Origin of the sequence: Paenibacillus faecalis (genome assembly GCF_900289175.1) — a bacterium.
GTDB lineage: Bacteria > Bacillota > Bacilli > Paenibacillales > Paenibacillaceae > Paenibacillus_AQ > Paenibacillus_AQ faecalis.
This window is the reverse complement of the sequence record NZ_LT985747.1, coordinates 2420826-2478496: the sequence shown is the minus strand read 5'-3', so window position 1 is coordinate 2478496 and position 57671 is coordinate 2420826. Positions and strand designations below refer to the sequence as shown.

Genomic DNA, 57671 nt, shown 5'->3' with positions numbered 1-57671 from the left:
TGTAATCGGTATCGAAGATTTGCAAGTGTCAAAAATGCTAAAAAACCACAAGTTAGCAAAAGCAATCAGTGAAGCATCATGGTCGCAATTTAGAACCATACTTGAGTACAAAGCAAAATGGTATGGCAAACAAGTAGTTGCTGTATCCAAAACATTTGCTTCCAGTCAACTTTGCTCGTGCTGTGGCTACCAAAATAAAGACGTTAAAAATCTCAACCTTCGTGAGTGGGATTGCCCTTCTTGTGGCACGCATCACGATAGAGATATTAACGCAGGACAAAATCTTAAAAACGAAGCTATAAGGCTTCTAACCGTAGGAACTACGGGGATAGCCCAATCAATAACTGGCGGTTACGCTGGTGTTCTTAGGAATCTTCCACTTCAAACAGCTCGTAAGAGCGTTAAGTGGGGGTAGTTCAAGAGAAACATATTTCATTCACCGGGACTGCCTGAAAAGCAGCCTTCGCTTCTTACGTTTATTGTTGAAACTCATACTATAAATCGTTAAAAACACCCGATAAGTGGTGTGTAACTGGAATGGAACGATTCGATGGGGGCATTATCAGCGGGCGTACCTTGGCGGGACATGCTCATGGTAATGCCTCTTCTTTTTACCGCTTAATCCTTAAATTCGCCTTCAACACATATGTTTTAATTCCCGCAGACAGGAGCGGGGCGTTTTGTATTCACTTCAACAATCCCCCTTGCGTATTACGTTACGTAATAAGTTAGACTGAGCTTACATCTAGTTGGGGAGGACGATATGATGAAGAGGATGCTGAAAAAGAAAAGATGGTGGTTGTTGATTTTTATCGTACTTGTTGGGGCAGCAGGTTTTGCATTATTTTATGATGATGGGTCCGTCTCTTCTTTCGTGGATCAGGAGGGGAAAGCGGAATTTATCGAAGTATATAACGAAGCGATGTCACATTTGCCTGAGCCTGTGGAAGAGAGACAGATTTCCACAACATTCGGGGAAGTCAAGGTTTACAAATTTGAGGGAGAGTCGGCGACAGATCTTGAACCACTGTTGCTTCTTCCAGGAAAATCGGCTTCTACGCCAATGTGGGAATCGAATCTGGATAGTTTGATTAAAGATCGTCCCGTGTACACCATCGATCTGCTTGGAGAACCCGGAATGAGTGTGGAGACGGCAAGAGTTGAAAATTCGCAGGATCAGGCCGCTTGGCTAAAGGAATTGATCATCGCATTGGACGAACCCCAAATTCATGTGTTAGGGTTGTCTTTCGGAGGATGGAGTGCCGTGAATCTGGTGGTTCAGGAGGAGGTCCCGCAGATTGCATCGCTCATTCTGGTGGATCCGGTTTATGTTTTTGACGCCATTCCGTTAAAGATGGTCTTGCTCTCCATTCCTGCTTCAGTCCCGATCATTCCCAAATCTATAAGAGATCGAATGTTGAGTTATATCTCAGGTGGGGCAGAAGTTGACGAGAATGAGCCCACAGCTAAATTGATTGAAACAGGCATGAGAACGTTTAAAAGTAAACTTCCGATGCCTCAGAAAATCAAGGAGGACCAGTTGGAAGCAATCAATATTCCCGTACTTGCCATTATAGCGGGAAAATCGACGATGCATCATCCTAAAAAGGCTACTGCCATTGCAGAGAAATCGTTGTCGCATGAAAACAGTAAAGTAGTAGTTTTTGAAGAAGCTTCCCATGCGATTAACGGAGAATACCCGGAGGAACTCGCGGACGCGGTCCGACAATTCATTACACCCAAGGAATAGGAGCTTACGCCATGAAAACTTATTCCGTTAAAGAACTGGCCGAATTAAGTGGGGTTTCTAGAAGAACTCTTCAATATTATGATAATGAAGGGATTCTGACAGCTGACAAAAATACGAAAGGACATCGAATGTATCATGAGCATCATCTGAGAAGGCTTATGCAAATCAACTTCTATAAGAGCGTGGGATTCTCTCTGGAACAAATTCGCAATAAGATTAAGCAAGCGTCGAACGATATCGGAGAGATGCTGAACACACAAAGTACTCTTCTCAAACGGCAGCTTGAAGGGATCAAAGCGAAAATACACGGTATAGAGGTATCCAATAAGTTGAGGTTGGCGGGCTTCGAAATTCCTTGGGAGCTTCTGGCTTATCTGATGAACGAGCTAGAGACCGATCATATTGACCACTGGAGCAGCTATGATTTCCCGGAAGAAGACTTTAAGATTTTTCAGGGGTTATTCAGAACGATTGACGAAATGCTTGATTTCTATAATGAATTTAGACGAATCGTGTTATACGCTGCGGCCTATCATGCTTCGCAAGTACCCGTGCATTCAGAGTTGGCCAAGGAACTTGGGCAGGAGTGGCATGCGATGGTAAGCCGGGTTACGTCGAAAGATCCTCGGGTGATGGAAGCCTTTTTAAGAGTGGACAACAATCGCAATAAATGGAGCAAAGGGGAGAGGAACTTGATTGACGAAGGGGAGCCTTATTTGGCCAAGATCGTCGATATGTACTCGCCGTGAACAGCAAAATTGAATCCCTCCTTTAATTCTTGATTGGAGATCGTGATGTGAATGTGGGGCTCACAAATCAATCTATCAGATGGGCAAGACAAGCTTAAACCATTGTAAAGCATAGTGATGGAAACCGGTAATAGTGGGAGAGCGCATCGCTGGCAGCGATGAGGTCAGGGGTTCGATCCCCCTAGGCTCCATACGAAGAAAAACCTTGAGAAATCAAGGTTTTTTTGTTACGACTTTAGTCAGTTGAGTACGCGATAGCGTGCGAAACATAAAACCACCCGCTATGAACTGCACCTCCAATGTTAGACACCATCTAACATTGGAGGTGCAGTTCAGGACGGGTGGTTATGATTTTATCGTTACAAGTTCTTGTCCCAAGCAAAGGTCAAGAACTTGTACCGATTGCCGAAAAGGACAAGAACATGAGCCGATTACCGATTAGATAAGTATTTAACTACTTATCACTGCTCAAATTTATTAAGCTAACGGGCAGGATAGTTTAACTCTTCGGTGAATTATCGGAGTGGATATTCGTTTTGTATGATTATTTCTTAATGATCCAACCTCTTCATCATAGGTATCAGTCTTCTAGTGAGATAATTAGTTATATTTAATTTTGTCACTATCACCGGTTTGTTCTGAGAAACGGCATGACTACCAGGTACTAGGAAAGGGAGGCCCGTTGGCTTTGGGATCCGGACTGACTTCCAGGCGCTTCTTCCAAAAGCCTGCCAACGGAAACCTCATCAGGGATGATTAGAGAGAATAAGAACTTCGAATGATCATCTGCTGTCTACCAAAAAGAATTAATCAAATTTTCTCTTCACAACTACGATACCGAATGCAATCCAAAAATCTATATGTTAAAAAATTGTCGGGTGACAAAAACATAGTAACATTAGAAGCCGCTGATATGAACTGCACCCCAATTGTTAGACACACTCTAACAGTTGGGGGTGCAGTTTTTTTATGACTAAATTTACGAAAGATAGTAAATTGGCGATAATTCAAGGGTATGACCCTGATCTTATATCGCAGACGGAATACGCAAATCAAATGGGCGTTACTAAGTCCCAATTCCAATATTGGTTGAAGCTCTATGAGATGCATGGTCAGTCAGCCTTTATTAACGGCTATACAAATTATCCGGCAAGCTTTAAACTGGACGTACTCAATCATATGGCTCAATCAGACGCTTCTCTCATGGATACCGCTGCTCTGTTCAACCTTCCGGACTTCTCCATGTTGTATTCCTGGCAGAAAAAGATGGAGACAGGCGGTCTAGAAGCCCTTGAGCCAAAAAAGAAGGGGCGTCCATCCATGAAGAAAGATTCCAATTCGTCTATCAAACGATCCGTAGTTGAAGGGTCTGACGAAGCACTTAAAGAACGTATCAAGCAGCTTGAAATGGAAAATGAGTATCTAAAAAAGTTGAATGCCTTAGTTCGAAACAAGGAAAAATCACCAAACAAGACAAAGCACAAGTCGTCTGGGAACTGAGGCATAAATATCCGGTGATGGCACTCGTACAGCTGGCTGGTATCCCGCGCAGCACCTATTACTACCTTATAGCACGTATAAATCAACCAGATTTGAATACCGATTTGGAAGCTGAAATTCAGTCAATTTACGCGGAACATGAGGGGCGTTACGGATATCGCCGTATTCGTGATGAACTGGTAACCCGTGGATGGAAAGTAAACCATAAGAAGGTTCAGCGGCTCATGAAAAAGCTAGGCATTAAATGCCTAGTCCGCATGAAAAAGTATAAGTCGTATAAAGGGACAGTGGGCAAGATTGCACCGAATCATCTGGACCGCCAGTTCACGGCGGAGGCGCCAAATGAGAAATGGGTGACGGACATCACGGAGTTTAAGTTGTTTGGAGAAAAGCTGTATCTATCGCCCATTTTGGACTTATTCAACGGGGAGATTATCACCTATACCATTGGTTCACGACCAACATATTCTCTGGTATCTGAAATGCTGGATGCAGGACTGAAGCGTCTGCCGGAAGAGCACCATCTTCTTCTTCATTCAGATCAAGGATGGCATTACCAAATGAAGCCGTATCGCCATGCGCTTAAGTCGAGAGGCATTCTCCAAAGCATGTCACGAAAAGGGAATTGTTACGATAATGCCGTCATAGAGAATTTCTTCGGTATTCTCAAGTCGGAGTTTCTGTACTGTAAAGAGTTTGAAAATGTCGAACATTTCAAGAAAGAACTGAAAAAATATATTGAATACTACAATACTAAACGGTTGAAGGCAAAATTCAAAATGAGTCCGGTACAGTACCGAACTCATTTTGAAAAAGCTGCCTGATGAAATAACCGTGTCTAACTTTTGGGGGTCACTTCAATAATGCGGCTTTTTATATTTATGTTACCAAGTTCTTGTCAAAATACAATGACAAGAACTTGGTAACATTCCCGACAGATGACAAGAACATTGAATTGTTATATTTCCGATATGATTTCATCGACGGCGGCAAATAAAGATGATTAGACGCGCTTTTATTAAACTAACGGGCAGGATAATTGATTTTCAATTATAAATCGATATGGTAAAATTAAGGAATTGTTTAAGGTTGGTGAAGCAGTGGACAGAGAGATGTTGGCAAAGAAGATTTATGAAACAGCACACTTGACAGGTAATTTTAAATTAAGATCTGGGAAAGAATAAAACGATTATTTTGATAAATCTTTGTTTGAGTCCAATCCTGTCTTACTTCACGAGATAGCCGAGTATCTGTCAAAACTAATTCCTGCAGATACCGAGGTTCTGGCGGGACTCGAAATTGGGTGGTATTCCAGTCGCAACGGCACTATCATTGAAGATGTCGTCACAACAGGAGGACAAATATTACTGAGTGCGACAGATTTACGCAATGCTGGAGCAAATGTTGTGAGTGTTCTTTGTGTAATTGAGGGAGAAGCACAGGGAGGAGACAATATTGAAAATGAGGGTCTTAATTTCTTCTCTTTGTTCAAGATGGAGGAACTCCTAGAAACTCCTTGTAATATAGAATTTTATATATGAGAGCTGCCGAACAAGTAAAGGTAGCTCTTGTTCTTTGAGCAAATGGGGGAACGTTAGTTGAAAACATCATGGAGCAGTTTTACCGGTTGGCAGATGCTCCATTTTTCATTCAGCTATTGGGCAGGATTTATTAATGAGATATGGGAGGTACATGTCAACATTACCTTTGGTGTAAAAGAAGAAGGCAAGGAATACATATGGAGACCTAGAACATATAAGGCAACTAAGGCAAAATATGTGGGACAGGCAAAGTTTGTTTCAAGATACAAAAAAATACAATATGAGCACTCGTATAAAAATAAGGAAAATTTTTGATGATTATAAAGTTGTTACGGCTCAAGAAAATGTTGTAAGAATTGCCACACAAGAAGATCTTGACAAATATCCACCTAATGAAAGTGATTTACCTTTATCATTGGTTGAAGGGGATATAGGGGTGTACGGATAGTCAATCAGTGTATTAAAGGATCCTGCTTCGTCGATAGATCTTAGATCTAATAGGGAAAAAAGAGAGAGCGTGCTTTGGATGACATGTAGTCCTTAAAGAGTAAAAATAATGAATTAATGGCTACGCTGAAAGAAAGAGAAGAATTATATAGTGTTAAGAAGAACTTAAAGAAAGTGATAAATCAATATCATCACGTTTTCAAACAGACACAGGCTGTGAAGAGAGATGTTTTATATGTACGAATGACATTAAAGGAATGGATCCAGATTATATTCCGGATCCTGCTAAAGTAGAAAAAATAAAAAATATATATGAGCAGACAGGGAAACTTATTTTTGTAGTATTGAAAATGAATGGTGGACAATCCGAAGAGGCTTCTCAATTTTGGCAGTTGCAAAGATGCTTGGTTAAGAACATATAAAAGCGACTATTCACTTAATGCAGATCCAAGGGATAGAGGGGTTTCCGAAATAGAGTCTAATTAAACGGAAGAATACATGAATTGACCACAAAATCCCATCACCCACTAAAGCTAATGGGCCACCGGATAGAACGTCGGTGGTCCATTGGGCTTTTTTTACGCCTTCAGCTTGCGATCAGGGGATCCCGATAGCGTAGGTAAGGCGTGGAAAAGGAAAAAACTGCGAGCGGTTCTCATCCATAGATTCAGCCCAATTGAGGTCGAAAGGGTGTTCTCTATTGGAAAAGTGTCAGGAAAACACGTCTATTGGCCCTCTCTAAACATTTCTGATATTAATCAACAGTCGTATTGTTATGCCTATTTTTTCTAATTACTCTTCAGTCTGCTCGTTAAGCTTCTTCGTACTCTTCATAGCCCACTCTCTCTACCATTTCACCTTGCTTGAATTCAAAGATATGATCTGCATCCTTAATGGTGGACAGTCGGTGCGTTATCATTATTGTAGTCTTCCCGACTCTAATCTGATCAAGATGGTTTAATAATCGTTTTTCTGTCTCTACATCAAGAGCAGATGTTGACTCATCTAGAATCAATAATTCAGGCTCACGTACAAGTGTACGAGCAATAGCTATCCGCTGCTTCTGGCCACCTGATAGTGTAACCCCTCGATCACCTATAACGGTGTCATATCCATTCGGTAATTGACTGATATAATCATGGATTTGTGCTACTTTACACGCCTTTATCAGCTTATCCATACTATTCTCCATGCCTAACAAGATATTAGCGCGGATTGTATCCGGGAAAAAATATGGGTTCTGCGGAACGAGACTGATTCGCTTCAACCAATCAAAACGGTTAACATCTGATAAAGCGAGTCCATTAACAACAATTCTACCTGTATTAGGCTCATAAAATCTCATTAGCAGGCTTGCAAGTGTAGACTTTCCACTTCCACTCTGTCCTATTACCGCAATCTTTTTTCCCAAGGGAATGTTTAGACTTATGTCGTTCAATATGTTTGTTTCACGTTCTGCATGACAATAAGAGACTTGCTCTAGTCTAACCTCGTATATATGATCCTCAATACGTGCTCCATCAACTTGTATTTTGTCACTTTCTAACACTTTACGAAGTCGTTCTACAGAGGCCATACGTGCAGGCAACCCCATCGATCGTACATACAGTTCATTCGTCTTATCTATTAGCTCCAATGCAAGCTGGTAGGTAACGATGAACATTCCAATTGATAATTGTTGTATGAGGACAAGATAACCACCTACGCTAAGTACGGCAAGAATAGCACACCACTTTAATAATTGATTAGAGATTATTTGTCTGTTGACCATTCTTCCTTCGTGAAGAATGGATTGGAAATACTCAGCGAATCGGTTTAAATAATCTTTTTTCTCCCACTTCTCATAATGAAATGCGGCCACTTCTCTCGTAGAGGATATCCCTTCCTCTAGATGAACAAGCATATTGGATCGAGCTTCGTTTACCCTACTAGAAGCTGACTTCAGTCGTGGACCTAATAAGTGCGCCGAGATAACATATAGCAAGCTAACAACGAAAAGCAGGCCTAACATAAGTGGGTTATTCCACAGAACGAAGATTAATGAAACAAGTAATACAATCAGCCTGCATATGCGTGGAATATCACCAGCGATCATATTGGATATACTTCCAATGTCTCCTTCGTCTGCTCCAAGTTGATATAGAAATTTCGAGGAGTGCTGATTCTCCAACTGTTTAACAGGCATAAGGTGTAGACAGCTCATAAATTTCTTTGATAGAAGGCTACGTGTACGAACAACTGTCTGATACATCATGACTGAACTAACGGTAATGAACACGCTATGGACGATGTATGCAGCTGCAATCAATATAAAGATTTTCCAGAAATAATGGAACTCCCTGCTCAGAATGACATCATCAATCAATTTCTGCTGCAAGACTACGGATACCAGATAAGATTGAGATTCGAGAACCATCAAAATAAACGTAACGATCACCCATAGCTTCAGTTGGGAGACCGTCTTCCATACAAATTGGAAATTATGCATTAGTTACATACTCCTCCCGTTTGGTCTCCCCATTGGCTAGATCGAAGAACCAACCTCTAGCATTTAACAGCTGATCATAAGTTCCCATTTCAACCACTTTCCCTTCATTCATAACGACAATCACATCGAAATGCTTGATGGTTGATAAGCGATGAGTTATGGCAATAACTGTACGTCCTTTCATTAACGTATCGAGCGAAGCTTGTATCTCTACTTCAGTAAAATGATCTACGGCAGAAGTCGCTTCATCCAATAACACGATAGAAGGATTCTTCAAGAACAGTCGCGCGAGTGCTAAACGTTGTTGTTGTCCTCCAGAAAGTTTATTTCCTCTTTCTCCAAGAACCGTGTTATATCCGGCTGGCAAGTCCATAATAAAATCATGAGCATTCGCAGCTTTCGCTGCATGAATTAATTGTTCTTCTGTTGCTTCAGGACGGGCAAAGCGAATATTATCCGCAACGGATTTGTCAAATATGAAGTTCTCCTGGAATACGTAACCTAGTGAAGATCGGAGCGACTGTAGTGATAAGTTTTGTATGGGAATATTATCGAGTAATATCATTCCTTCATCCGTATCGTAAAATCGCCCAATAAGCTTAAATAGGGTGCTCTTTCCACACCCACTTTCTCCTACAATAGCTACATGTTGACCTGGCATAATATTAAATGAGAAACGATTTAAAATATTCTTGCCATCATTGTACTTGAACGATATCTCATTGAATGTCAATTCTCCTCGAATAGGATGTTCCAGTTCAATTGGACATTCATTCTCAGTAACAACGGGTGCAGTATGTATAAAATCTCTCAATTCCTTCACTTGATACATAAGTATTTTCTGTTCTGAGATATTCGTAATTAGTCCAGTTAATTGGTAATTAACAGAAAAATAATACAACAGAAAAGCGATTAACATTCCTGATGATAACTGGTTCAGCTGAATGAGTAACACACCGATAGCAATGATGGTTAGAATTCCCAAGTAGTTAGTTAACGCTTGAATACTTGATCTAAGATATATAATAAAGTATGTTACAACGACATTGTGATTCAACTTTCCTACACTAGTAAGAAATCTCTTCAAATCCCAATCCTCTGCTGAATAAGCTCTAAGCTCCTTCGTTGATGATACACTTTCGTATGCTTTTTGATTCAACTCCACTTGCGCGTCGGCTAATATTTTACTTGATTGATCCAGTTTACGAACCACGACAGGACCACAAAAATAAAAAAGCAGAAAGAAAACTGCTGCAATTAGCGATAGCTTCCAACTCGTTATTAACATTAAGAAGATAGAAAAAAATGAAAATGCCCCTTTTTGAATCATTCCTGGTAAAAGGACTTTGTAAAGTCTCTGTATTGCTACAGGCTTACCATGTAACAAAGCTAGCGTATGACCTACTGTTTTCTGCTCGTAATAGGCATACCCTAGTGTTCGTATATGTTGGAATATCTCCATTTGTAAATCTCGGAAAGCCTTTTCCTGTATATGCCTTCTTAACATGTTTTCTCCTACACTTAATCCAAGGTATACGGCAATAAACAGTACTAATAATCCAATCATATTCGAAAATAAATTGTAGTCTTGTGTCGGCAAGATCTTATCAATAAAAGTCTGTATAAACTTAGGTACCATCAATTCTATTATAGCCATACCTATGATTGATATTGTTAAAGAAACAACTAACAACCAATACCTTTTCAAATAGGATAAGATCCAAAGGTAATTTAAGAACAAAGTGCCACCCCAATTTCATTCGATATTATTCAATAAATAAGTTGGTCGTTATTGCCCGAGCTTCATTTTTCCTGATCACGTTATGGTTCAATATTCCAACGAAAGGTCATTTCTGTCAATTGCATTTTTTTTCTAATATCTCATAATCACTGATCATCTCTCATCTGGAGAGTTGAAAGTTCTCGTTAAGATAATGAAATATAAATGCGACTGGTACAATTGATCGAGCTTGTGAACTGTATTAGTTTTCATCCTGGAAAAATAGTCTTATAGACGGAAATCTTGAATTATTGCAATATTGTGATTGTCCACATTCTACACAACTAGAATGATGAACTGAAATATTCCTGTACATGCAAAAATCACTTTCATAATTTGTAGATTTCAAAATGCTGCTGACAGTAGCCCTGTGCAAATCTACATTTTGATTTGTGATAGGATTGCACCGGAGTGGGTCGTGAAACTGCTGCCCTCAGAACGATGAACTCGATCATTTTTTGTTCAGATGGTCACGACACCCGTTATTAGACTTTGTTATGGTATGTGAATAACTTATTGCAGGGATTATTTTACAAGTACAGTTACTATATTGAATATAAAATAGAGAGGATTGGTGTTAGATGTCATCAATAGCGGCGTTAAAAGTGATGGAATTGAACTCAGATCTATTTAACTATTTGAATAAACATTCTGTTGATTCAAATGATCTATTAAATAATATAAAAAGATTTGGAGTTGAAAGAATATTAAAAGATTACATAAAAAAAATTGATCCAGAAGAATATAAACAAATTTTAAAAGATATGAAACAAAAACGAAAAATAAACAAACATTTTATTGATGAACTGAATCAATTGACCAATATTTGTGAAAAAAGAGGTCAAAAATTAATTCATTTTAAAGGGATTACTTTAGCTGCTGATCTCTATCACCCAATCGAAACAAGGCGATTTGGAGATATGGATGTTTTAGTCGATAGTGATAAATTAGAGGAAGTATTAGAAATTTTTAATGAACTAGGATATAAATATGCAGAAACTCAACAATCAGTTAGTTTAAACGGATATTATATTCCTGTTTTAGAAATGCTAACAAGTGTTTGTCATATACCAGAAGTATATAGAACTCGTCAATGGAATCAGCAATCATACAACATTCATTGCGATATTCATGTGAGGATATTCAATGATAGTGTTAGCGAATGGGAATATATCAAAGAAGTAATAGATAGGGCAGAAAAAACAGAAGTACTTGGGAACTATCACTGGTTGTTAGAGAAACATGATAGATTGATACAATTATTATGTCACTTTACTAAAGAGCATGTTGATACAACTTTAAAACAGCTTTTTGAGGGAAGGGCAATAAGAGATATAAGACTTTCATGGCTTCATGAGACCGCTTTATTTATAAATAAGTACTCTGAAGAATTGGATTGGGATGTAATAATAGATAGATGTTTAAAGTGGAACAAAATATGGGAATTATTATTTGGAGTACTATTTCTTAATAGAATTTACTCTGATGTTATTAACGATTCTTTAATAGGCAAAATAAAATCTCATTGCGCTAAAACTACTCTAGATGATTCAAAAGGATTAAAGCATAGAGCTCTTAAGTCAATCACTGATATTGATGTTAATAATATTCTCTTTGGTGATATTCATAATTTTTATAAAAATACAATTGAAAGCGTCCATTGGAAAGGCCCAATAATAAACTGTCCTAGATATACAGGTGCTACATCGCCATACAACTTCATAATTGAAGAAATTAGATCTGATACTAAGACTCATATCAGAAGAGGATCTATTATATATGGTGATCCGGTTTTTAAGACCGCCGGACATATTAGCTGGGATATGAATAATATATATATCACTGCTCGTGTTCATGATGAGTTATTCAGCAGAAATAAAATTGAGAACCAAAGTAAAGACTACTTCTCTGTGACATTCGGGAACGAAGGGGGTTGATAGTGAAAATAACCATATACCATATATTCACATATATAATTTCTATCCATTAAAGAATGGTAGGTTATTAGTTTGGGATTCTTTTAATAAACTGGACTTTACTCATTCTTATGAAGGTACAAAGGAAACAAGTATATACAAACATTCATACAACATTGATTTTTTCGATGATGGGTATAGTCTTCAAATTACGCTACCCTGTCATGAAATTGGTCTCGATATTGCTGAAGGTTCTGAAATTTGGTTTGACATTGAGATCAGCTGCAGTGATAAGGATCAAAATCAACAAAGATTAGCATTATGTTTAGCAAATACAGAGTTTGCAGGATATGTTGATCCTACTCGCTATGCGAAATTAATATTTGCATAATAACATATCTCCTTACATGCCTATAGATTAACCGATAACGGAAAACAAAACTACTCAAAAAGATTAGACTTCTCCATAAATAGTGAAAGCTTTACAAGCCAATTTTTAGGAAGATGGTCGTGTAGTAGAAGTTGCTATAACTTCACAAAAATAATGATGGCAAGATGCGGCATCATCAAACTACCTGTATCATAGAAAATTTCAATAACACTTAGACCATCAAGAATGAATAAAGCTGCCTTTACTTTGCATTTTCCGTCGAAATAAATGAAGTCGTCGATACGTTCAGATGTTGCTTTATCCAATGAAAGAAAGCTATGGATCTGGACAGAAATACCTACTCGGATAATTAAAATTCTATGAGGTGAATTTATGTATTTAAAATTGATTAAAGAAAATATTGAAGAGATATCATTGAATCGAGATAAACCATTTTATGTATACATTTCATTAAGTAATATTTGTAATGCAAAATGTGTTTTTTGTAATGTACATGATAAACCTAATAAAATTAGCCAAGTTGATGTTCCTAAGTTGTTAGGTGATCTACATTCGCTTGGTACAAGATATGTCCATTTTTTAGGAGGGGGAGAGCCATTAGTAAGAAAAGAGATATGGGATCATTTCGAATCTATAACTAAAATGGGAATGAAATTCGCAATAACAACGAATGGTTTTTTTCTGAATGAAGAAAAAATAATCCGTTTGTCAAAGTTGAATTTAAATCATATCCTATTTTCAATTGATGGACATACTTCAGAGATACACGATAATATTAGACAAGTTCCTGGTCTATGGAAGGTGACTACTCGAAATATACAGCTATTAAAACAATATATGCCACATGTGAAAGTGGTCATTAACCATGTGGTTAACAAATTGAATATTGATCATTTTAGCGAAATGATCAACTTAAAAAAATCAATCCCATATGATTTTTTGAATCCTATTTTAATTAAAGACTGTCCAGAATTAGAAATGACAGAAAAACAAATAACGAATTTTAACGAACAGTATGAAGAGTATATTTCTCTGGCAAGAGAACTAAATGTTCGATTTTTATACGACAATATTAATTTTTTTAGTAACTTTAAAGAAAACACTCCACAGAAAAAAAAACAATGGGAAAACAATAATTTTAAATGTTACTATCCACAATTTGCAAGTCATGTAGATTGTCCTACCGCTTCTGTTTATCCATGCGATTGTACTATTCATAGAGATCCGAAGTTTTTTAAAGTAGGATCTTTGTCTGAGAAAAGCTTTAAGGAAATTTGGAATGATTCACCGATGGCAAACTTACGCAAAAGCTTAGAAAATAAATATGTTTTTTGTAAAAAGAATTGTGATAGAGCCAATGTTTTGTTTAACAACGAAATTGAAGGAGTTTTAACCCAATGAAAAAGATTTTAGTAACGGCAGAAACATTTGGCTATGGACCAGTTATTACCTGTTTGAAAATAATTGAAGAATTAAAAAAGTATGTTACAGCACATTTTGTTTTTTTAGGTTCAGGAATTTCACTCGAACAAGCTAAATTCTCAGGAATTTTCGATGAGGTTGTTGAGTGCGACACATTCTCTGGTGAGAGTTTGAGAAAAATGGAAAACTATTTCATTGAAGCAAATTTTCTTATTTCATCAGAGAATATAGAAGGTGCCATATATGGTGTGGAATTAGGTAAGCGAGTATTTTATATTGATAATTTATTTTGGATGTGGGATGAAATACCTCTGAAATTGTGGGAAGTCGATACCTATTTTATTGTTGAGTCGTTAGATTTTTCTGAGAATATTAACAAGTACAGTTCGAAAATTAATAACCCAATGGTAGTCGGACCAATCAGAGATATGAAACCATACGAAGAAAGATTTACTCCAACAAATCAGCTTCTTTTGAACTTTGGAGGGGCGGAGTCCTTTATGATTGATCAGAACAAAATCAATAATTACTATCTTTGTATACTTGAAATAATAGATAAAGCCTTAGATCTTGATGCATATAGTGCTATAAAAGTTTGTGGTGGAAAATGCTTAATAGATCATCTTAAACAACAATTTAGAGGTCATTTACGAGTATCTTTCCATACTTTCACACATACAGAGTATTTAAAAGAATTATATACGTCGAAATCTTCGATGCTTTCTCCTGGTTTAGGAAATTATTTAGAATCATTAAAATTTAATGGAAATGTATTTTTCATTCCTCCTATTAATTATAGTCAATTTAGGCAGTTAGAAGAGTATAAACAGATGGATATTGGATATTATTTTGCAAATTGGACTGACTTATATCCTGGCTTAGAAGTTATAAAAAATGTAAGTGAAGAAGAAGGTATCGCATATGTATTAAACCACGTTGAATGCTTTATTAATGATTCAGATGTTCAAGCCAATCTAGGTAATAAAATGAGGGAGTTTTTTGCTTTGGAGAAAGCGGACATTAAAGAAGAACGATTAAAGAAGTTATCAACATATCAAAGTAATGGAGTATGGAGTGTAGTCAAAAATATTATAAAACGAGGTGTAGAAAGTGGAGATCATCCCTGCTGACGCATTTATTGGCACACATTATATTGGAGAAGAAGAGGAGAGGGCAGTAATTGAGGTAATGAAGGCAAAATCATTATTTCGATATGACGGACCAAAATTTTTGAGAAAAACTAAAGAATTTGAAAAAGCAATGTGTGATTATTTGGATGTGACTAATGTTTTAGCTTGTTCCTCAGGTGCAGCAGCATTAAAACTATGCTGTATTGCGCTTGGGATTGGACCAGGAGATGAAGTTTTAGTACCGGCCTTCACCTTTATGGCATCTGCTGGGGCGGTGCTCAATTGTGGCGCATTACCTAATTTTATTGAGATCGATGAATCGATGAATATTGATCCTAGCAAAATTGAAGCACACATTACTTCAAAAACAAAAGCTATTATGTTGGTTCATATACAAGGTGTACCATGCAATATTGACCCTATCGTTGAAATCGCTAACAAACATAAACTTTTTATTATTGAAGATGTAGCACAAGCATTTGGTGCTCAATACAACAGGAAATATGTGGGAACTATAGGAGATGCTGCAGCATTCAGCCTCCAAGCAAATAAAGTAATAACTTCTGGTGAGGGAGGAATATTTACATGTAAATCAAGCAAAAGATTTAACTTAGCTAAACAATATCATGATAATGGAGGCATTAGAATTAATGACGGTTATCCAACATGGGAAGATCCAGAAAGTTTTTTTGGGGAAAACTATAAAATAACTGAAATCCAAAGTGCTATTGCCAATGAACAATTAAACAAAGCAAATACGATCATAGAAAATCAAAGAAGCTTATATCAAGATTTAATTTCAGGAATCGACACAAATGTATATAAATTAAGATCAATACCCTTAAAGTCAAATCCTGTTCCAGTCAGTTTATGTTTTGTGTTCGATACTGAGGACAAATGCAAATATTTTATTCACCTGTGTAAAAGTAATAACGTTCCTATTGAAAAGCATTGGGACCATGTGCTGACCACTTATAACACTTTCAGATATAAAAAGTCATGGCATAAGAGCGCATTTCCTTACACAGAAGATTATAAGATGAATGAATGTCCATTTACAGAGGAAATGATCAAGCGAACAGCGTGGTTTCGTATTTCCCCCTTGTTAACAGATGGGCATATAAAGCGGATACATAGTGTTTTAGAAGATATAAAAACAATAATATGAACATCAAATCGGAGGTTATTAATATGAGAGTCTTTCTTGCATTTCCTTTTACAAAATTATTAAGCGCAAATAATGTTTTTGATGAATTTATGAAGAATTCGTTATTGCGCATCATACATGCACTTGAAAAAGAAGGTCACAGTGTGTTTTCCGCGCAGTTTCGTGAAGAGTTTGGAGAGAAGCTTATGACCCCCGAAGTAGCAACATATCTAGATTACAACGAAATGCTTAATACGGATCTCGTGGTAGCTTTCCCTGGATGGAAGCCTATTTCAGGAGGGGTTCATGTAGAACTAGGATGGGCCTCGTCTATGAAAAAGCCAATTATACTCTTTTTACATGAGGAAGAGGATTACACACCAATGGTCACAGGACTTTATAAAGTAACAGATGTTCATTATATAAAATTCAATGATGATCAAATCGGTGATCTTTCTACTATGGTTATAGAGAACGTGAATAAATGGGGTAGCATAATGAACTACAGTGGATCGAGAAAGGAATGAAGAATAGAAAAATGACGACTAAAAATATCCAATACTACAGAGCATTTCGATGTAAGTCTAAACTATTATCCATAGAAGCAGAATTTACTGGAATTGTTAATCATAGAGGTCATATAGTTGGATGCGAAAACACCAATGCATTGGCAAAATCTATTGAAGATACTTGGGATGTCTTTTATGACATTCACGAGACTGAAAACGCGGGAGTCATTGGATATAATTTTGTAAAACAAAAAGGATTTTTAAATGATTATATTCAGAAAAGCTATAATAGCGGAATGGAATATAGGAAATTTGGAGAATCACTAGACTTACAAAGTTTTGAGCAACTAAGTAATTCAGAATTATACAATCTATTTAATGAATATTTCAATTTATATTCGAAATGCTTAGCATATTATCGATTTACAAACGAAGAATTCACCAATAAAATACAATCAAGAATTAAAATGGAATTTAATGATAATAATTACAATCAAGAACTTCAACAACAAATACTCACTCATGATCTTAAAGGTACAATGATTAATCAACAAGAAGAAGATTGGAATAAGTTAATTCATATAAGCTCGAATGAAGGTCTAGAAGAATTAATCACTGAACATTCTAGGAAATATGCTTTTCTTTTCGGGGACAATGGAAATAATCTTAATCAAGTGATCGACATTTTTAAATCTAGATTTAATAGAGATCAAGGACAAAAGATTGAAAGAAATAAAACTACAAATGAAGAAAAAATCGATATTTCATCTTCCTTTTCAGGTGAATTCATAGATTTAATTCAGGCTACTAAAAGGCTTTCAAAACATAGGTTGCAATTAAGAGAAATGTTTATGTTAGGAAATTTTTTTGTTACAAGTCTCCTCAGCGGAATTTATATCCGAATGTTTAAGAAGCGTATAGTAGATAAATCTTTATTAAGACTCGTTTCAAGTCAAGATATTATGAATTATTTCGAGCATAACAGAGAGATAGATATAAACGTGATGTATAATCGCAAATTAGGATTGAATTGCTTTCTAACGAACGATTATATCTATATATGGGATAATATACTTAAGCGAAATACAGATAGTAATGATGTTAGTCGAAAAAGTGAAAATACTATAATTGGTGAAGTTGCTTGTTCCAAGGGATTAGTAGAAGGAATTGCTGTTTGCTTGACAAGCGATATTATTCAAAACTTACGGGAGTTGCCTCAAGTAATTGAAAATAAAATTATAGTATCATCTTCAATTCATCCTAATATTATTACTTCGGGAGCACATATTAAAGGAATAATAACCAATGAAGGGGGCATTCTTTCACATGCTAGTATTATTGCGCGTGAATTAGGGGTCCCATGTATTATCGGAACAAGAAATGCAACAGAACGGATCACTGATGGCGATTGGATTAAAATGGATAGCGATATTGGGATGATTGAAATTTTAACGGATAAAAAGTTAGGGAGAAAGAATGTTATAAACTACTATTTAAGTAATCTAGTGATCCCTCTTGACAAAGCTAAAATGGAAATTCCTCTAGCTGTCGGGAACAAAGCTCATAACCTCTCTAAGTATTTCGCTGAATTTAGTGTGCCAGATGGAATATGTTTAACCCAACAATTTTGTAAAGACATTTCCAAGTGGGATGACATGGTGGGAAAATTCAACGAGTCGCTTATAAAAGAGTGGTGCAATAATGGTGATACCTCTAATCTGTTAAAACAAATCGGAGAGTGGTTTGAGGATCAAAAGAAAAAAAACATACTTGCGACTGAATTATTACAAGAATTAAATGGTTTGTATCCACTGATAGTGCGAAGCTCTAGTGTTGACGAAGATACATTGTCATTTTCCAATGCTGGAATGCTAGAAAGTATTAAGAATATATATGATTCGAACCGGCTGCTTGATGCGATCTATGAGGTTATAACCTCAGCATTCACTTTATCTCATTTAAATTACAGACAATTGAAAGGGTTATCAATAATGCCAGAATGTCCTTCTGTGTTAATTCAAAAACAAGTTAATACTCAAATAACAGGTGTTACATTCTCTGTAAATCCTAAATCACAATCTTCAGATGTAGTGGTTATTAATTATGGGTGTGGAGAATTAGGCACAGAAGAAAAAAGCAGGACTCTTTATGTAATGAAAGAAAGTATGCAACTTATTTCCGAAGAAGGAGCCGCCTCTACTAGAGAGATAGAACTAAGCAGAAACCAAATGAAAGAACTAGTTCAAATGGCAATCATGATTGAGAAAAATGAAGGTAATCCTGTTGATATTGAATGGTGTTATGATTTGAAAGGGAATTTGCATTTACTACAAGTACGACCTATCTCTTTACCAAATAATAAGACATTGATAGGAGTAAACGATGTAACCATTGAGAGCGAGAAAAAGATCTTATGTATAGGTCCGGATGATTGGGTAATTATTTCAAAAGAAACGGGTTTTGAAACGAAGTTCAATCCTCAAGAAATAACCGAAAATCTGATTAATAGAGATCTACGAAAGATGAAAGGAAGTTGATGAATATTGGAAAGTTTTGATGTTCGGTTCAATCAATTGACGGTTAGGATTTATTCAGATAATAATTTAGCGAACGAATTATTAAGAAATATTTTGAAACAGTATGTTACATATTCGCTTGGAGCAACTCCTAATACAGAGGTGTATTTCCTTCAGGAGAATAATCGGATTAGTCAGGAATTAACAAAGTTTTATAAGCTTAATGAAAAAGCTCATGTGAAGCAATATGGAGAAACAGCCGTAAGTCAAGATTCGAAAAAAACTTTAATATTTCAAAAAGATAAAACCTATTGTGTTATAAAATCACAAATAAAAAGTGAAAACTCCTTTTATTATAGTTTTTTACTCCCGACTTTTCATGAAGTATGGCATATGCACTCATTTTTTTATTTACATGCAGCAGCTGTAGAACATCCAGATTTAGGGACATTGATCTTTATTGCACCGAGAGGCCATGGGAAAAGCACGATATCATTAACTTTTTTACTGAATGGTTTTGAAGTACTAAGTGATGATACACTTTTGTTTGATATGAATGATAGAAACATAACCACATTGTTAAGACCAATGCATGTTGACCCTGAGCTAAGACAATACTTTAATATGGATCGAATATTTTTAGAAAAAGAAGAATATTTGCCTGGATCGAAAAGAATCGAAATTAGAACATCAGAACTAACAAACAAAATAAGAAATAATTTTAATTTTCCTAAAGCTATTTTCTTCCCTGAAATATCAAACATCAAAAACAATGAATTGGAAAAAGAGGAAAAAATTAATGGGTTACAAAAAATTATGTTGCAAACCTACCCAGGTATTAATAGAGGGAATATCGATATATATAGGGAATTTCTTAAGGCTTTGTCAGTTGTTCCAATGTATAACCTGAGATTGGGTTTGGAATCATTACAAGAAAGCAAATCCTTGATTAAATGCATAGAAAAATTCCCTCAGATTGGTGAGAATGAATATGAATTTAATAAATCTTATTAAGAATCAATATAAGCTTAATGAATACTCTTTACTAATGATAGAAATGATTAAGAGATGGTTAACTCTATATCTTGATATTAAGAACTGCAAGTCAGTTTATTTAATTGGTAGTTTACCAGCAGGATGTTTCGTACCTGGACGTAGTGACTGTGATTTATTAATTATTATTAATGATGATATTGAGACATCTGTATCCGAATATAAGTTACCTAGAGAGTTATTAATGACATGGACGAATGATATAAATTTTATAGAATTATTCAGAGGAAATGATATTAAAATTTCCTGTTGCTTACGTTCTGACATTCGTATTAAATCACCATTCTTACTTTTTAAAAATGCAAATGATGAAATTCATAATTGGAAGGACATATCAGCTGTTGAGGATTTAATTATGTTAAAAGATCATGGTGTACACCTTTATGGAGAGAAGATTAGGAATGATATATCCATCCCTACTATAAATGAGATGCGCAAGTACTTTCGTTTGAGGGATTATTTGTTAACTCCCGAACAAATAGATGATAAAACTAAAAATCATGCATTAAAGATAGCAAAAAGTATCATCATTCATGCGAGGGAATGCTTGCTGTTATGGACAGGAGAATACGTATATAATCACGCTCTAATACTTGATCTTTTTTGCAAAAAATCCCCACAATTTTATAATATTGATGTTCTTAATGAGGCATTAGACATATGCAGTAAGTCCAAACAAGAAATAAAGCAGCTTAATACAAATCACGAATTCATATTGGATTTTAAGGATAAACAAACAATGTTCTTTCATGAAGCTAGAGAACGTGATGTTTCGTATATTAAAAATAATGAATTGAATGTGCAACCAATCTCACTAAAGACTTATAAAGATCCAATCGAAGTTACCATATCAAATATTATGATTCCTTCTGACGTGAAGGAAATGTTCAATGAATAATATGCAAAAAAAGATATTATTATTGGCTGCTGGTGGTGGATTTGACATAGTAACTGTTCAAATGTTAAGGGAATATATGTTGACCGATAGCAATTCTCTGACGATTGAAACAGCGGGCTGGTTAAATCCCAAGTTCGATCATTATTACATTAAGGACGGTTACGTTGAGTTTGAGAAGCCCGTAAATATATTGGATAAAAATAATCAAGTAATTCGTTTCAGGAGATCTGAAGTGAAATATGATTCAACAGACCACCCTGGATATAGATGGTATGAAAGACAGGGGGAAACAAAAGAATTAGTTGATGATGAACTCTCAAATATGATGCAGAGTCATCTAATAAATCTATCCACTAGATATGGAATCAATCCACTGATCAGTTTTTTTAAGCAATATGACGAAGTGATCATATGTGACGTAGGTGGAGATATTTTATACTCAGGACCAAAAGATAATGAAGTGAAGACTCCATTAATTGACGCATTCTCGTTAGCAGCTCTCAGACATAATTCCTTATCAAACGAATTAAATGTTAGAGTTATGGTTTTTGGTTTGGGAACTGATGGAGAAATTAATGCAGAGCATTTAGAAGAGAATATAAACCACTTGATACAAATGGGGGGGCTTATCTCAAAAAATAAACTAACCCATAAACATATTGAATTGTTATCGAAATATTTTATACCTATACGAAAAAAATATGGTGGTAATACAATCCGTTGTTTACTTGAGATATGGAATTATTCTAACAATAAACATGAATTCCATTCATCAGAAAATGCTCGAAAAAGAAATTTAGTCTCCTACTACAAATGGTTCAATTATTATTTTGTTTTTAATTATGAAACTATACTTCAACTTAATCCATTATCAAGGGCTAGTTCGATGAAAGAAATTTACAAAGAAGCAATTGGTATAGGTTGGATACAAAAGTAATGAGGTGGTATTTTGAAAATTGCAACTTATAACATATGGAATTCAGACTATTTATTTGATGGTAGATTAAAAAATATCTGTGATGAGATAAATCATGTGAAACCAGACATAATCAATTTGCAAGAAGTCCGTTATAAATCAAAAATTGATTCTTCAATTATAATTAACAAGATTGTAGAGGAGACAGATTACCAATTTTTTTATTTTGAGAAATATCATAATGAAAATGAAGGTCTGGCAGTTCTAAGCCGCCGCCCTTTAACGGAAATGGAAGTGAATTGGGATCGTAAAGACGTAGATAATTGTAATGCAATGATGGTACAGATTGAAGTTGATGGAAAAAAGTTATTAGTTGGTAATCTGCATTTGGATTATAGTTCTGTCTTAAATAGAGAAAAACAGATCGTTGAAATTGTTACATGGATGTCGGAAAAAAAAGCAGACTATTATTTTCTATGTGGTGATTTTAACTCTGATGAAACGTCAAGTGTATATCGTTACTTGACAAATCGTCAATCATTAAACGGTTCAGAAGCGAACTGGATAGATTTTTCCGAGGTATATGGAAAGCAAACAGGAAAAACTCCAACATTGGATTTTTGGGGGAATCCTAGATGGGTGAATATTAATGTATTAGAAGTTCCTAAAAGATGTGATTGGATTTTAATGAAACCCTTTGATGATAGGAACCTAAATAAGGTCATATTAAATCATTTAGAGGTATTTGGAAATGATTCGAATACTTTCGCAAGTGATCATTATGGAATATGTGTAGATATTGAATTTGAATAAAACACTGTACTTGTCAATGATTTACTCGAGAATTTGTAAATCAAATTGTGATGATTCTAGGGGCAGTATTGATGTAATCCATTGATAAGATTACCGTTCCAACTATAAGTACAGCCATGCCGAGATACACTTTCGCAGCTCGAAAATAGGTTCCAATCGACCAGCGTTTGCTATAATTATTCAAAATTTTCTCGTTAGATAAAGAAATATCTGTACTTAGAAAAGCTTTCATTTACTGAAGAGCTAACTCTTCTTTCTCTTCCTATTAGAAAAGAACGATCCCATTTTCGAACAGGTTAAGCTTTCCATCATAGTGATAAACTCGACAATCGTCTGTTCCGGTGGTCACGAGATCGGTGTCAGACTCAGAGATATACGAAGCAAATTGTTTTATCGTTGTCGAATCCCTTGCGGATAAAAATTACGATTCGACTTTAGACCGCAGACCGCTAATCACATGGAAACTTTGTTGACTTGACTGAAGAACAGAAGTCGAAGAGGACCACGAGTTCATCAACACATGCGTCCTTTGATTGGAAACGGCACTTACTTATCATGTCGCAGGCGAGATCAATCTTGCTTTTACCTTACGTATGAGACATTTCTAGATCTCCTCTGCGTAGAGTGGTTGGTGCTACTTCTATTTATTCACAGATGGAAAATAATTACCCGTTTTTATTTAATTACAATTAATTTTTGTGAAGTAGCGGAAAATAGTTATTTTGAATTTCTATAAATGATATTATCTTGTGATATGGATGAGCAGAATCGTTAGGAGTTGTGGAATGAATATTGTTGCTACAATAAAACCGAAAAAAGAAACAAGGGATATCGTTAATACTCTACTAGAACTAGGAGTTAGTTCATTCAGAATTAATTTTGGCAGAGGGGCAGTTAATGAGAATTTAAGATTGATTGAAAAATGCAAACGCTTATCGGAAAATATGAATATCAAATGTACTTTATTTGCGGATTTACCAGGAGCAAAAAAAAGATTGGGAAAGTTTGAAAATAGTGAAGTAAGACTCAGAGAAGGCGATGAATTTTGTGTAGATAAGAATAAAGATCAAATAGGAAATGAAAATAGGGTTTCCATTAACGATATGTCTGCTATGGATTATTGCGAAGTTGGAGACAGAATAATGATTTCTGATGATGACCAACCAATTTTGGAAATCACCAGAAAAGGTAAAAATACCATGATCTGCACGGTGCTGAAGGAATGTAGGCTATATAACCATTGTGGAATCACTATAAACCATAAATATATTGCTGCCAAGCAACTATCTACCGAAGATAAACAAATGATTAAAGAGTTAAAAGGTATCTCCGATTTCATTTGTCCGTCATTTGTAGATAGCAAAACCATAGTTGATGAAGCTAAAAGTATACTAGGTACTGCCTCAAATCAAAAGATAATTGCAAAAATAGAAACCCCCGTTGGAATATCAAAGTTAGATGAAATATTATATGTAGCTAACGGTATAATGTTATGCCGTGGTGACTTGAAGCATTTTTATTCACTTGAGAAGATTAACCAATTTGGCGAAATGATGAAACAAAAATGTTCGACGTACAAGGATAAATTGTTGATATTTGCTACTGATTATTTTGAAAGCATGATTAACGGAGAGCATTTGTCAAAATATGATGAAGAACAGTTAAATAGAGTTCTTACTATAAATCCGGATTACCTTATTCTTAATGAAACGGCCTATGCTGCTAATTGGAAATCGATATGTAAAACAGCTATAAATAAAATGCTATATGAATAGGAGTGCTTTAATTGGTTTTTGGTATTTGTCAAAAAACAAAAATGGACTGGATTCATTTCATACGTAGTAATAGCCACTATCCTCATCTAGAACTATTTGCAAATAATTATACAGATGATTCATTTATGTTCGATCACGACTATCTTGAACAAGTGAGAGCAGAATCAATAGAAAATAATTTAACCTTAAGTATTCATGCAATTCAAGGAATAAATTTAGGAGAAAAAGTTGAAAGGATCCATAAAGTAAGTAGGGATATTGTTTATGAAACTTTGGTTTGTGGTGAAGAAATTGGTGCAAAATGGGTGACTGTTCATTTAGGATCAGCAGGCCTTTCTAATATAGATAAGAACAAAAAATACAAAAGACTTGATTTAGCCATAAATGCCTTAGAAGAAATTTTAAGCGCCACCTCAAACATGAAAATAAATATTGCTATCGAAAATTTAGTGCGTTTACCTCCGAATTATGGAAAGTCAAGGCTATTTGATTGTGTTGAAGAATTTGAATATATTTTTAATAAATTAAATTCTGAACGATTAAAAGTTATTTTTGATATAGGGCATGCAAGAATCTCATCTAAAGAAACCGAAAATGATATGAGTATGTTTATACAAGAAATTTATAAACATATCTGTGCCTATCATGTTCATTGGAATAATGGATTTGAAGATACACATTCACCACTAAATAATGAGTCAATCAAAGAAATAGCAAGGTTCAAACATTTCATTGCGGATGACCAGCCACTTTTGTTTGAGTGTTATGAACAAAGAGAAAACGAAATAAGTATGAAATTACTGAATGAGTTAATGATTCAAACTAGGTAGAAATGATGTTACTACTTAAGTATTTCTATTCTATCGAAGAATTCCGATCCACGAGCGTAATGTTCGAACAGAATACTACAATAAAGGCTTGAGAGTTCGTACTCCGCATCACTTATCCGACATGGCTTGGCGAATTCTCTGCACCATCGCCTCGAGAAAGTATAATCGTGAAGAAGGGAAAACTTATATGGATGCTTATAATGCTAGCTTATATCAAAGAGACATACTATCTCGACTTGAAAGCATTTATAATCAAACGAGTCTAATGGATATTATGGATAAAACAGAGACAAAATTCGCTAATATGTTTAATGTTAAAAATCCTCTCCTAACAAGAAGCGGTTCTGAAGGATTTTTAATAGCTTTGTTAGCTATGGGGGTGAAACCAAACGATGAGGTGATATTACCTGTTTCTATTTGTCAATCGATGGTTAACATGGTTATGCTACTTAAGGCAACACCAGTTTTATCTGATGTAGATGAGTATCTGGCTCTGCAAGAGTCTAATTTTACTAATTATATTACTCCTAAGACAAAAGTTGTGGTCTTTACACATTCTTTTGGCAAAGCATGTGATATAAATTGGTTAGTTTCATTGCAGAGGGAATATGGATTCTACATCGTCGAAGATTGTTGTCAAACGTTAGCAGTTTCCTATAATGGAGTCAGTGTAGGGACAAGCGGAAATGTATCTATATTTTCTTTCGGAAATGGGAAACCGCTTTCAATTGGTATTGGAGGTATGATTTGTTCTAATAATCCATTACTTTATGAAGAGACGATGAAAAGAAGTAGATTGTATTATTTGGATGATACCAATTATGAAGTTTTAGGTCTGAATTCAAATCTAAGTACAATCGATATTTTATTTCTATCACACCGCCTAGATCAATGGGAAGAGATCATATCAGTAAAGAAACAAAAAGCGAATCGTTATATAGAACATCTAAGAGATATTGGCAGTATTATAGGAGAACAGTCAAATATTTTCCATAGAATCATCATGGAATTGGATTTAGAACGTTATGGATTGCATTATGGTCCATTTGTTCAAAAATTAGAAAATCGATTGAATAATAAATCTAACTATTGTTTTCAGCAATCACAACCTAATCCACCACACAAAATAAAATGTGTGAATGATTATTATATGAGTATAAATAGGAATGATTTAATGGATTGTAACGGTGAAAAATATCCTAATTGGAGAAAATTCAGCGAAAGATACTTCTTCTTTCGAACAGGGAACAATTTGACCAATGAGCAGATCGATGAAACATGTAATGAGTTGAAGGAAATGTTATTTCACCAATAATTCTTGGCTGGAGTGATGTAATTTTATGAAGAAATCATATGACATTCAATTAATCAAACTAGATTGTATTAAAGAATGGGATGAATTTATTTCACGTGGTATTGGGGGAACGGTTTTTCACGAGTCTTGGTTCTTACAAATACAATCAGTAAACTTTATACTGTGTGCATTTCAAAACAAAAAATTATTATGCGGGTTACCTATTTTTGGTGGAAAAGAAGATAGAGTATCGATTCAAAGTACGATATCGGTCCCTTATTGTGGCCCAGTATTTTCCGATGAAATTGGAAGTGATCGAAAAGGTGTGCTGATCAAGAGGAAGATCTTAGAACTAATGATCATTACATTAAAGAAACATTTTACATACGTTTCCTTTGCATGTAATAAGGATATAACAGACATGACTCCATTCATAAAAGAGGGTTTTCTTCCAGAAGTAAGATATACTTATCATTATCATTTTCCTAGTAGGACTAATATTAACGATTTATCTAAAGGAAGAAAGTTGGATTTGAAAAAAGCAAATCTAGCGGGAATAAAGACAATAATTGATGATGATTTATCGTATTGTGATATTACCAAGTTAATTAAACGTGATCGAAATGATGCTGTTTTCATGAAAACAAAAGAATTATTTAGTACAGCGATTCAACAAAAAAAAGGAAAATACTTAGTTGCATTAACCAAAGAGAATACAGTAGCCGGTGGACTCTTTTTATGCTGGGACAATAGATGCTCATATACAATTTATTCGTATTATGAAGAAAAACATCGAAAAGAGGGTATACCGACAAAGTTATATATTGATGCAATTGAATATACCGACAAAGTATTGAATTTGCCAAGTATTGACTTGGAGGGGTCTGTTTTAGAGGGTATCGAGAAATTTTATCAATCTTTAGATGGTAAACAAACTTTATATTTTAAGCTGCACTGGAGTGAACAAACCACAGGTATTAACTGGACAGATATCTACAATTATGATTAAACATTTACAAAACCGGCAAAAAATTGAGTTAGGATGAGATAGTCAAGTTGGAGAGCCGAATAGACTTCGATGAGGAGCAGGGGGAATGCGCTGTGGCGATTTTCCCTGAGAGATACAAGGATATTGTAAAAGAAACGAAAATGAATAAGTAATGAGCAAATTTTCCATTCATGTGTACCTAGTAAGATGTCATATTTATTAAAAAGGAGTTTATGGATGAATGAATGGTTAAGAAATAGCGAGAGTACGCTAGTGATGCAAAAAATCATGAACACATTAGAAGGGTTAAATTTAGATGTAAATAGTCGATTTAAATGGTCCTTTGAAAAATCTCATTTTATCTTTACAGGATTTGATTTTTTTTGGAAAAATGAGTTGAATCGATTTTTATTAGATATAAAAATGGATCATGGATATAAAGAAGATGATCAAAGTTGGGAAATTTTTTTTGTTAACGAATTAGATGTTGTAGATCTCTTTATTCTCAATAAAAACCTTTTTGATGGAAATTCATCCCTATTGATTGAGAGATCAGGTTCCCTTACCATTACCAATTGGCAGAAAAAAAAGAGATGGCATGTATGGAAGAGAAATATGAGTAGTCGTCACTTTATTCAAGATATTTATTGCGGTATTAGGAGAGTAATTGGAAGAGAACTAAACCAGTTAGGTGGGAGTTTATTTCATGCAGCCTCCGTTGCGTTAAATGATCATACGATTATGCTATTTGGGAATAAAGGGAGCGGAAAAAGTTTTATAGCCTATGCATTAATTGTATATAATGAGGCGTCTTTAATCTCTGGCGACCAGACATTTGTGTGGACAAATGGAGAAAAATTGCATTGTGCGGGAACAATTTCTTCCTATCGAATTAATCTCGCTGATAAAAATTTATTTCCTAATCAAAAGTTACATGAACAAATATTCCAATATGCTGAAAAGGAAAGTATAGAGAAAAATAATCTAATAGGCGATAAAGTTTGTATTCCGCCTCAAGATTTAAATAAATTCTTCAAGAATAGAAGTCAAGAGAAAATGGAACCAAACATATTGGTATTCTTAGAGAACAATGAAGGATCTGAAGTAGAAATAAAAAAATTAAAGGAAACACAAATAGAAAGCTATTTAACAAAAAATTTACTTGATGAGTCTTATGTGGACTATCCCTTTGAACATACAGATCCTATAGAGAAGAAAGACAAATTACTAAAAGTTATGACTAATTGTAGAGGGATTTTAATCAAGGGTAGACCAACATTTGATTCAATCCATAAGATTTTTAATTCAATAACTGAATAAAATTAGGAGTCATTTCTGTAATTACAGAATTTTAGGTTTGAACTAAAATAAGCACTGCTCTTAAAAGAAGAATGATCAACATGAAGACTACTATGAAACGCATGGAAAACTCAACGAATTGAAAAAAATTACTGTTAAAAGAAATAAAGTATTAGATCATGTTGCTAATTTGTCGCAGTTGAGAGTTTTGAAAATCGTGAGGTATAAAAAAAGAGTTTTTGAATAAGCCTTGCAAAGATTCACAAGAGTGACCTTGATTAGAAAATAAAGTATTAGACAGGCAAGATAACGGAAGAATGAAGGAATATAAGGGCGTCCAGTGGTTATATTCGACTATTTGTTGGAATTAAATGTCCAACGCTGGACCACTACCTCCCCCTTAATAGAAAAGTACGGTTTCCTTATAAGACTTCTCCAATCCCTAAAAGGTCTATAACTGAAAATAGTAAGAATGAGCGAGAAAACGGAGAAACAATAAATTATAGTGGGAATAATTGATATAAAATGATCATTATTATTACCGGATCAGCAGGTATTGGAAAATCAACGATTACTGGACTTTTGTCAAAAAAGATTAAATCCTGTGTTTGTATTCATAGTGACTCTGTTCATAATTTTATGGTTAATGCGAATATTTCATTGGATTTTTTAAAGATAACTGATGAAAATATATCTTTATTAATAAAGAATTTTGAAAGACATGGCTTCAAAAATATTATTGTAGATGCTGTATATGAAACATTAGAGCAGTTTGATTTAGCTATTAATCAATTTAAAAAGATCGATTCCAATATCGTCTCTATTATGCTGTATTGCGATCTTAACGAAAATTTGAGGAGAAACAAATTAAGAAACAATGAAGATATTATGCCAGACGATAGAATCATCGAATTAAACAAGATATTCTCACAACATAATCATTTTGATTACAAGATAGACATTTCAAATTTAAGTATTGCGCAGAGTGTACAAAGAGTCACAGATATCCTTTTTCAAATAAATTACATTAATAAATGAGGGTGAAAAAATGGCTGTACTTAATCTCCATAACTGTGATGATCATTCTTATACGAAACTAAACAATAAGGCCCAAGGACTTTTCAAATTAATTAAAGCTGGAGTACCAGTGCCAGAAACCATATTTATTGAAGAGAAAGAGTTTGACAATTATAAAACTAAGAAAGAAATAAGTGAAGAAACAAAAGAGAAAATTCGTCATTTTATAGAAAATATTCAAAGTAAAGAATATAATGTACAGTTGTTTGCTATTAGGTGCGAGTCTAAATACTATAGTAAAGAGATCCATCTTCGTCCCCCTCATAGTATTTTAAACGTAGGAATTAATTATTTACTTAATGAAAGTGATCTGAAACTTACTAGGATGCCTAATCAAGAAGAATTTGTTAATACCATTAAAAATATATTCCATAATAGGAGCCAATATTTTGATTCCTTACCAATGCCTGAAGAGAAAAACAAGACGTTAGAGAGTGAAGTTCTGTATTGGGCTAAAAAAATGTATGATAAAATGTTGTCACTCAATGGGGATTTTCCAAAAAGTATTATCATTCAAAGAATGGTATTTGGTTGCTATTCTTCAATATCAGGAAGTGGGATATGTTGCAACCTTCCTGAAGGTGATGACCGTAGGTTCAAGGGATTCTTCCTTCCTTTTTACCAAGGCCTCGCTCTCTCAAGAGGTAGTTGGGGACCGAACCAAGTCTCTCTTGATAAATTAAAAATAATCAATGAACGAGCATATTATAAACTGCGAGATATTTTCGATCATTTAGAGCGTCTTTATGGAGATAATAGATATTTGGAATATACGGTAGAAGGGGATGAAGTGTATATTTTAGAACATCTCACAAGAACAAGATTTGTAGAAGTATGACGATAAAACAGGATTAACCTGACTCTCTCGATCCACAGCTTGATAGAATAGGTAAGGTGTTTATACCCATCCATGAAGTATCGGATACCTTACGCGCAATAGAATGAATCCATCCATTAAAGGAGGTTTTACGAGGCAAAGGAAGATATAGAAATTCGCGATTATTGTTATAAAAAGGGGAAAATAGATTGGTGAAAGTCGGGGGATTTATAGGTAATTGAATGAATTTCATAATTGCTTTAATACATAGAATCCGAACATTAAGCACTATTTACGCCTATTCTAACGTCGATTTCATAATGAAAACAGAAAATTTCTACTTTTCATATTAATGTTTGTCTTTATGTAAGAGTATTGCATTATGAAATTGATTTAATTTAGAAGTAAAAACTATCATATACGGTCGAGATTCTAAATCAATGGATGACATGATGACAAAAATTTCATTTCAAGTTGTAAAAATAATAGTGCAGAACTTGTTTGAAACGGGCCTTTGGATTCGTGTGTTGGGGCTAGAGGTAATGATGATGCTGTTCGGTTATTCATGGACCTTCATTCTTTGTCGATTTTGGAGATCTCCATTATGAAAACGGTACTAAATTAGCGTGAATGGTCATGATCTTGTATTTCAAATCTTGCAGAGCTAAACCAGAACAGAACCACGCTGAGAAACTTTGAAATGGGTTATCTTTAAATCAATCAAGTCTAGTGATGAGTCTCTATGATAAGCTCAAGTGAACGCGTGAAGAGGCACTTGAGGATGGATAGTATAGTTGGATTATTGTCGGGGGACAAGAGCATAGTCATAAAGTCGCTATTTTGAACTGCACCCCAATTGTTAGACACACTCTAACAGTTGGGGGTGCAGTTTTTTTATGACTAAATTTACGAAAGATAGTAAATTGGCGATAATTCAAGGGTATGACCCTGATCTTATATCGCAGACGGAATACGCAAATCAAATGGGCGTTACTAAGTCCCAATTCCAATATTGGTTGAAGCTCTATGAGATGCATGGTCAGTCAGCCTTTATTAACGGCTATACAAATTATCCGGCAAGCTTTAAACTGGACGTACTCAATCATATGGCTCAATCAGACGCTTCTCTCATGGATACCGCTGCTCTGTTCAACCTTCCGGACTTCTCCATGTTGTATTCCTGGCAGAAAAAGATGGAGACAGGCGGTCTAGAAGCCCTTGAGCCAAAAAAGAAGGGGCGTCCATCCATGAAGAAAGATTCCAATTCGTCTATCAAACGATCCGTAGTTGAAGGGTCTGACGAAGCACTTAAAGAACGTATCAAGCAGCTTGAAATGGAAAATGAGTATCTAAAAAAGTTGAATGCCTTAGTTCGAAACAAGGAAAAATCACCAAACAAGACAAAGCACAAGTCGTCTGGGAACTGAGGCATAAATATCCGGTGATGGCACTCGTACAGCTGGCTGGTATCCCGCGCAGCACCTATTACAACCTTATAGCACGTATGAATCAACCAGATTTGAATACCGATTTGGAAGCTGAAATTCAGTCAATTTACGCGGAACATGAGGGGCGTTACGGATATCGCCGTATTCGTGATGAACTGGTAACCCGTGGATGGAAAGTAAACCATAAGAAGGTTCAGCGGCTCATGAAAAAGCTAGGCATTAAATGCCTAGTCCGCATGAAAAAGTATAAGTCGTATAAAGGGACAGTGGGCAAGATTGCACCGAATCATCTGGACCGCCAGTTCACGGCGGAGGCGCCAAATGAGAAATGGGTGACGGACATCACGGAGTTTAAGTTGTTTGGAGAAAAGCTGTATCTATCACCCATTTTGGACTTATTCAACGGGGAGATTATCACCTATACCATTGGTTCACGACCAACATATTCTCTGGTATCTGAAATGCTGGATGCAGGACTGAAGCGTCTGCCGGAAGAGCACCATCTTCTTCTTCATTCAGATCAAGGATGGCATTACCAAATGAAGCCGTATCGCCATGCGCTTAAGTCGAGAGGCATTCTCCAAAGCATGTCACGAAAAGGGAATTGTTACGATAATGCCGTCATAGAGAATTTCTTCGGTATTCTCAAGTCGGAGTTTCTGTACTGTAAAGAGTTTGAAAATGTGGAACATTTCAAGAAAGAACTGAAAAAATATATTGAATACTACAATACTAAACGGTTGAAGGCAAAATTCAAAATGAGTCCGGTACAGTACCGAACTCATTTTGAGAAAGCTGCCTGATGAAATAACCGTGTCTAACTTTTGGGGGTCACTTCATTTTAGCGGCTTTTTTGTTTTATCGGTACAAGTTCTTGTCCAGAGCCAAGGACAAGAACTTGTACCGTTACCGAAAAGGACAAGAAAATAAGCCGATTACCGATTAGATAAGCATTGAACTATTAATTAAATTTATTAAGCTAACAGGCAGGGGAGTTTACAGACTTTACTATTGTATGTGTAAATCCCAAAGATATTGATTACGAAAGATTGTCAAACATTAAAGACAGGCTTCTGGAAGAATATCCAGTAGTAACTAAGATTGGTACGATAATTTTGCTCGATTGACGATGTATTAAGTAAACCAAATGAGTGGGGTTTTTGGGTTAATATAATTTGTGTTTGTATACATGGTGATGACGTTGGTGAAAAAGTACCATCGATAATTATTTCTCCAGAGTTCATTTTAGACTTAAATACAAAGACCAAGGAGGAAGTAGATCGTATACATAGTTTACTTTCTAATGTTAGTGATAACACAATGAAAACTAGATATAATCTAAGAGATTAATTCGTGTGCATTATACTCTTTGGTTTTAGAAGATACAGGTGTATGGCAAGATGACATTATTAAGATGAAGAATGCCATATTAAACTATTGTGAGATTGACTCCGCTTTTAGTTGATTATCTGTATGCTTGTTACTTGGATAGTAATGTACTTGTTGAAGAGTTTCTGGGAATTGCAGATGAAGTATATAGCTATTTTGAGAACGCCTTAAATGCAATGGCTGCTTCCTGAACTTCCTTCGGCTAACACCATATTGACGATCCTGGACACTGTGAGAAGCGAGTGACCACATCCAGCTCCCTAAGCCCGTCGGGACGTCACTGCATTAGGTGTTCGGCAAGCCTCACAACTATAAGCAGCGACTCTAAGGGGCCAGGACGTCATCAATACAAAACGTTATCAGAAATTACTGCAAGTGATGCTATAAGATGTATAGGAGTTGATTGTTATGAACTCAATCATTGAACAAGCAAAACAAACTTTCGAAACATGGGGAATTGAATGGGCCATTTGCGGAGGAATGGCTATTGATATATTTCTGGGCGAAGAAACTAGAAAACATTATGATTTAGATCTATTCGTTTTCTGGTCAGATAAAAGAAAGATTATTGAACTAATGTTGAAAGATGATTGGAGAGTATAGAAAGCATGCGGAAATGGAGTGGTTCAAGAATTACTAATCGCAACCCAAGCAACCGAAAACCACCGGAAATCAAGAACCCGATGAAGCAATTAGAAATTGAGTCAACCCGATTAAAAACAGTACTAGCCATATAACAATTATGGTAACAAGGATTTTTTTGATTACCCTCCATTTTTTTCTGAGAATTCATTCGTTTTTCTAAATTACTTATTCGTTGTTCAAGATCCATAATAACATACCTCCTTTTATTATTTCCTTGGAAATTTAGAATCTCATAGAAAATCTATCTTCTCTTGTAAAAANCTTGGAAATTTAGAATCTCATAGAAAATCTATCTTCTCTTGTAAAAATATCACCGACACCACCAGCAATTATTCCAAGTGTTCTTTCTCCTACGATAGTTATATACCCTAATCGCCCTTCCCAGGAAGCACTCTTACATTAGGTTGTGCGGCGGTTGCAATCATTGGTTTTTCTTTTTTGTCAAAGTGGAGGACAAAAGAGAAGGGCTCTGTATATCAAGAATCCAACTGCTCTGCCAAATGAATCAGCTTCTTCATCCCGATGCTTAGTTGTTTTTCATTAATATATGAATAGCTTAAACGAATCCACGATGTTAATTGTTTGGAGGGATCACATATGGGGCCGGGAACAAAGGATATAGATTGTTCAAGGCATTTGACCAGAAGCATTTCCATGACAATAGTTTTTGGCAATTCTACCCATAAGTTAAGGCCTCCTGCTGGGCTGTCCCATGTCCAGTTGGTACGGGAGAGTTCGCTTTCCATAATTGATTTACGAACGCTTAACGCGGTTTGGAGCTTTAAAATATGCTGCTGCAACCGCTTTGACTTAAAGTAATGTAAGAACATTTTCTGATTAAGCAGCGGTGTTCCATTGTCCGCCAATGACTTAACCGTAAAGAGATGCTTCCTTAATGAGGAATGACTACAGACGGCGGCGATGCGCAATCCGGGTGCAACGTATTTGCTAAAGCTGCGAATATAAATGACATAACCTTCTGTACTATACGAAAAAAGTGGCAGAGGCGGCTCCTGTTCAAAATATATATCACGGAACGGGTCGTCTTCTATAAGGAAACAGCGGTACTGTTCCGCTAGCTCCACCAGCTGCTTTCGCTGCTCAGCCGGCACGATGTATCCGGTCGGATTGTGGAAAGTAGGGTTAAGGTAAAAGAAACGCGGCTTATGCTGCTTCATTAACTGTTCAACCTGGTTCAGATCATAGCCATATGGATGGATATCTACAGAAACAATCCGAGCACCGTGCTGCTGGAAAATATCGATTGCAGCGCTGTAGGTAGGCCGTTCGAGTAATACGGTATCCGCAGGCTCTATTAGCATTCGCGCTATTAAATCGATAGCTTGCTGGGACCCGGAGGTGATCAAGATATCATCATGCGTTAGATGAAAACGATGTTTATCTGCAAAGTAAAGGGCAAGTGATTCTCGAAGCTCCTCATCTCCTTGGATGGTGGAATATGTACTGAGCACGGTAGGATATAAATCAAAAATCTCCTTTACATATTCGGAAAAATAACGATTTGGCATGAGATTAGGGTCGATTAATGCGTGGGAAAATTGGTAGGTTGCTGGGACCTGATGTATTTCCGACAAGTGGCTTTTTTGGACATAGGAAGATACGATGGGAACGTCCAAATCTTTGAATGGCATCTGTGTGCCAGGATGTACATAGTAGCCGGATTTATATTTAACATAAATTTTTTTCTCTTCTTTTAGTTGCTGATACGCCTTGAACACCGTTAATCGGTTCACATTCAACTCTTCGGCAAGCATACGCACAGAGGGAAGCTTGTTATGCTCTGTCCATTCAGCTCGCTGAATTCGATTCCAGATGTGATCGTATACTTGCTGAAACAGCGGTTTGCGCTGTGAGCGGGATAAACGAGCATGATCCATCATGATTACCCTCCTTTAACTGTTCTGTATTGGATGAACTGTTCTATTTTCTTCTCATTATAATGATGGGAAGGAGGCGTTACAATGGTTCTCATGAATTATGCAATTATGTGCATCGTGTTTGGAACAACTTTTTTAGCAATCAAGATTGGAGTGGATGCGGGGGCTCCTCCCTTTTTTTCCGCAGGCATACGATTTATGGTTGCCGGTCTCATTCTTTTACTGTGGATGACCTGGAAGAAGCGTGGGAACTTTTCTTTATTGCTGCATAAAGAGATGTGGTTTACAGGTCTTGGCCTTACCTTTGGAACATTTTCGATGCTGTATTGGGCGGAGCAGTTCGTAAGCTCAGGGACAGCGGCGATTCTTTCTGCTACGGCGCCGATGATTATTATTTTGCTGCAGGCCATCGTCCATCGTAAATGGGTAGCAGGAAGGAAAATATTTGGCTGTTTGATCGGCTTGGCAGGTGTTATTTTGTTGGTGCTGCCTCAACTATCTTTAAAGTCTGATATATTGTGGCTGTTGGGATGTGTGGCGATTTTGATAGGACAAGTATTTTATGCAGGCGGAGCATTATACTCGAAGCGAGTTATTAGCCATTTTACAAATATTTCGCCTATTGCTTTAAATGCAGCCCAAATGCTGACAGGAGGTATCATGCTGCTGATGTTGTCCTTATTTACAGAACAGGTCAACATAACGATGATGTTTACACCTCAAATTGCCTTTTCGCTCCTGTACTTAATCCTGATCGGCTCAATGGTAGGGCACACCATTTTTTATTGGCTTGTGGCTAAAACGAATCCTCTCTTTCCATCCACCTGGCTTTATATTTCTCCAATCATCGCGATGGCAACGGGAAGCATTTTGTATAACGAAGAAATATCCTGGTACATGGCAGCAGGAAGTATAGTTACGATCACAGGGGTTATTCTCGTTAATAACGGATCACTTGGTAGGAGCGGGAAGAAAGTTGATTCATATGTAAAATTCACGTTTATTAAGTGGAAGTGAACGAACAAAAATAAAAGAACATTTGATTTATTTTATAAAATATGGTAAATTGTAAACATATCTCAACTTTAAGATATGAGGGAGGTGGATATCAGCATATAAAGAATCTCGCAGCTTTCCTGTAAGTGTCTTAATGATCGTAACGTGAGAAATGTATGGTTCGTGGCGGAATTGGATTTGAAGACTAGATTGGTTCTGTATCTCAAAATCTTATATATTTGGAGGTATAACGATGTCAACAATCTTAATACAACGCGCGCATATATTGTCGATGGATGCTAAAATTGGAGAAATCACGGACGGGGACATTTTGATTGAGAATAATGTAATTAAGCAGGTAGGAAAGCAAATTGAACCGACAGAGGACATGGAAGTGATCGATGGTTCCGGCTATATTGTAATGCCGGGCTTTGTGGACACACATCGTCACGTATATCAGCAATTGTTCAGTCAAGCTTTTACAGAATGGTCGCTATCCGAATACTATTCGCAATTTCTTGATGATATCGGATCAAAGCTTCGTCCGCAGGAGATTTATGTGGGCAGTTATATCGGATACCTGGAAGCTATCAATTCCGGTGTTACAACTGTACTGCACTGGGCGAATTCGACCAATACGTATGAGCATGGCCTTGAAATATTAAAAGCAGATTCGCAAATCTCGATGCGTACTATTGTAGCTATTGCGGATTCTGTACAACCGCTTGATGAAGATGCTAACTTTAAGAAGATGTTGCGTCTGCGGGAGACGAACAGCAACCCGCTGACTCAGATTGCCCTTGGTGCGATCAGTAGCGATGTAGAAAGGTTCAAGCGCAGCATTAAAGAAGCACGTGAACAAAATGTATTTGCTACCGCTCATGTGGGAGGTGTTCCCGGTGAGGATGGACTGATCGAACATTTATATGAAGAGGGTCTTCCTCTCGATTACATTAACTTTGCCCACTGCAACCAGCTGTCTGATAAAGATTACGAAATATTCGCCAAAGAAGACATATCGGTTTCCATCACACCTGAGATTGAGATGCTGATGGGACACGGAAACCCGCCATTTTATCAGATTCTGAGCAAAGGCGGCAGACCGTCGATCGGTGCAGACACAACCTCTGTCGTTGGCGCAGATATGATTACCCAGTTAAGGGTAGCCTTGGCATATACACACAGTGTGCATAATGAGCTGGTTAACATCAAGGGAGAAGAGCCAAGTCTGGGCGTCTTTAACGCCAAGAGTGTGCTTGAAATGAGTACCATTGATGGCGCACGCGCATTGAGGATGGAAGACCAGATCGGCAGCTTGACACCAGGCAAAAAGGCCGATCTGATGATGATTAATACCGCACGACATCAAACGGCGCCATTATATGATCCTTACAATTATGTATTGATGAATGTGAATGCAGGCAATATTGAACAGGTAATGATTGACGGGAAGTGGATGAAGAGAGATGGCAAGGTCGTTCATGCGCCGGTGGATACAGATTTGTTGAACGACAGCACACGGTTTATGAAAGAGCAGCTGGAGAGATACCAGGGTGTGCGTGTCTGATTCATATGAGTAGAATAAGTTAATGCTTAAGACCAGTATATCGGCTGACATAAGGCCATGTACTGGTCTTTTTTTATTTTACAGGAGGAGAAAACATAGAATTGAATTAACCGATTAATGTATTGTAAATCCATTGTTTTCTGATATATTACTAGTTGCTGGTACAGTATCCGTAATCAGGAAGGGGGGCGTTTAATGAATAAAAAGTGGATTTGGCTGCTTCAGATTTTAGCTTTAATCAGTGGATTGGCCTTCCCATTTATTCATGTGATTTTACGAATTGGGCTGCTGCTGCTCGTTTATGTTGTTGATGCCGCAATTAGTGACGATTCGAAGTATAACAGAAGGCTGATGTTGTTCTGGATTATTGGTCTTATTATAGGCTATATCATCAGGGCCTTTTTATAAGAATGAGGGGAGATAATTTTTCTCAAGTATCAATAATTTTACATATAAAAAGGAGAAGAACGTCAACGAAATTGTTGATTTATTTGTTTAAGTAACTAAACGGCCTTATTCCGATAGAAATCAGGAACAAGGCCGTTTATTATGTTTTGTACTATCACTTGAGCGGATCGAAGTTCAGTGACAGAGCGGCTTTTGCAGTTAACAAAGTTAAGATGCCCTTTACGATATCGGGATGTTGCTTAAACTGGCACCTTTCTCGAAAAATCGTTTGATGTTGTTTTCAACCGTTGGATCAGGAATTAACGGTGGTGCTTGGTGCGGCTTGGAACGAGCATCGATAATGACGTTATCGCATCCCCAATGTTTATTCTTATAATAGCTGTTTACCCCATAAATATCATGGGAAGGGTTGCTTCGCGTAAAGGTAACCCACAGGAAATTACTGATGGTCTTGCTCAAAAAGTCGCTGTCATCGCATAAAATGATCATCGGGCAAGTAGAGAGAGGTCCCCTCTCACGAATCATGTTACATAGGTCGTTTATTTCTTGCTCTTCTTCATCATAGCTTTTAAAAGCGGGTCCTTGAAGCGCAACAATGCCTGGCTGAATCCATGCTGCACGGTTAAAGCCACCTAGGTCCTTCAGGCTGTCTGGTACATCGGTGCACAACTCTCTTTTCTTATCTCCAACAGCCGCGAATATGACTTTGCTTCCGGTATTGAGTCCCGTTCCTGAGTAATCCAGTGTATCGATGGTCGTATTGGTTTGAAAATGAATATCCCGGTGCAAATCGATTCGCTCTAAAATATACGTCAAGAAATTCTCAATCTGATGTGTGCTGACAGGCTGCTTCTCTTCAGCTGTTATAAACAAATACTTGGCCAGGCTTAATTGGCCGGTCCCTAAAATACGATTGGCCTGCGTGAGCAGCTCAGCTGGTTGCTTCACCTGCTGAAAAGGAGTGTAGCGCTCGCTTCCAATGGCAAGCAGCAGTGGATGCACCCCGGCCGCATCAACCGCATGCACCTCTTTGACACCTGGAATCTCCGCTCTGATCGCTCCACCAGTCAGCTCATGGATCAATTCCCCGAAGGAGGTGTCCTCCTGCGGCGGTCTGCCTACAACGGTAAACGGATAGATGGCGTTTTTCTTGGCATACACTTTATGCACTCTCATCACCGGAAACGGATGAATCAAGCTGTAATAACCCAAATGATCCCCGAAAGGCCCCTCCGGTTTGGTCTCTTCAGGATAGATTTCACCCGTGATGACAAAATCGGCGTCATGGCTTATACAGTAACCATCTACATAGCTGTAACGGAAGTGGCGTCCAGACAGCAAGCCGGCAAAGGTCAGCTCGCTCATGCCTTCCGGTAGCGGCATAATGGCGGAGATGGTATGGGCCGGTGGTCCCCCGATAAAACAGCTCACTTTAAGCGGCTGCCCCAGCTTATTCGCTTTGGCCTGATGAACGCCAATACCACGCTGTATTTGGTAATGTACTCCCACTTCTTTGTTTAACTCATAATCGTTGCCGGTTAGCTGTATCCGGTACATTCCGAGATTAGAGTTCATAATCCCTGGCTTCTCCGGATCTTCTGTATACACTTGAGGAAGAGTGACAAAAGCGCCGCCATCTCCTTGCCAATGCTTAATGAGTGGAAGGTCTGATATTTGGATTTCTTGGAAATCAGCGGGCAGTCCGCTTTTTTTAATAGGAAGAGCTGTTTTGGCAGCCAATCCCGTTCCAACATATTTAAATGGATTTTTAAGAGCCTTCATGGGATCGTTGCGCAGGGCAATGACATCCTGTGTGGAATCAAACGTATCCCGAAAAATAAACTTGCTGCGCTCCATTGTACCGAAAAGGTTAGATACCGCACGGAACCTGGACCCTCTGACCCGTTCAAACAACAGGGCAGGGCCCCCTGCTTCGTATACCTTCATATGTATAGCTGCCATTTCTAGATGAGGGTCTACCTCTTCATGAATACGAATCAAATGTCCGTGCTTCTCCAGATCGTTGATGCATTGTTCCAAATTGAGATATCTCATTGAATTGCTCCAATCTCTTGAAGGTAATAAGGTTCTTCTACTATTATCGACAATCTCGAAGCATAGGTCAATTAGCTCTATTTTTGACCTATGGTATAAACTTCAGAGACATCATAACAAGGCAAACGAAATCATACGAATATGTAAAAGCTTAACGTATGTCTGAATACAAAATTGGAAGTGTTCACCTAATATTTGTTTGCTCATGGAGCCGAACTGAACGGTTCATCTCCATGCCTAATATTCCTCATATCAAGCCTGAAATCGTCCTGAAACGAAATAAAAGTAACAAGCTTGCTGCTGACATCCATTGCGCTCTAAGGAAATCGGAATGTCCCATATTATAATGTCGGAGCTCGGCATGATCGAGCTAGCCGTTTTCGTTTCCAAATTTTTGATTGATTATGACGGCTTAAATGGATCAGCATATCCAAAGGCCAGGGAGGGGAGCGATCAGCGATGATCACGATCAGTTTATGTATGATTGTACGCAATGAGGAGAGCAGTCTGCAGCGTTGTCTTGACAGCATAAAAGGCCTTGTGGATGAACTTGTAATTGTAGATACTGGCTCGACGGACAATACCAAAGCGATCGCTGCCAATAACGGTGCGATTGTTTATGATTTTGAATGGATTGATGATTTTGGAGCAGCGCGGAATTTTGCCTTCAGCAAAGCTACACAGGAATATATTTTGTGGCTGGATGCCGATGATGTAGTTGACCCGAAGGATCATGCGGCATTTAAGCAATTAAAAGAAATGCTGTCGGTATCTCGCCATATCGATAGTGTCACAATGCCCTATGTACTGACGACCAACGAGAAGGGGGAGGCGATCTTTTCCTTGCGGCGAAACCGGTTAGTCCGGCGCGAGGCCGGCTTTATATGGCATGGCGCGGTACATGAGTATCTGGCCGTCGGCGGACAGATTTATAACAGCGAAATCGCAATCTACCATAAAAAGGATAAGGAGTATACCGATCGGAACCTGCGTATTTATGAGAAGCGGCTTGCTGCAGGAGAAGAATTTTCAGCCCGGGATCTGTATTATTTTGGGAATGAACTGAAGGATCATGCGAGGTACAAGGAAGCGCTGGATTTTTATGAAAAGTTTTTACAGACAAAGCAGGGATGGTATGAGGATTGTATTCAGGCTTGCTTGAAAATGGAGGGTTGTCACCACGAGCTCCAAAACGAGAACGATCGGCTCCCGGCACTGTTCCGTTCATTTGAATATGATAAACCGCATTCGGATATATGCTGTCAAATCGGTGAGATATTGCTGCAAAGAGAGATGATCCATCCAGCGATTTATTGGTTCGAGCAAGCGACACAACTGGTAATTCCTTCAGATCAGCTAACAATGACACAAGCTTCGTTCTGGACCTGGGTTCCGCATTTAAAATTATGCCTCTGCTACGACCAGCTTGGTCAAACGGAAAGGGCATGTTATCACAACGAAATCGCAATGAGTTTTTATGCAGATCATCCTAGTATGCTTCATAATCAAAGCTATTTCCAAAAAATACTGGGGGATCGCTATGAGTCGATAAGAGCAAGCGCTAGAGGGCCGGTACAATGAAAACCAGCATGATTATATTGACACACAACCAGTTTCATCATAATCTAGCCAAAGCCGAGTGTATCTCACTCGGTTTTTTGCTGGAGTAATACAAGCCGGAGGTTATGGAATGAACCGTTATCAAATCAAGATCATGATGCATTCTTCCGGATTTATGATACAAAAAAGAGCGGAGTCTACATCATTCGTAGAACCCGCTCTGCTCCAAAGCTTTACATATTATGATACTGTAATGAAGAGCTAAACTGATGTGTTCAGATCCAGTATAAATATTGGATAATTATTGAATAAACTCGACCGTGTAGCCTTTTTCTTTCAATTGATCAACAACCATGCCTTCCAATGCATAGTGGGCCGCACCTACAACAATAAAGGAGGTGTTTTCTCCTTCTTGCTCCAACAATTCAGCCAGTTTATTCGCCATGTTTTTGTCACGTTCTCCGACGAGGCGATCATTCATTCCTCCCTCAGCGAACTCTCCTTCAGCTGATAGCATTTGTTGCAGACCTTTGAGGTCGCCCTCAATCCATTCTGTCTGCATTTGCTCCAGCTGTTTAGAGATTTCCTCTGCTCCTGTATCGGTCAGGAGAACATCCAGCAATTGATTCAATTCTTTTTCCTGTTGTTCAATCGGTACATCTGCGAACAAATCGGCCTGCAGCTTAATGCTTTCCAGCTCACGAACCGGTTTGCCTGTAAGCATTGCGCTGGTAATGAAATAACTGTCGATACCGGTAAGCATAGCCGTATTGCTGTCAGTCTGATTTCCGAGATCAAATGTTGAGAGCGTGTTCGAAACGGCAAACGGCTTAAAGGTATCAAAAGTATTCGCTGGCAGCCCCAGTTTAGCAAGTACTTTTTGAAGCTTCTCGTAAGTCTCTGCGGTAACATGATCTTTCAGTGTAGTGCCATCACTGTACACCATTTTTTCCTCAAGATAGCTCATGTCTCCGGTAACAATATTAACTTCAACCCATAGGTCGTCTGATGCTTCAAAGGCTTCTTGAATGCGATTATGCATCGGGTACATGTCCGTGTTGCCCAAGTGAATCGATCCGAGCAAATAGAGTGTGTTTTTATCGTTTGTAACTTTCCACATCAGACCTTTGGCTCCGCCTTCGGCCGTATCGTATGTATAATCAACCAGTCTGCTTGCCATGACAACTGCTTGTTCAACGGTTGAAGGTTGCTCCAGCTGGAGCCCGGCTTTGGTACCTTTTACGATACCTTTTTGCTGCATATAGTTGATCGGATCAACTCCAGTGATTCCGAAAGCTTCTGGAAGCTCATAGTTAGCCAGCAACTTGTATAAAGAACGAATTACATTTTCTCGGGATATTGCTTTTCCCGTCTCAAACGACAGGGAATTTTCCTTTTTCTTCAGTCCGAGCAGATCCAGCTCCGCTTCAGTTGCATCCATTAGCGATTGGAATTTATCATCAGTAATAGGCTCTTTGAATGTACCGTCAAAGTACCATTCCAACGGGAAAATTCCGTATTTCTCTCCTTCATGCAGCGTCGAGATAGACCAAGGACTGATATCGGGAAGAGCTGAAGGTTCTTCAGCGGCATGCACCGGAAATACAAGTCCTAACAGGAGCGTTAAACTCAGTGCACCGGCTCCCACCCAGCGTTTAAGCTTGGTCCAGCGTTTCTTTTCTTGCATAACTTGCATACAATGTTCTCCTCTCAAATTCTATGATGTGTGGAATGATATACCACCATACTAGTAGATTATACCATATGAAGAGGTGTTTACCCGAGATTATATGTCGTAATCGCGAAAAAACAGGGGCTAAAGATGTATTCAAGGAAGAAGGTCCTAATAATCTATTTTTAATCCCAATCGCATTAATATAAGTTGAAGATGACTGTGCGGTCTGACTAGAATGATAGTAATCAAAATAGGGAGGTGGAGCATTGTAGCAATAAATGGTCGGTACTTGAGATTACCTCATCAATGTACAAAAGGGAAGCTCCGGGGTCAAATCGACCTTTTGGAGCTTCCCTTTTACTGTATACATTTATTGCTCGACAATCGCGATAATTTCGTCTTCTAGTTCGAGTCTCACCTGTTCGCGATAAGCCCGAATATTGTATTCGGAGTACAGGTAGCGTAGAATCGCCTCGATCAGGTTGGCTTCGATCAAATACTGACTCCGGTTGTTCACCCAAATTTCAGCAGTGAAGCCGGTGTCTTCATCCCAGCAAAGCTCAACGACGACATCGGTAGGTTTCACACCTCTGCGTTCTGCCTGATGGATACAGACCGCATTGATGATCTCATCCATGCTCAGAATCATAATTAGTACCGGTTGTCGCGCCGTTCATGATCACGACGGCGGTTTTTTACAGCTCTTACAACTGCCATAACGGCTATAATGAGGAGCCAGATTGCCAGCAGGTTGACAGCAAGCCCTAAGATGTTACCGAGAACACCCATTCCGGAAAACAATCCACCGAACAGCAGGCCTGCGAGACCGCCGATCATCAATCCTTTCATCAAGCTGCCGCCGCTGAAAAATCCAGGTTTTTTCGTTGCGCCTTGGTTGGCGTTTGTGTTGGATTTATTCGTAGACTTTTGGACATTGTCTGATTTTTTATTAGGCGTATTTGAGAACGATTTCTTTCCTGAGCTAAAGCCGCCGCCACCTCTTCTAGCATCAACGGAGTCAGGGGCAATCACTACGAAGAACATAGTGAGCATTACAAAAATAGCAAGTACTTTTTTCATTGTGTTTTCGTTGAACCTCCCAGTTAAAATAGATGTTTAATCTTAATGAATGTATTACGGACTAGTGCACGATATGGTTTCAAAAAAATTATGATCGATGACCCGAAGCCTTCTGCAGCCGGTGCTGCTTCAGAAGATCCAGTACCCAGTCACACCATTTCAGCTCTGTTTCAGCCATCATAAGTCCTTTGGAGGCAAGGATGTAATCACTGAATTCCTTGCTGCTGAAATGGCGTTGATCCTCAGGGATTGCTTTTAAAATATCATTGAAAAAAAGCTTTTTGTCAAAATAGAGCTTACGGCGTTCCTCATACATGTCCAGTGCAATTCCGATATCGCTTAACCAAAGACAAAATGTGCGCAGTGACAGTTCATCTTTCGTTACAGAGGGTGCGAGCGGCAGATGCATCCATTCACGCAGCTTCTGCATACCTGGTTCTGTAATCATGTAAACTTTCTTGTCGGGCTTGTCACTTTGCTGTACCCAACGTGAACTGAGAAGTTGTTTGTCTTCCATGGCGGAGAGAAGTGGGTAAATCTGGCTGTGCTTCGCTTGCCAAAAGGGTTGTATTCTTAGCATCAACTCATAACCGGACGACTCTTTTCTGGCGAGCAGACCAAGCAGGCCGTAAGACAACGTGTTCATGTACAAAACTCCCTTGAAACGTAATCGTGGATTCCCTGGAACTAAGTTAACAATCCCGGGTCAGGTCCGTTTGTTCAAAGTGTACACTGAAACTGTATGGTTTGACAACCTGATAGAAACAAGAAGTCTTAGATGAAATACCTTCAGCCTATACTTGAAACGGCGGAAATATATAAGACTGTAAGGAAAAAAGCACGTGCTGATCACAGCCCGTGCTTGGGTATATTACGATTTTGATTGATCATATCCTTCAACAACCAGATCCAGCGCGCCGGTCGTCGGGTCAATAACCATCCCGTGAACAGGAATATTGGGCGGGAGAAGAGGGTGGTTTTTAATAATACTTACCGTATGTTGAACGGCTGCATTAATGTTGTCGAATCCGCGCAGCCATTTGGTCAATTTAATGCCGGAATTCTCAAGTGTTGACATGACCTCTTCCGAAATGCCGCGCTCTATCATCGATTGGATCATATGATCCGCATTCAAGGCAGCCATTCCGCACTCATGGTGTCCTACCACAATCACTTCCTCGGCATTTAGCTCATAAAGCGCAACGAGTACACTTCGCATGACCGATCCGAACGGCTGCGAGATAATTCCGCCTGCATTTTTGATTATTTTAACGTCACCGTTTTTAAAATTCATCGCTTTAGGCAGCAGCTCTACCAGACGTGTGTCCATGCAAGTGATAATAATGATTTTTTTGTCTGGAAATTTGCTTGTGCGGTAGGCTTCATATTCTTTGTTCTCAACAAAAGTACGGTTATGCTCAATAATACTGCTAAGATGTGTTGTCATAAATCAGGTTCCTCCCCATGAACGGATGTGTAGCGTTTCTTAAGGTTTATAATCTGGTATCCACCAGTTGAATGTTCGTACCGTACGTTTGATGACGGCTATCCAGCCGGAAGCTGTCAAGCCCCGGAATAACATCCAAAGTCATGGAATCTTCGAAAAAAACTTCTTGCCGGCGGTTTATGACAAACATGACCTGATCGCCCGCCGAGATGGTGACATCCTCAGCATCCGCCTCGTTTATGATGGCAAGCCCTGGTATTCCATTAACAGCACAGCCGCATCCTTCAGTGTCATAGACAAGTCTGACTCTGCCCGGATGACTCCCGATTTTTTCTCTTAATTTTTTTTCTGCCTCTGCGGTCAGCTGAATCATCACGGCACCTCACACTCCTTTATATGTTTTAAATTTAGACGATCTACTTAGAAGTTGATTATAAACTTTGTAAAAAGTATCATCAATAGTAGAAATGGAATACATAAACGAAAGCAGGAGGGCCCGATATATGGATGCACAACTTCAAGAACGATGGGAACAGTTTCAACAATTGATTCGAAAAACGATGAGCTATTACGAAGCCGTAGGTTTATTGCATTGGGATCTCCGTACAGGAGCTCCCCGTAAAGGAGTGGAGATGCGCTCTGAGACGATCGGCATGCTCTCAACCGAGGCATTTAAACTTCAAACCTCGCCGGAAATGGGGGAATTACTCGACTTTTTTGCCAAGCCGGAAATAGAGCAGCAGCTTGATGAGAGAAACCGCCGTATGGTGGAGGAATGCCGCAAAGAATACAATCGAAGCAAATTGATTCCGGCAGATAGGTTTAAGGAGTATACCGTTTTGGCTGCTCACGCTGAATCCAAGTGGGAGGATGCGAAGGAAAATAGCGATTTTGCCGGCTTTGAGCCGTTTCTAACCAAAATTGTAGCGTTCAAGCAGGAGTTTATCGACTATTGGGGTGTGAAGGAAACCCGGTATGATACACTGCTTGATATGTATGAGCCGGACTTGACGGTCGAAAAGCTGGACGATGTATTTTCCCGCCTTCGTGCTCGGCTTGTTCCGCTGCTTAAATCGATTCTGGATTCTCCGAACAAGCCGGATACCGGATTTTTGAAGCAGTTGTATTCGAAGGAACAGCAGGAAAAGCTCAGTCTGTTTATGCTGGAGCAGATGGGTTATGATTTTGAAGCCGGACGTCTTGACGAGAGTGTGCACCCATTCTGCACGGGTTTGAGTATCGGAGATGTACGGATTACAACGAACTATCTTCAAGATGATGTCACGAGTGCGCTGTTCAGCTCTTTGCATGAGGGTGGGCATGCTTTGTATGAGCAAAATATCGACAAAGAACTGGCAGGCACTCCACTGGCAACGGGCACGTCCATGGGGATTCATGAGTCGCAGTCCCGTATGTGGGAAAACATGATCGGTCGCAGCCGTCCGTTCTGGCGTCGTTATTTCGGCGATCTGCAGCAGCATTTTCCAAAGGAACTTGAAAATGTGGATGCGGAGCAGTTCTATCTTGCCATTAATAAGGTAGAGAATTCTTTGATTCGAACTGAAGCGGATGAGCTGACGTACAATCTGCACGTCATTATCCGTTATGAGATTGAGAAGATGCTCTTTAATGAAGGTCTTTCTGTGAAAGACCTTCCCGAAGTATGGAATTCAAAGTATAAGGAATACTTGGACATTATGCCGCCGAACGATGGCGTTGGTGTGCTGCAGGATGTACACTGGTCTGGCGGGGATTTTGGATATTTTGCTTCCTATTCTCTCGGCAATATGTACGCTGCTCAATTTATGCATACTATGCGCAAGGAGCTTCCTGAATTGGACAGCTGGATTGAAGAGGGCAATCTTGCTCCAATCAAGGAATGGCTGATTGAAAAAATTCACAAATACGGCAAGAGCGAGACTCCGGCTGAAATCATTCTCCGCGTAACTGGCGAAGAGTTGAATCCAGATTATTTGGCAGACTATTTGGAAGAGAAATATAAAGAGATTTACAAGTTGTAAAAGAATATTTACATCAGAAGTTGCTCCGGGTAATCGGGGCAGCTTTTTTTGTGTTACTCGTCACTCGGGCGTTTAACCTTAAACAAGCTCTGTGCATATGCTGAATGGAAACGCATGGTTAAGGGAATGGAGGGGTTCATAAGGATGCACAGAAGATGGCTTGGCCTGGCTTTTTCCATTCTGCTTGTATGCGGGGTGGTGCTTGCTGGATGCGGTGGTGAAGGTTCAGGCACGAAAGTAAAGGTTGGAGAGGTCACACGTTCTATATTCTACGCACCTCAGTATGTGGCAATAGAGAAAGGTTTTTTTAAAGAGGAAGGACTGAATGTCGAGCTTCAGACGACTTTCGGCGGTGATAAAACGATGACGGCCCTGCTGTCAGATGCGATAGATGTGGCGCTGGTCGGTTCGGAAACTTCCATATATGTGTACCAGCAGGGGGCTGATGATCCTGTCATTAACTTTGCTCAGCTGACCCAAACGGATGGTACTTTTCTTATGGCGCGTGATGTAACAGGCGAGTTTAATTGGGAAATGTTGAAGGGGAGTGTTTTCCTCGGTCAGAGAAAAGGCGGGATGCCACAAATGGCCGGAGAATTCACATTAAACAAACAAGGAATCAATCCTAAAGAGGACCTGGAGCTGATTCAAAACATCGATTTTGCGAACATTGCGTCAGCGTATGCTTCCGGCACTGGACAATTTGTTCAGTTGTTCGAGCCGCAGGCTTCTATTTTTGAAAAAGAAGGCAAGGGAAAGGTCGTTGCATCATTCGGAGTGGAAAGCGGACATTTGCCATATACGGTATTTATGACGAAAGAAAGCTATATGAACAAAAATAAGGATACAGTGCAAAAGTTTACGAATGCGCTCTACAAAGCTCAGCAATGGGTTGATTCACATCGTCCGGAAGAAGTTGCGGATGTTATTTTGCCTTATTTTAAAGATACCGAGCGGGAAATCGTCGTTTCATCCGTTAAACGGTACCAAGAACAAGGGACATATGCGGCCGATCCAATTTTGGGCGAAGAAGAATGGAACAACCTGCTGGACGTTATGGAACTAGCTGGGGAGCTGAAGGAACGTGTGCCTTTGGAAACCATAGTGGATAACAGTTATGCGGAAAAAGCGAAGCAGGCGGCGAACAACCATTGATGAACATTCATCTCACAAACGAAAGGAGAGAGCATCATGGTGCCGGTAGTTGAACTTCATAATATTGCTCATGTGTATGTGACTGACCGGGAAGCCTCTCTGGCTGTTGAAGGGATTCATTTGAACGTACTTCCGGGCGAATTTATCAGTTTGGTCGGTCCAAGCGGCTGTGGAAAAACGACGATTCTTTCGATTATTGCAGGTTTGCTGCAGCCATCGCGCGGGGAAGTGAAGGTGTACGGGCATACGGTGAACGGTCCTTCGCCTGAGGTCGGGTATATGCTGCAGCAGGATTATCTGTTTCCATGGCGCACCATTTTGGATAATTCGTTGATCGGACTTGAACTGACGGGACAGTTGTCGGATGAAAGTCGGAGCAATATGGTGGCGCTGCTGGAAGAGCTGGGACTTGGCGCAAGCCTGAGTCTGTATCCGCAGCAATTGTCAGGCGGGATGCGCCAGCGGGTGGCGCTTGCACGGACGCTGTCCACAGATCCGGGACTGCTGCTTCTGGATGAGCCGTTCTCGGCACTGGACTATCAGACAAAGCTTCAACTGGAGGATCTGATTGTTGAAACGCTGCATGAGCGGAACAAGACGGCTGTTTTGGTTACGCATGATCTGTCGGAGGCTATCGCCATGAGTGACAGGGTAGTGCTGTTGAACCGAAATCCTGGCCGGGTTCACCGCACCTTTACTGTACCTAAAAATATCAGGAATACTCAACCGTTCTACGCGCGCAAGGAACCGGGTTTTAATGAGCTGTTTCATGAAATATGGGGTGAGATGGAAGCTATTGGCAGCAAGGGGTGAAGCGATGATATGACTGATCCGAAACGTCTTCAGGCCGGCCAGGATTCTTCGAATACCGGCTGGATTAAGGAAATACATGTCCGTCATAAGCGGCGTAAACGAAAAATTCAAAATCGTGTAATTATGGCGCAGACGATGCTGCTTGTTTTGTTTTTCGCTTTTTGGGAGCTGGCGGGACGATTGAAGTGGATCGATGTCCTGTTGTTCAGTTATCCAACCAAAGTTTTTGTGCATATTTGGGACGATATCGTCACAGGGGAAATTTGGATGCATTTGGGGATCACGGTAGCTGAAACCGTCGTTGGATTTCTATTGGGTACATTCATAGGTACGCTGCTGGCGGTGTTGATCTGGTGGTCGCCTTTTCTGAACAAGGTGCTCGATCCTTACATGGTTGTCTTTAACAGTATGCCCAAAGTAGCGCTCGGTCCAATATTTATCGTTATGTTTGGTGCTGGCTTCACAGCCATTGTTGTAACAACCCTATCTATTACCGTCATTGTGACAACACTTGTTGTGTATAACAGCTTCTCCGAGGTGGACGCCAATCTGATCAAGGTTGTCCGCACTTTCGGCGGTACGAAGACCCAAGTATTTAAACGGGTCATTCTCCCGGCCTCGTTTCCGGCGATCGTTTCTACTTTGAAGGTGAATGTAGGGATGGCCTGGGTCGGTGTAATTGTCGGTGAATTTCTTGTGGCCAAGGCAGGTCTCGGATTTTTGATTATGTACGGCTTTCAAGTATTCAACTTTACACTCGTTCTGTCCAGCCTGCTCATTATCGCCGTAGTGGCAACGGCTATGTATCAAATGGTTGTTTATATTGAGAAAAAATTGCTGAGTCACCGATAGATCGAAAGCTGATTTGTCGTGGCAAACACTCTTGTGGCAGCCCAGGTTGTTCAGAGCACTAAAATCGGATACCATGGGATTACGATTACGATAAACACAAGAGAGGGCTGTTCATGGGATTTCGAATTATTAAGACAGCAGTGGCCACACTGCTCGCGATTTTAGTTACCGACGTTTTAAATATACCGGGGGCAACTTCGGCAGGTCTACTGGCGATTCTGGGCGTGGATGTAACGCGCAAGCGCAGTCTGCGCTCCGTATCGTCACGATTCTTCGCCTCTTTGCTCGGCCTGTTGTTGGCTTCCATTTTGTTTTCACTGCTCGGTTTCCATTATTGGGTTTTGGCGCTGTACATATTGATTGCTTTTCCAGCTATATCGAGGGCGAACTTTAAGGAAGGCATCGTGACGAGTTCAGTCGTTGTGTTCCGTGTATTTAATGAGAACGCGCTTAGTCCGGACATATTCCTGACCCAGATCGAGCTTTTGGTCATTGGTCTTGGTTCGGCTATGATCGTCAATATGGCTTATATGCCGAAAGGAGAAGGCCGTTTAATGGAGATACGCCATGAAGTGGACGGGCTCTTCTCTGTAATTTTTCAACATATTTCACTCACTCTTCGCGATCCGGAACATGTATGGGACGGGAAGGAGCTGATTGAGGCGAATAAGGCGGTAGAGCGCGGAATAGAGGAAAGCAACCGGGCTATGGAGAATCAGATGCTTCAACCGGATATGGCATGGAATGTATATTTTTATATGCGAAAAGAGCAGCTGGATAACATCCAGGCGATGGTGCACATGATCTCCCAGGTTTATGAGAGACTTACGCACGGCGAGCTTACAGCCCAATTATTTGATCAATTGAGCAAGGATGTCGTGACCGAGGAATACACCGGAAAGACAGAGAAGCTGTTGGAAGAACTGGTGGACAAGTTTAAAGAGATGGAGCTGCCACGCACTCGGGAAGAGTTCGAGCTGCGCTCGGCGATACTGCAGCTGTGCCGGGAGCTTGAATACTTCTTGAAAATTTCGAAGAAGAGTAAAGCGCCTACAGGTTCTGTCAAACCGAAGCTGCAAAGGGAAAAGGGCTAACTACAATAATAACTAAATAGTGTCGGAAGAAGAGCGCATAGCCATGCAATGGTTGGCGCTTTTTTAATCGAATTCAATGAAAAGGTTCACTCTTAGGATCAATCAGGAGCAAGAATAGCACCTCGAAATTTAGAAGTGATTGCTTCATAGCGTGGGGTTGCTTCAAGGATTGGATACCGAGATTGGAGAAAAAGGTAACCGGTTATCGGGCGGACAGAAGCAAAGAATAGCTATTGCGAGAGCTATTTTGAGAGATGCTCCGATACTACTTTTAGATGAAGCTACAGCCGCTCTTGATCATGAATCCGAGAAAATTGTGCAGGATGCGTTAACAAAATTAATGATTGGTAGAACTACATTGGTAATTGCACATCGGCTAACAACGATACAAAATTCCGATATGATTCTTGTGATGGAGCACGGAAGACTGGTGGAACAAGGGAATCATGAGGAACTGCTTCAGTTGGGCGGGCGATACAAAACTCTGTATAATGCTCAATTTAAAGAAGAGAATGTCGTACTCTCTTAGGGAATTGAGAATTAAAGATATTAATGTCATGAATGTTCGATTTCAATTCTTTTTACAGCAAATTTTTAAATCTTTTTTTAATATTTTCAGCATTATATGAATTTATTTGGACCACTTCATTCAACATTCGCCCATTTCGTGCATACACATGTAGAGAATGATTGTATGGAGGAGGTTCGAAGATGTCATTGAGTAGTAAACACGAATGTAGAGAGATCATTACGAAGGCCATCTGCGGCAAGGGTCGTAAATTCTCTACCGTAACACATACCGTGACTCCGTCCAATAATCCGACCAGTATTTTGGGAGCCTGGATTATAAACCATCAGTATGAGGCGGTAGTAGCCAGCGACGGAATTGAAGTTATTGGTACTTACGATTTAAACATCTGGTATTCCTATGACAAAAATTCGCAGACCGATGTGGCGAAAGAAACGGTATCTTATGTAGAGCGCGTACCTCTCTCTTACCTGGACCCCAAGCATCGGGCATCTACGGTAGAGGTATCTGCGGAAGCGACTCAGGAACCAAGCTGTGTGGAAGCAAGCGTATCCTCTAACGGCAAAAGTGTTATTCTGCGTGTAGAGCGGGAGTACTCCGTAGAGCTTATTGCTGAGACGAAAGTAATGGTTAAGGTATGTAAGCACAAGCACGGTGAGTATGAGGATAAAGAATTTGATTTCGTTGGCGAGGAGTACGGTGAGTATGAGGACCTCGACTTCGATGAGCTGGAGGATGATGAGCTGTAAACCTCCCCCACTCGACTTGGTACATCATATGCAGTAGGGGCGGTTTTGCAGAGGGCAAACGCCCTCTTTTTTTACAAATGTTCGGAATGATTTCTGATTTTTACGTATACTCAAGCGCATCTTCGAAAAAAAAGCTCCGATTGGAGCTTTTTTTAATCCTGGCATACGCCAGGCAGCGACACATTCTCTAGATGATGAAAAGTTTAGTTCGCGGGAGTCTCATTTTTGTTGTCTGACAGGAGGTTTTTAGTTTGGTCAAGGTACTTGATGAGCTTGCCGAATTGAATAAGGTAGAGATGCTTTCTTCTGAGAAAATGGATGCCAGATTGAGGCGTTCAGGGCTGTCAAGCCGGATAACATGGCCTTTGAAGAGGGGGGCGGGGCGATATATACCAGCATATCGGGTCAAGGTTCGTGGAATGGAGTCAGCACAAGTGATGTTGTCAACACAAGGTGGGAACGAAGCTGGATGGTTGGACGTGGCAGCGCTCCCTGGAGGTCTTGAGGATGGTTTGCATAAAAGAATGGAAAAGGCGGCTAGACGAGCATTGTATGCGCTGGGTACGGACCAGGGAGAAGTACAGATCGCTGCTCTGTCAGGCAGACGTTATGCAATAGAACGGATTGTGCTCAATCAGGAATCTGGTGTTGATGGTCTGAGCTGTCATGGGATGAAAGATCAGGTGACCAGGATGGAGAACCAAGCTGCATTTTTAATGGGAATGGACCCGGAATTTATACTCGTAAACCGCGAGGGAGATGTGGTGTCTGCTTCCCTATACTTGGATAGAAATGGTGTAGCTGGCAGCGATGCTGTTCGGGAAGGTGAGGAGGTTAGTTATCCGCTGGCAGAGCTGCGTCCTGCTCCACAGCAGCATCCCGATGCACTGCTGAAATCCATGCGTTTGGCTTTGCTATCCGCGAAACAGCAGATTACAGACTCTTCTCTTCTATGGAAAGCAGGCGGGATGCCGGTTCCAGGCTTTCCGCTCGGGGGGCATATCCATTTCAGTGGCGTTCGGATTTCATTACCTCTCCTTCAGTCTCTGGACAACTATCTGGCACTTCCTCTGGCTATCCTTGAAGATCCGTCAAGCCGTGCCCGGCGCCCTCGTTACGGCTTTCTCGGAGATTACCGCATGCAGCCACACGGAGGATTTGAGTACCGAACCCTCCCCAGCTTTCTTGTATCTCCCTTTATCACTAAGGCTTCGCTGTATATGGCATACCTTATTATTCATCATCATGACAAATTGAGAGCAAGGCCATTGAACCGGGAAAGATATCACAAAGCATACTATGAGGGAAGAGTAGAAGTGCTTCAGGAATGTGCGGCAAAGCTGCATCGAGATTTTGCTCTTCTTCCAGATTACGACCGATTTGCAAAAGTGATCGACCGGGTATTTGCATATATTGCGGAAGGGAGAAAATGGGATGAAAGCCGCGACATTCGCCCTCTCTGGAATATTCCGTTCATGCCCGTGACCTTCTGACTTTTTCTGTTATAATAGAGGTCAAGCTAGAATTGCATGGAGGTAAGTCATGGCAAAATATACGCCGATGATTGAACAATATTTACGTATTAAAGAACAGGCGCAGGATGCGTTTCTTTTTTTCCGTTTGGGAGACTTTTATGAGATGTTTTTCGAGGACGCTGTGCTCGCGTCCAAAGAGCTGGAAATTACGCTGACAGGGCGTGATGGAGGGGGCGATGAGCGTATTCCAATGTGCGGCGTCCCGTATCATTCTGCCGAAGGGTATATCCAGCGACTGATTGAAAAAGGATACAAGGTTGCTATCTGTGAACAGATGGAGGACGCTTCCGCAACCAAAGGGATGGTTCGCCGGGAAATCGTTCGAGTTGTTACACCTGGTACGATCATGGATGGCAAGTCGGTTAACGATAAATCGAATAACTACATGGTATGTATTACAGCTCACGGCGGTCTTATGGCGCTTGCAGCGTGTGACCTGTCCACAGGGGAGCTTTATGTAACCTCGGTTCCTGCCTCGGAGGAATGGCTCCGTGATGAGATCGGTATTTATGAGCCGTCTGAAGTGATAGGGGATAAAGATCTGCTTGAAGTTGTCTCATCCCAGGCGTTATCTATGAACCGTCCGGTTTTATATACACCTTGGGAGCGGCAGGATGATCAGTTGGTCCGCTCTCAATTTGGAGAAGCGGCATGGGCTCGTCTGGATGAAGAAAGACGGGTCTGTGTATCGCTGCTGATCTCGTATCTAAGCGAGACACAGAAGCGCTCGCTTGGACAGCTGACTCAGGTTTCAGCTTACGAGCCGGGACAATATATGGTTCTTGATCCGTTCACTCGCCGGAATCTGGAGTTGGTCGAGACCGTGCGTGAACGTTCCAAGAAAGGCTCGTTGCTGTGGTTGCTTGATCGTACCGAGACATCGATGGGAGCACGTTTGTTACGGCGCCGCATTGATAAACCGCTGCTTCAGCGCAGCCGGATTGAAGAGCGGCTTGAAGCCGTTGATTATTTGTACAATCAGTACATACTCCGTGAAGATTTGCGGATGGCATTGAAGGAAATTTATGATCTGGAACGACTGGTCGGACGGATCGCCTTTGGAAGTGCGAACGGCAGAGATTTGAATGCTCTCAAGCTTTCGCTTCGTCAAATTCCTGCATTGAAAAGCTTGTGTGCTGAATCTGGCTCCTTGACCTTGCAAAAGCTGGCAGAGGCTACTGATGTATGCGCTGATCTGTGTGAGCTTATAGAGGACTCTATTGTAGAGGACCCGCCGATCTCGGTTCGAGATGGCGGCATGATCAAAGCGGGGTATCATGAGCGGCTGGATGAGCTGAAAGAAGCGAGTACGAACGGCAAACGCTGGATCGCCGAGCTGGAGGCCAGAGAGAGACAAGCGACGGGGATCAAGTCGTTGAAAATCGGCTATAACAAAGTATTCGGTTACTATATTGAGGTAACGAAAGCGAACATTGCGTCATTGCCGGAAGGTCGTTATGAGCGCAAACAGACTTTAACGAACGCCGAGCGATATGTTACTCCTGAGCTGAAAGAGAAGGAAGGACTTATTCTGGAAGCGCAGGAAAAGATGGTGGATCTCGAATACGCTCTCTTCATCGAAATCAGGGACAAACTAAACACCCAGATTACCCGACTGCAAGAGCTTGCCGAAAAAGTGGCCGAGATCGATGTATATCAATCATTGGCAGCAGTGAGTGCAGAGCATCGTTTTGTTAAGCCTGAGCTGA

The 57671-nt window shown here is 39.2% G+C and carries 47 protein-coding genes, 1 tRNA gene and 3 pseudogenes (2 of these 51 cut by a window edge); 41 read left to right on the top strand and 10 right to left on the bottom strand.

Annotated features, from left to right (window positions below):
- The 7 genes and pseudogenes from tnpB to C8268_RS11785 all read left to right on the top strand — a co-directional run.
- Window positions 1-415, top strand: partial view of an IS200/IS605 family element RNA-guided endonuclease TnpB gene (gene tnpB, locus C8268_RS11810; protein ID WP_234032771.1) — the 3' end only. The gene continues 815 nt to the left of window position 1, outside the view; the window shows 415 of its 1230 coding nt (coding positions 816-1230); its start codon lies off the left edge, out of view; it ends in the stop codon at window positions 413-415.
- A gap of 348 nt (window positions 416-763) precedes the next feature.
- Window positions 764-1750: an alpha/beta fold hydrolase gene (locus C8268_RS11805; protein ID WP_234032769.1), complete on the top strand. Its 987-nt coding sequence runs from the start codon at window positions 764-766 to the stop codon at window positions 1748-1750.
- Window positions 1751-1761: 11 nt separating this feature from the next.
- Window positions 1762-2499, top strand: a complete 738-nt coding sequence (locus C8268_RS11800; RefSeq protein WP_106767839.1) for a MerR family transcriptional regulator — start codon at window positions 1762-1764, stop codon at window positions 2497-2499.
- Window positions 2500-2618: 119 nt separating this feature from the next.
- Window positions 2619-2690 (top strand) — tRNA-Ser (locus tag C8268_RS22715).
- A 778-nt stretch (window positions 2691-3468) separates the two neighbouring features.
- Window positions 3469-4823 (top strand): IS3 family transposase gene (locus C8268_RS11795; RefSeq protein ID WP_106767838.1). Its coding sequence is split into 2 segments (ribosomal slippage): window positions 3469-3922 and window positions 3922-4823, totalling 1356 coding nucleotides; the frame shifts between segments, so codons are not numbered across the junction.
- Window positions 4824-5099: 276 nt separating this feature from the next.
- Window positions 5100-5540: pseudogene (locus C8268_RS23155) on the top strand (orotate phosphoribosyltransferase).
- A gap of 57 nt (window positions 5541-5597) precedes the next feature.
- Entirely contained in the window at window positions 5598-5855 is a 258-nt protein-coding gene (locus C8268_RS11785; RefSeq protein WP_106767837.1) for a hypothetical protein, read from the top strand.
- Window positions 5856-6798: 943 nt separating this feature from the next.
- Here C8268_RS11785 and C8268_RS11780 read toward each other — a convergent pair.
- Window positions 6799-8475 carry an ABC transporter ATP-binding protein gene (locus C8268_RS11780; RefSeq protein WP_106767836.1) on the bottom strand — a complete coding sequence of 559 codons (1677 nt, stop codon included), beginning with the start codon at window positions 8473-8475 and terminating at the stop codon, window positions 6799-6801.
- Entirely contained in the window at window positions 8468-10183 is a 1716-nt protein-coding gene (locus C8268_RS11775; RefSeq protein WP_158702728.1) for an ABC transporter ATP-binding protein, read from the bottom strand. The genes C8268_RS11780 and C8268_RS11775 overlap by 8 nt, the downstream gene beginning before the upstream one ends.
- 653 nt (window positions 10184-10836) lie before the next feature.
- Between C8268_RS11775 and C8268_RS11770 the strand changes: the two genes are divergently transcribed.
- From C8268_RS11770 to C8268_RS11675, 20 genes and pseudogenes are all read left to right on the top strand, one after another.
- Window positions 10837-12192 (top strand): nucleotidyltransferase family protein, encoded by a 1356-nt coding sequence (locus C8268_RS11770; RefSeq protein WP_106767834.1) that lies wholly within the window; start codon window positions 10837-10839, stop codon window positions 12190-12192.
- 742 nt (window positions 12193-12934) lie between these two features.
- Window positions 12935-13963 (top strand): radical SAM protein, encoded by a 1029-nt coding sequence (locus C8268_RS11765; RefSeq protein WP_106767833.1) that lies wholly within the window; start codon window positions 12935-12937, stop codon window positions 13961-13963.
- Complete coding sequence (locus C8268_RS11760; RefSeq protein ID WP_106767832.1) at window positions 13960-15114, top strand: hypothetical protein; 1155 nt, start codon at window positions 13960-13962, stop codon at window positions 15112-15114. Before C8268_RS11765 ends, C8268_RS11760 begins: the two co-directional genes overlap by 4 nt.
- Window positions 15095-16282, top strand: coding sequence for a DegT/DnrJ/EryC1/StrS family aminotransferase (locus C8268_RS11755; protein ID WP_106767831.1), 1188 nt, complete (start codon window positions 15095-15097; stop codon window positions 16280-16282). Before C8268_RS11760 ends, C8268_RS11755 begins: the two co-directional genes overlap by 20 nt.
- Window positions 16283-16305: 23 nt before the next feature.
- The gene (locus C8268_RS11750) at window positions 16306-16788 is read left to right on the top strand and encodes a nucleoside 2-deoxyribosyltransferase (protein ID WP_106767830.1); all 483 of its coding nucleotides are present in this window, start codon (window positions 16306-16308) and stop codon (window positions 16786-16788) included.
- A complete protein-coding gene (locus tag C8268_RS11745; RefSeq protein ID WP_106767829.1) occupies window positions 16785-19307 on the top strand; it encodes a PEP/pyruvate-binding domain-containing protein in 2523 nt (840 codons plus the stop codon). Before C8268_RS11750 ends, C8268_RS11745 begins: the two co-directional genes overlap by 4 nt.
- A gap of 6 nt (window positions 19308-19313) precedes the next feature.
- Window positions 19314-20300, top strand: a complete 987-nt coding sequence (locus C8268_RS11740; protein ID WP_106767828.1) for a hypothetical protein — start codon at window positions 19314-19316, stop codon at window positions 20298-20300.
- Window positions 20278-21237 (top strand): hypothetical protein, encoded by a 960-nt coding sequence (locus tag C8268_RS11735; protein WP_106767827.1) that lies wholly within the window; start codon window positions 20278-20280, stop codon window positions 21235-21237. Before C8268_RS11740 ends, C8268_RS11735 begins: the two co-directional genes overlap by 23 nt.
- Window positions 21230-22174 (top strand): DUF1152 domain-containing protein, encoded by a 945-nt coding sequence (locus C8268_RS11730; RefSeq protein ID WP_106767826.1) that lies wholly within the window; start codon window positions 21230-21232, stop codon window positions 22172-22174. The genes C8268_RS11735 and C8268_RS11730 overlap by 8 nt, the downstream gene beginning before the upstream one ends.
- Window positions 22175-22186: 12 nt before the next feature.
- Entirely contained in the window at window positions 22187-22966 is a 780-nt protein-coding gene (locus C8268_RS11725) for an endonuclease/exonuclease/phosphatase family protein (protein ID WP_158702727.1), read from the top strand.
- Between the two features lie 785 nt (window positions 22967-23751).
- The gene (locus C8268_RS11720; RefSeq protein ID WP_158702726.1) at window positions 23752-24741 is read left to right on the top strand and encodes a pyruvate kinase; all 990 of its coding nucleotides are present in this window, start codon (window positions 23752-23754) and stop codon (window positions 24739-24741) included.
- 11 nt (window positions 24742-24752) lie between these two features.
- Window positions 24753-25571 (top strand): TIM barrel protein, encoded by an 819-nt coding sequence (locus C8268_RS11715; RefSeq protein WP_106767823.1) that lies wholly within the window; start codon window positions 24753-24755, stop codon window positions 25569-25571.
- Between the two features lie 187 nt (window positions 25572-25758).
- Window positions 25759-26886, top strand: a complete 1128-nt coding sequence (locus C8268_RS11710; protein ID WP_158702725.1) for an aminotransferase class V-fold PLP-dependent enzyme — start codon at window positions 25759-25761, stop codon at window positions 26884-26886.
- A 25-nt stretch (window positions 26887-26911) separates the two neighbouring features.
- Window positions 26912-27874 carry a hypothetical protein gene (locus tag C8268_RS11705; protein WP_106767821.1) on the top strand — a complete coding sequence of 321 codons (963 nt, stop codon included), beginning with the start codon at window positions 26912-26914 and terminating at the stop codon, window positions 27872-27874.
- A 216-nt stretch (window positions 27875-28090) separates the two neighbouring features.
- The gene (locus C8268_RS11700) at window positions 28091-29173 is read left to right on the top strand and encodes a phosphoenolpyruvate carboxykinase (ATP) (protein WP_106767820.1); all 1083 of its coding nucleotides are present in this window, start codon (window positions 28091-28093) and stop codon (window positions 29171-29173) included.
- 504 nt (window positions 29174-29677) lie between these two features.
- Complete coding sequence (locus C8268_RS11695; protein WP_106767819.1) at window positions 29678-30190, top strand: AAA family ATPase; 513 nt, start codon at window positions 29678-29680, stop codon at window positions 30188-30190.
- 10 nt (window positions 30191-30200) lie between these two features.
- Window positions 30201-31067 (top strand): hypothetical protein, encoded by an 867-nt coding sequence (locus C8268_RS11690; protein WP_106767818.1) that lies wholly within the window; start codon window positions 30201-30203, stop codon window positions 31065-31067.
- Between the two features lie 875 nt (window positions 31068-31942).
- A protein-coding gene (locus C8268_RS11685) for an IS3 family transposase (RefSeq protein ID WP_106767817.1) occupies window positions 31943-33297 on the top strand; the annotation gives its coding sequence in 2 pieces (ribosomal slippage) (window positions 31943-32396 and window positions 32396-33297; 1356 coding nt in all).
- A gap of 198 nt (window positions 33298-33495) precedes the next feature.
- Window positions 33496-34074: pseudogene (locus C8268_RS23150) on the top strand (nucleotidyltransferase); the annotation flags it as partial.
- A 217-nt stretch (window positions 34075-34291) separates the two neighbouring features.
- On the top strand, window positions 34292-34486 hold the full coding sequence (locus C8268_RS11675; protein ID WP_106767816.1) for a nucleotidyltransferase domain-containing protein: 195 nt from the start codon (window positions 34292-34294) through the stop codon (window positions 34484-34486).
- 518 nt (window positions 34487-35004) lie between these two features.
- On the opposite strand, the gene C8268_RS11670 is transcribed toward C8268_RS11675, so the two are convergent.
- On the bottom strand, window positions 35005-36426 hold the full coding sequence (locus C8268_RS11670) for an aminotransferase-like domain-containing protein (protein ID WP_106769928.1): 1422 nt from the start codon (window positions 36424-36426) through the stop codon (window positions 35005-35007).
- 84 nt (window positions 36427-36510) lie between these two features.
- Between C8268_RS11670 and C8268_RS11665 the strand changes: the two genes are divergently transcribed.
- The 3 genes from C8268_RS11665 to C8268_RS11655 all read left to right on the top strand — a co-directional run bounded on the left by C8268_RS11665 (window position 36511) and on the right by C8268_RS11655 (window position 39397).
- Window positions 36511-37443, top strand: coding sequence for a DMT family transporter (locus C8268_RS11665; RefSeq protein ID WP_106767815.1), 933 nt, complete (start codon window positions 36511-36513; stop codon window positions 37441-37443).
- A gap of 232 nt (window positions 37444-37675) precedes the next feature.
- On the top strand, window positions 37676-38989 hold the full coding sequence (locus C8268_RS11660; RefSeq protein ID WP_106767814.1) for an amidohydrolase family protein: 1314 nt from the start codon (window positions 37676-37678) through the stop codon (window positions 38987-38989).
- A gap of 195 nt (window positions 38990-39184) precedes the next feature.
- Window positions 39185-39397, top strand: coding sequence for a hypothetical protein (locus tag C8268_RS11655; protein ID WP_106767813.1), 213 nt, complete (start codon window positions 39185-39187; stop codon window positions 39395-39397).
- Window positions 39398-39616: 219 nt separating this feature from the next.
- On the opposite strand, the gene C8268_RS11650 is transcribed toward C8268_RS11655, so the two are convergent.
- Window positions 39617-41452, bottom strand: a complete 1836-nt coding sequence (locus tag C8268_RS11650; RefSeq protein WP_106767812.1) for a UbiD family decarboxylase — start codon at window positions 41450-41452, stop codon at window positions 39617-39619.
- 459 nt (window positions 41453-41911) lie between these two features.
- On the opposite strand from C8268_RS11650, the gene C8268_RS11645 reads away from it, so the two are divergent.
- Entirely contained in the window at window positions 41912-43033 is a 1122-nt protein-coding gene (locus C8268_RS11645; RefSeq protein ID WP_106767811.1) for a glycosyltransferase family 2 protein, read from the top strand.
- Between the two features lie 109 nt (window positions 43034-43142).
- Window positions 43143-43277 carry a hypothetical protein gene (locus C8268_RS23335; RefSeq protein ID WP_272939329.1) on the top strand — a complete coding sequence of 45 codons (135 nt, stop codon included), beginning with the start codon at window positions 43143-43145 and terminating at the stop codon, window positions 43275-43277.
- A gap of 36 nt (window positions 43278-43313) precedes the next feature.
- Here C8268_RS23335 and C8268_RS11640 read toward each other — a convergent pair whose 3' ends face one another.
- The 6 genes from C8268_RS11640 to C8268_RS11615 form a co-directional block, all read right to left on the bottom strand.
- Window positions 43314-44699, bottom strand: coding sequence for a TraB/GumN family protein (locus tag C8268_RS11640; protein WP_106769927.1), 1386 nt, complete (start codon window positions 44697-44699; stop codon window positions 43314-43316).
- 358 nt (window positions 44700-45057) lie between these two features.
- Entirely contained in the window at window positions 45058-45336 is a 279-nt protein-coding gene (locus C8268_RS11635; RefSeq protein WP_106767810.1) for a YxcD family protein, read from the bottom strand.
- Window positions 45337-45338: 2 nt separating this feature from the next.
- Window positions 45339-45767, bottom strand: a complete 429-nt coding sequence (locus C8268_RS11630) for a hypothetical protein (RefSeq protein WP_106767809.1) — start codon at window positions 45765-45767, stop codon at window positions 45339-45341.
- A gap of 88 nt (window positions 45768-45855) precedes the next feature.
- Window positions 45856-46413 carry a PadR family transcriptional regulator gene (locus C8268_RS11625; protein WP_106767808.1) on the bottom strand — a complete coding sequence of 186 codons (558 nt, stop codon included), beginning with the start codon at window positions 46411-46413 and terminating at the stop codon, window positions 45856-45858.
- A 225-nt stretch (window positions 46414-46638) separates the two neighbouring features.
- Window positions 46639-47214, bottom strand: coding sequence for a beta-class carbonic anhydrase (locus tag C8268_RS11620; RefSeq protein WP_106767807.1), 576 nt, complete (start codon window positions 47212-47214; stop codon window positions 46639-46641).
- A 46-nt stretch (window positions 47215-47260) separates the two neighbouring features.
- Window positions 47261-47587, bottom strand: a complete 327-nt coding sequence (locus C8268_RS11615) for an iron-sulfur cluster biosynthesis family protein (protein WP_234032975.1) — start codon at window positions 47585-47587, stop codon at window positions 47261-47263.
- Window positions 47588-47717: 130 nt separating this feature from the next.
- Between C8268_RS11615 and C8268_RS11610 the strand changes: the two genes are divergently transcribed.
- The 9 genes and pseudogenes from C8268_RS11610 to mutS form a co-directional block, all read left to right on the top strand.
- Window positions 47718-49235 carry a carboxypeptidase M32 gene (locus tag C8268_RS11610; protein ID WP_106767805.1) on the top strand — a complete coding sequence of 506 codons (1518 nt, stop codon included), beginning with the start codon at window positions 47718-47720 and terminating at the stop codon, window positions 49233-49235.
- Window positions 49236-49379: 144 nt separating this feature from the next.
- A complete protein-coding gene (locus C8268_RS11605) occupies window positions 49380-50390 on the top strand; it encodes an ABC transporter substrate-binding protein (RefSeq protein ID WP_106767804.1) in 1011 nt (336 codons plus the stop codon).
- A gap of 36 nt (window positions 50391-50426) precedes the next feature.
- A complete protein-coding gene (locus C8268_RS11600; RefSeq protein ID WP_106767803.1) occupies window positions 50427-51203 on the top strand; it encodes an ABC transporter ATP-binding protein in 777 nt (258 codons plus the stop codon).
- A 9-nt stretch (window positions 51204-51212) separates the two neighbouring features.
- The gene (locus C8268_RS11595; protein WP_106767802.1) at window positions 51213-52055 is read left to right on the top strand and encodes an ABC transporter permease; all 843 of its coding nucleotides are present in this window, start codon (window positions 51213-51215) and stop codon (window positions 52053-52055) included.
- A 113-nt stretch (window positions 52056-52168) separates the two neighbouring features.
- Entirely contained in the window at window positions 52169-53149 is a 981-nt protein-coding gene (locus tag C8268_RS11590) for an aromatic acid exporter family protein (protein WP_106767801.1), read from the top strand.
- A gap of 154 nt (window positions 53150-53303) precedes the next feature.
- Window positions 53304-53678 (top strand): annotated as a pseudogene (locus C8268_RS11585) (ATP-binding cassette domain-containing protein); the annotation flags it as partial.
- A gap of 182 nt (window positions 53679-53860) precedes the next feature.
- Window positions 53861-54427, top strand: a complete 567-nt coding sequence (gene cotE / locus C8268_RS11580; RefSeq protein WP_106767799.1) for an outer spore coat protein CotE — start codon at window positions 53861-53863, stop codon at window positions 54425-54427.
- 251 nt (window positions 54428-54678) lie between these two features.
- Window positions 54679-55920 carry a putative amidoligase domain-containing protein gene (locus C8268_RS11575; RefSeq protein ID WP_234032765.1) on the top strand — a complete coding sequence of 414 codons (1242 nt, stop codon included), beginning with the start codon at window positions 54679-54681 and terminating at the stop codon, window positions 55918-55920.
- A 49-nt stretch (window positions 55921-55969) separates the two neighbouring features.
- Window positions 55970-57671 carry the 5' portion of a DNA mismatch repair protein MutS gene (gene mutS, locus C8268_RS11570; protein ID WP_106767798.1) on the top strand. 1040 nt of this gene lie beyond the right edge of the window, so only the first 1702 of its 2742 coding nucleotides appear in the window; the start codon lies at window positions 55970-55972; its stop codon lies off the right edge, out of view.

Coding starts and splice junctions, on each gene's coding strand:
- C8268_RS11805 (WP_234032769.1), top strand. CDS start 764: ATGATGAAGAGGATGCTGAAAAAGAAAAGATGGTGGTTGTTGATTTTT.
- C8268_RS11800 (WP_106767839.1), top strand. CDS start 1,762: ATGAAAACTTATTCCGTTAAAGAACTGGCCGAATTAAGTGGGGTTTCT.
- C8268_RS11780 (WP_106767836.1), bottom strand. CDS start 8,475: ATGCATAATTTCCAATTTGTATGGAAGACGGTCTCCCAACTGAAGCTA.
- C8268_RS11770 (WP_106767834.1), top strand. CDS start 10,837: ATGTCATCAATAGCGGCGTTAAAAGTGATGGAATTGAACTCAGATCTA.
- C8268_RS11765 (WP_106767833.1), top strand. CDS start 12,935: ATGTATTTAAAATTGATTAAAGAAAATATTGAAGAGATATCATTGAAT.
- C8268_RS11760 (WP_106767832.1), top strand. CDS start 13,960: ATGAAAAAGATTTTAGTAACGGCAGAAACATTTGGCTATGGACCAGTT.
- C8268_RS11750 (WP_106767830.1), top strand. CDS start 16,306: ATGAGAGTCTTTCTTGCATTTCCTTTTACAAAATTATTAAGCGCAAAT.
- C8268_RS11745 (WP_106767829.1), top strand. CDS start 16,785: ATGAAGAATAGAAAAATGACGACTAAAAATATCCAATACTACAGAGCA.
- C8268_RS11735 (WP_106767827.1), top strand. CDS start 20,278: ATGAATTTAATAAATCTTATTAAGAATCAATATAAGCTTAATGAATAC.
- C8268_RS11730 (WP_106767826.1), top strand. CDS start 21,230: ATGAATAATATGCAAAAAAAGATATTATTATTGGCTGCTGGTGGTGGA.
- C8268_RS11720 (WP_158702726.1), top strand. CDS start 23,752: ATGAATATTGTTGCTACAATAAAACCGAAAAAAGAAACAAGGGATATC.
- C8268_RS11710 (WP_158702725.1), top strand. CDS start 25,759: ATGGATGCTTATAATGCTAGCTTATATCAAAGAGACATACTATCTCGA.
- C8268_RS11705 (WP_106767821.1), top strand. CDS start 26,912: ATGAAGAAATCATATGACATTCAATTAATCAAACTAGATTGTATTAAA.
- C8268_RS11700 (WP_106767820.1), top strand. CDS start 28,091: ATGAATGAATGGTTAAGAAATAGCGAGAGTACGCTAGTGATGCAAAAA.
- C8268_RS11695 (WP_106767819.1), top strand. CDS start 29,678: ATGATCATTATTATTACCGGATCAGCAGGTATTGGAAAATCAACGATT.
- C8268_RS11690 (WP_106767818.1), top strand. CDS start 30,201: ATGGCTGTACTTAATCTCCATAACTGTGATGATCATTCTTATACGAAA.
- C8268_RS11675 (WP_106767816.1), top strand. CDS start 34,292: ATGAACTCAATCATTGAACAAGCAAAACAAACTTTCGAAACATGGGGA.
- C8268_RS11670 (WP_106769928.1), bottom strand. CDS start 36,426: ATGGATCATGCTCGTTTATCCCGCTCACAGCGCAAACCGCTGTTTCAG.
- C8268_RS11665 (WP_106767815.1), top strand. CDS start 36,511: ATGGTTCTCATGAATTATGCAATTATGTGCATCGTGTTTGGAACAACT.
- C8268_RS11660 (WP_106767814.1), top strand. CDS start 37,676: ATGTCAACAATCTTAATACAACGCGCGCATATATTGTCGATGGATGCT.
- C8268_RS11655 (WP_106767813.1), top strand. CDS start 39,185: ATGAATAAAAAGTGGATTTGGCTGCTTCAGATTTTAGCTTTAATCAGT.
- C8268_RS11650 (WP_106767812.1), bottom strand. CDS start 41,452: ATGAGATATCTCAATTTGGAACAATGCATCAACGATCTGGAGAAGCAC.
- C8268_RS11645 (WP_106767811.1), top strand. CDS start 41,912: ATGATCACGATCAGTTTATGTATGATTGTACGCAATGAGGAGAGCAGT.
- C8268_RS23335 (WP_272939329.1), top strand. CDS start 43,143: ATGAACCGTTATCAAATCAAGATCATGATGCATTCTTCCGGATTTATG.
- C8268_RS11640 (WP_106769927.1), bottom strand. CDS start 44,699: ATGCAAGAAAAGAAACGCTGGACCAAGCTTAAACGCTGGGTGGGAGCC.
- C8268_RS11635 (WP_106767810.1), bottom strand. CDS start 45,336: ATGATTCTGAGCATGGATGAGATCATCAATGCGGTCTGTATCCATCAG.
- C8268_RS11630 (WP_106767809.1), bottom strand. CDS start 45,767: ATGAAAAAAGTACTTGCTATTTTTGTAATGCTCACTATGTTCTTCGTA.
- C8268_RS11625 (WP_106767808.1), bottom strand. CDS start 46,413: ATGAACACGTTGTCTTACGGCCTGCTTGGTCTGCTCGCCAGAAAAGAG.
- C8268_RS11620 (WP_106767807.1), bottom strand. CDS start 47,214: ATGACAACACATCTTAGCAGTATTATTGAGCATAACCGTACTTTTGTT.
- C8268_RS11615 (WP_234032975.1), bottom strand. CDS start 47,587: ATGATTCAGCTGACCGCAGAGGCAGAAAAAAAATTAAGAGAAAAAATC.
- C8268_RS11610 (WP_106767805.1), top strand. CDS start 47,718: ATGGATGCACAACTTCAAGAACGATGGGAACAGTTTCAACAATTGATT.
- C8268_RS11605 (WP_106767804.1), top strand. CDS start 49,380: ATGCACAGAAGATGGCTTGGCCTGGCTTTTTCCATTCTGCTTGTATGC.
- C8268_RS11600 (WP_106767803.1), top strand. CDS start 50,427: ATGGTGCCGGTAGTTGAACTTCATAATATTGCTCATGTGTATGTGACT.
- C8268_RS11595 (WP_106767802.1), top strand. CDS start 51,213: ATGACTGATCCGAAACGTCTTCAGGCCGGCCAGGATTCTTCGAATACC.
- C8268_RS11590 (WP_106767801.1), top strand. CDS start 52,169: ATGGGATTTCGAATTATTAAGACAGCAGTGGCCACACTGCTCGCGATT.
- cotE (WP_106767799.1), top strand. CDS start 53,861: ATGTCATTGAGTAGTAAACACGAATGTAGAGAGATCATTACGAAGGCC.